The sequence below is a fragment of the Leifsonia sp. Soil_N53 genome, from assembly GCF_057655165.1.
Genome location: NZ_JBDGMM010000060.1, coordinates 56,170 through 111,315, shown reverse-complemented (window position 1 = coordinate 111,315; position 55,146 = coordinate 56,170). Strand labels below are relative to the sequence as shown.

Here is a 55,146-nt window from a genome sequence, read left to right as displayed (position 1 = left end):
AATGCGGGAACTGTGGAGAACCGGAGTCATGCACAACCGGGTGCGGATGGTCGTCGCGTCGTTCCTCACCAAGAACCTGCTGATCGACTGGCGGCACGGCGAGCAGTGGTTCTGGGACACCCTGGTGGACGCCGACCCCGCCAGCAACCCGTTCAACTGGCAGTGGGTCGCCGGCTCCGGAGCCGACGCCGCGCCGTACTTCCGGGTGTTCAACCCGGAACTGCAGCGCACGAAGTTCGACCGGCACGGCGACTACGTGCGGCGGTGGGCGCCCGAGTGGGACACCGACGCCTACCCGCAGCCGATCGTCGACCTGGCCGAGTCCCGGCGGGCGGCGCTCGCCGCCTACGACGCCGTCAAGCGGGCGTCGGCTCAGCGCGCGTGATCAGCGCGCGTGATCGGCGAGGATCTGATCCACGTCGATCTCCCGCAGCAGCGCTGGCCAGTCGAGCCCGCGCGCGACGTCGGCCAGCTCTTCGTCTGCCAGGACCTTGCCGCTGCGCTCCACGACGATCCCCGCCGGCAGCTTGCGGTTCAGCTCGGCGAGGATGGCGTCGTCCACGGCCTCGGTGTCGAAGTCGGCGCCGACCTGCGCGTAATAGTCGGAGGACAGCGTGTAGGAGACGATCCCGGTTTCGATCTGAGCCATGAGCGGCATCGTAGACCGGCGGGCAGGACCGCCGTCAAGCCCCGCGCTCGGCCGCCCAGGCGGCGATCTCCGATCGCCGGGACGCACCGAGCTTCGCCAGGATGTGCTCGACGTGCGTCGAGACGGTCTTCGGCGCGATGTGTAGAGCGGCGGCGATCTCGCGGTTGGTCGCCCCTCCCGCGATCTGCGCGGCGACCTCCTGCTCCCGCGCGCTGAGCGTCGAGGGCTCGGCCCCCTCGGCCAGCCGCGCAGCCAGCTCGCCGGTCCGGCGCTCCAGCACTGAGCCGTGCGCTCTCGTGCGCGCCTCGGCCACCAGGGCGGCGGCCTCCGCGGGACTCCGCGTGCGCCGGGCGCACTCGGCACGATCCAGGATCGCCTGCGTGCCCTCCCACCAGCGGCCGATCCCATCCCAGCCGGCGGAGGCCGACGCGAACAGCTCCCTGGCTTCGGAGGGCCGGCGCTCGCGCAGCGCGAGGACGCCGGCCGCATGCTGGAGCGCGAACTCCGTCCCGGGGATGCGCCGGCGTTCGACGAGGGCGGTGACCCGCTCCAGCCAGCCGCGGGCGCCGGCGGCATCGCCCGCGGCGAGGAGGGCCCGGACCCCGGTGACCGCGAACGGGAAGACGTAGGCCGAGTCCTCGACGCGGTGCGACTCCTCTGCTGCGCGATCGCAGTACCGCGTCGCCGCCTCGTTATCACCCTCCAGCAGCGCCGTCTCGGCCAGCCCCCAGAGCGCGGGCGAGAGCCGCTGCAGCTCCTGCATGCGCTCGCCGATCTCCTCCGCCCGGCGCAGCAGCTCCTTCGCCCGGGCGAGGTCTCCGGACGACAGCGCGCAGTAGCCGAGCACGTGCAGGGCGGTGACCTCGGTCGTGATCCCGCCGTGGCCGTCCGCGAGCGCGTGGCCGGCGAGCTCGGCAGCGGCGCGGAGGTCGCCCGTGGCCCAGCGGACGTGCGCCAGGTGCGCGGTGAGATAGTGTGCGTCGTTCCAGCGTTCGATGCGCTCCGCGTAGGCGATCCCGTCCGCCAGCCACGCAGCGCCGCGTTCGTACTGCAGCAGGACCGACGCGGAGGAGCCGAGCATCCGATACGCGCGGGCGGCCGACCCCTCGCGGCCGTGCGCCGCGCCCTCCTCCGCCGCACGGCGCAGCAGGTCCCAGGCGGTCTCCCCCTCGCCTGCGAACGCCAGCACCGAGCCGAGCGTGACGTCGACATCCAGCCGATCGCCCTCACCGGTCAGGAGCGCGCCCGCCTCGACCGCGAGCCGTCTGGACTCGTCCAGCCGCCGTTCGAGCATGGCTGCCGCAGCCTGCGCGGCGAGCAGCCGGCCGCGCACCTGGACGGCCTCCGCACCGTCGTCGCCGTCGATCCAGCCGAGCGCAGCCCGGAGGACGGCCACCCGCGCCGGGTAGTCCGCTCCCAGGAGGTGCCGCGCCGCGACCAGAGCCGGCGCCACCGCCGCGGCCTCCCGGTCGGCGCCCGCTGCCCGGTAGAGGTCGATCGCGCGGGAGAACTCGGCCTCGGCCTCCCGGTTGGCGTCCACGGCGGCGAGCTCGCTCCCCAGCCCCCGCAGGAGGTCGGCGCGGGTGCTGCCGTCTAGGCCGAGCGGCATGGTCCGCTGCGCGCGGCGGTAGAGGTCCGCGGCTTCGCGGTGCGCGGAGAGCGTCGATGCGCGCTCGGCCGCCCGCCGGGCGAGACCGTACGCCTCCCGCGCACGCCCTGCTCGCTCGGCGTGCACCGAGAGCAGCGCGTCCGACAGGCCGGCGCCGGCCTCGAGGACGCGACCGTGCATGGTGCGCCGGCGCGCGGACGGCACGGCGGAGTACACCGCGTCGCGGATGAGGGCGTGCCGGAAGTCGCACGAGCCGACCGCCGTGCGGACCAGGAAGTGCTGCCCGACGAGGTCGTCGAGGGCCGTGTCGCGCGCCGAGCGGTCCAGCTCGTCGCCGACGACCACTGCCAGCATCCGCGTGTCGAACTCGCGCCCGATCACGGCCGCCGCCTCGAGCACCGCTGCCGACGCAGGCGCCAGGCCCCGGGTGCGCGACAGCACCGCCGCCGCCACGGTCTCCGGCGCGCCGTCCGAGCCCTCGGCGAGCAGCTCCTCCACGTGCAGCGGGATCCCGTCGCTCACCGCGTGCAGTCGCCCGGCCTCCTCGGCCGACGGCTCGATCCCCCGGATGGCGACCAGCATGCGTGCGACGCCGTCGGGGTCGAGGCGCCCCGGCCGCACCTCCTCGGCCAGCCGGTGCCCCACCAGGTCGAGCCGCCACGCAGTGGCCTCCGCCGCCACCTCCAGGTCCTCCGTGCGGAAGGTGGCGACGACCATGCTCGGCCGCTCGCGGACCGCCGCCGCCACCCGGCGGAGGACGTCGAGCCCGAGCTGGTCCGCCCAGTGCACGTCCTCCAGGGCGAGGATGGTCGGGAGACGGAGCGCGGTGCCGAGCGTGGCGGCCAGCTCCGCGACCAGCAGCCGGCGCCGGGTCGATCGCGCTGCGGGATCCGCGTCGGCCCCCGCCGCGTCGCCGTGCAGCACCAGTCCCCTGATCCGCTCGGCGGCTGGACCGTCCCCCGCCTCGGCGAGGGACGCGGCGACGCCCAGCATCAGCATCCCCGGCGTCTCGCGGTCGTCCGCGTACGCGTCGGCGTGGACCCGGCGGAGGGTGCTGAGGGCGACGACCTCCTCCAGCAGTCGCGATTTGCCGATGCCGGCCTCGCCCGCGATGAGCAGCAGGCCGCCGCGGCCGTCCAGTGCCGCGGCCTGGCGGCGGCGCGCCAGCGCGAGCAGGTCGTCCCTGCCCACGAACACCGGGCACACGCGTTCGGCGCCCCGGTACGATGCCGGACCCGCATCCATGCGCGAAGCATAGCGCCGCACGCCCGCGCGCAGCACCGGGATCGGTCGGATGACCGATGCCGCGGTACCTGAGGCGCGGGAACACTGGCGTGCAGTGCGGGGCGACCGTCCCCGCCCACGAGGAGAGGAGCCGGTCATGGCTCGATTCATGGACGTGCACGACGGATTCGTCGGGGTCACGAAGGAGCAGCTCGCCGAGGCGCACGCCGCCGACCTGGCGGTCGAGGGCGAGGAGGGCGTGCACTTCGAGAGCGCCTGGCTCGACCCCGAGAGCGGCAAGGTGTTCTGCTTGTCCACCGGACCGTCGAAGGAGGCGGTGATGCGCGTGCACGAGAAGACCGGGCATCCCACCGAGCAGGTCTACGCCGTCGACATCGTGGTCTGAGGCAGCTGGGGCGTACAGTGCGCCGCATGACGGACCCACACGAGGAGGCGCCGCAGTCCCGCGAGACAGCGGAGACCCGGCAAACGGCGGAGACCCGGGCGCACGAGCTTCAGGACGCGGTCTCCGGACTCGGTGAGACGCCGGAGGACGCGCTGGAGGAGATCGCCGACCGGAACGACTCGCTCCGGGAACGCCTGCCCGACGACGACCTGAGCGCCGGCGGACAGGACCCCGAGCGCGCGGACGAGGCCGACGCGCCCCGCGGCGAGGGGGCACCCGGCCAGGGGTAGGCCGCGGCGGTCGTCCCTCACTGGGGACTGGGGCGCGCCCGTCGTCCTGCCTACGCTGGCAGGGATGAACGACGACGGACGGCGCACGACGCGCATGCGCGACCGTGCCCCGGGGGCCGCGGTCATGGAGCAGGTGGTGCGCCTGCACACGCAGTCGCCGCCGCGTTCGGCCCTCGCCCGGGCGCTCGGGGCGCGTCCGATCGACGCGGAGACCGAGCCCTGGTTCGCCGGCGCGCTCGGCGAGCGAGAGGTGGGCACGCTCCTCGACCGGCTCCCTGACGGCTGGAGCGCCTTCCACGCGATCCCGGTCGGCACCCGGCCGGACGCCTCCGGAGCCGTCGCGGACGTCGACCACATCGTGGTCGGGCCGCCCGGTGTGTTCGTCGTCAACACCAAGCACCATCGCGGTCAGCGGGTGTGGGTGGGCGAGCGCGCGGTCCTGGTCGCCGGCCAGAAGCAGCCCTACCTGCGCAACTCGGACCTGGAGGCGTCCCGCGTGCGCGGTGTGCTCGCGCAGGCGGGCATCGAGGCGCCGGTGACGGCCGTGGTGGCATTGGTGGGGACGAAGGAGGTCACCGTCCGGCAGCAGCCCCGCCGGGTGCTGGTGCTGCGGGCCGAGGGTCTGGTGCGGTGGCTGCTGCGGCGGCCGGCCGTCCTGGATGCTGCCACCGCCGCCGCCGCAGCGCGGCTGTTCGACGATCCGGCGACCTGGCGTCCGGTGGACTCGCCCGCCGACACGGTGGAGCGGTTCGCGCGCATCGAACGCGAGGTCAGGAACGCGCAGCTCGTGCGTGCCGGCTGGGGCGTCGCGATCGGGCTCGGCCTCGTCGCCGTCGCGCTCCCGCTCCTCCCGCTGCTCGGCCGGTAGCCCGCCGCTCGGCCGGTAGCCCGCTACGCGGCCGCTAGCCCGGTGCTCAGTCGCTGACGCGGACCGCGCTCGTGCGCATGGTGAGGGACGCCGCCTCGGGGTCGTAGGCGAGCTCCACGCGGATGGCGGTGACGTCCGCGAGCGAGCGCAGGTGCGTGCCGCCGCACGGGATCTCGACCACGCCGTCCGGCAGCTCCGCCCGCCAGCGCCGGCGCTCCCCCAGCCCGTCGCCGTCGCGCTCGATCGAGATGGCGAGCGCGGCCCCGGCCTGCGCCCAGCCCTCGAGCCGGGCGTTGGCGGCGTCCGTCACCGCGGCGAGCGCCTCCGGCAGCTCGGCGGCGGCGAAGCCCTTCTTCCGGAGGCTCTTGCCGATGCGGTACTCGTCCACCGAGCCGTCCGGGAGGATCCGCGAGGAGGCGATGGCGAGCTGGTCGAACGCGGGCTGTCCGCGGCCGTCGAGCAGGACCTCCTTCGTCCAGAGGCCGGCCAGCGCCTCGTCGAGGGCGAGGGACGCCAGATGGCAGGCCGTGTGACCGGTGGAGAGGGCGCGGCGGGTCTCCGCGTCGACCTCGACGGTGGCGGCGCCGCCGGGCTCGACGCCGGTCGCCTCTTCCACCAGGTGGCAGACGACGAAGGACCAGCCGTCGGTCCCGGTGCGCACCGGGGCGTCGCCGACGTGCAGGGTCGTCCCATCGGTCGCGCCGACGACCGCCCCGACGACGGGCACCGCACGGCCGTCGACCGTGAGTGTGCCGGTGTCCGCGGGCTGGTCGGGCCAGACCGGGTCGACCGGGTGGAAGGCGGTGCGGTCGAGGATCACCGCGCTGCGGCCGTCGGCCAGGGGCTCGACGTGCAGCACGGTTCCGGTCGAGGCGAGGTCGCCGTCGGGGTAGGTGACGACGGTGTCGGCGGCGGGGAGGGTCATCCGTCCAGCGTAGATGACCCTCCATCGGCGACGACGTGGGCTGCTACTTCGTGAGCGAGTCCACGTAGGCGGAGTGGGCATCCATCCACTGCTCCACGATGCGGTCGTACTGGCTGGAGTCCGCCTTGCCGTTGAACATCGCGTTCTCGAGCGAGTAGAGCAGGTCCGACTTCATCCGGAACTTCTTCACCCAGTTCGCGACCTCGGGGAGCCGCTTCGGGAAGTCCGTGCTCGCGATCGAGTGGATCGACTCCGCCGCGCCCAGCGTGTTCTTCGGGTCCTCGAGGTCCTTCAGGTCCCACTGGTCGTACGCCCAGTGCGGCCGCCACAGCGTCACGGCGATGTCGTCGTGCTTCTTCATCGCGCTGGAGAGCTCGGCGAGCATCGCCGGCGTGGAGGATGTCACGAAGTTCATCTTCCCCAGTCCGTACTCCGGGATGACCTTCTTCTGCGCCGCCTCGGTGAGGCCCGCGCCCGGCTCGATGCCGACCAGGCGGTCGCCGAAGTCGGAGGCGTGGGACGCGAGCTGGTCGAGCGAGTCGATCGGTGCGTCCTTGTTGACCGCGATGGTCAGCTTCGCCTCGTCGTTCCAGGCGCCCAGATCGGTGAGGTGCGCGCCGTAGGTCTTCAGGTACTGCGCGTGGGTCGTCGGCAGCCAGCCGTCGAACGCCACGTCGTAGTCGCCGGTGCTGAGCCCGGCGAACGCGGGGCCGGCGTCGGCGTACGCGAAGTCCACCTGGTAGCCCTCGCGCTCGAGCACGTGCTTCCACAGATACGACGCCGCCTCGCCCTCCGGCCACCCGTTGAACACGGCGACCGTCACGTGGCCCTTGTCGGCGCCCGCGGTGGAGGCCGCGGTCACGGCCGTGCCGCCGATCACGACGAGCAGGGCGGCGCCGAGCACCGCGAGCGCGCGCTTCGGCATCCGCAGCCGGGCCGTGCCGACCGCGGCGGTGAGCCGGTCGAGCACGATCGCCAGGATGACGACGGCGATGCCCGCCTCGAAGCCGAGCCCGACATCCACCCGGCTGAGCGCCTGCACGATGTCGCGGCCGAGGCCCCCGCCGCCGACCATGCCGGCGATGACGACCATGGAGAGCGACAGCATGATCACCTGGTTGACGCCGGCCAGGATCGACGGCATGGCCAGCGGGAGCTGGATCTGGCGCAGGATGCGCCGCGGCGGCGAGCCGAACGCCCGGCCGGCCTCCACCAGCTCCGTGTCGACGCCGCGGATGCCGAGTTCGGTGAGCCGCACGCCCGGCGCCATCGCGAAGACGATGGTCGCCACCATGCCGGGCACCACACCGACGCGGAACAGGATGAGCGCCGGGATCAGGTACACGAAGGCCGGCATGGTCTGCATGAAGTCGAGCACCGGCCGGATGATCGCCGACGCGGTCCGCGACCGGGCGGCGAGGATGCCCAGCGGCACGCTGAGCGCGATCGCGATGGCCGAGGAGACCAGCACGAGCGCCAGTGTGTCCATCGCGTTGGGCCACTGGCCGATCCCCGCGATCAGCAGGAGCCCCAGCACCGCGCCGGCGCCGAACACCCAACCGCGCAGCCAGACCGCGAGGATCGCGACGATCAGGATGACGCCCCAGAACGGCGGCGTCTGCAGCACCCAGTCGACGCCCTCGTACATCCCCGTGAAGACAACGCGGATGACGTTGAAAACGCCGCCGAAGGTGCTCGTGACGAAATCGACGACAGCGGTCGCCCACTCGCCGAGCGGGATCAGGTGTGCGGTGTTCACGCGACCACCTCCGCGTCGCGGGCGGCATCCGGCACGGCATCGCTCCCGGCGGTCTCCCGCAGGGCCAGCGTCATCGCGTCGACCGACACGGTCGCGGGCGGCTCCACCACCACGGGGATCTCGGTGGTGTCGCTGCTGACGTTGCCGAGCGCCGCGAGCAGCGTCACCCGCGGGATCACCCCCAGCAGCCGGTGCTCGTCGTCCACGACGGCGAGCGGGAGGGCGCTGCCGACCGCGGGCTCCACCAGCTCGCTGAGCACCTCGTCCCTGGACACCGTCGCGATGTCCGCGCTGATCGCCTCGGCGAGGTCGCCCTGCCCGTCGCGGACCTGTCGCATGACGTCGCGGTCGCGCACGGCGCCGAGCAGGCGGCGACCGTGGCCGACCACGAATGCGGCGGAGGTCTGGAGGTCGCGCATGGTGCGCATCGCGGCACGCGGGCCGCCCGCGACGGTGACCAGCGCGCGGGCCGGCTCCATCACGCTCGCGGCCGTGAGCACGCGGGCGCGGTCGACGTCCTGCACGAAGCTGGCGACGTAGTCGTTCGCGGGGTCGGTGAGGATCTCCTCCGGCGTCCCGGTCTGGACGATCCGGCCGTCCCGCATCACGGCGATCCGGTCGCCGAGGAACATCGCCTCGTTGAGGTCGTGGGTGATGAACACGATGGTCTTCCCGAGCGTGCTCTGCAGTTCGAGCAGCTGCTCCTGCATCTCGCGGCGGATCAGCGGGTCGAGCGCCGAGAAGGCCTCGTCCATCAGCAGCACATCGGTGTCCGCCGCCAGGGCGCGACCGAGTCCGACGCGCTGCTGCATCCCGCCGGAGAGCTCGCTCGGGAATGCGTCGCCCCAGCCGCCGAGGCCGACGAGCTCCAGCACCTCGGCCGCGCGCTCCCGGCGCTCGGCGGCCGGAATCCCGCGCACCTCCAGCCCGTAGGCGATGTTGTCGAGCACCGTCCGGTGCGGCAGCAGGGCGAAGTGCTGGAACACCATCGAGATGTGCTGCTGCCGGACCGCGCGGAGCTTCGCGGCGGGGAGGCCGGTGATCGTCGTGCCCATGACCTCCACCTCGCCCGCGGTGGGCTCCAGCAGGCCGTTCAGCAGCCGGATGAGGGTGGACTTGCCCGAGCCGGACAGGCCCATCACGACGAAGATCTCGCCGCGCCGGACGGTCAGGCCGGCGTCGATGACCGCGGCCGTCCCGAGCCCGGTGACCTCGCTCCGGGCCGCGCCATGCCGGAGCCGGCGGACGGCCTCCTGGGGCTTGCGTCCGAAGACTTTGAAGATGTTCCTCGCCTCGACGGCGATCGTGTTGCTCAACGTGCTCTCTCCGCGGTGCGCGCTCGCGTCTGGTGACTGCGCGCACTCTGGTCGCGCCCGGGCCGACGGCGTGCGGCGACGGCAGCACGACTCGAGCGCGGGCCTTCCGCGCGAATCGCCGTCGCTGGCGCGACCATCGGGGTGCGCCCACGCCAGCCGACCGTACGATCCGTGAGCGGGGCCACCGGTGCGGCCGCACGGCCCGGGATCGCGGGCTGGTTCACCTCCGGCTCGCCGTGCTTTCGGCACCCCGGGGCGCCTTCGACGCTATCAGTGCCTTCGCCGCGTCCGCCAATCGAGGACAGGTGAAACCGTGCCGCCACGCCCGGCGACTACCGCGGATCGCGCGATTCCGGCAGAGTGAGCGCATGGCGAATAGCACTGGCGATCACTCCTGGCAGCGTGTCCCCATCGAGCCGCAGAGCGTGGACGCCCCGCTCTCGCGCGCCGCCGTCTTCCTCGTCGTCACGGTCGCGGACTCCCCCGACGCCGTCGCGGCCGCGCGGGACGTCGTGTCGGGCATCTCCGACCTGGTGAAGACGGTCGGCTTCCGGGATCTGAGCGCGCACCTGTCGTGCAACATCGGCATCGGCGCCGAGTTCTGGGGCAGGCTGACCGACGCCGCACCGCCGAAGGAGCTGCGCCCGTTCCGCGAGATCCGCGGCGCCGTCCACACGGCCGTCGCCACGCCGGGCGACCTGCTCTTCCACATCCGGGCCGAGCGCAGCGACTTCTGCTTCGAGTTCGAGCGGCAGCTGCTGGACGCGCTCGGCGACGCCGCGACGGTGGTGGACGAGGTCGTGGGCTTCCGCTACTTCGACGCCCGCGACCTCCTGGGCTTCGTGGACGGCACGGCGAACCCGACCGGCGGCGACATGGCGGCCGCCGCGATCGTCGGCGACGAGGACCCGGCGTACGCCGGAGGCAGCTACATCGTCATCCAGAAGTACCTGCACGATCTAGGAGCGTGGGGCCGCCTCCCGGTGTCGTCGCAGGAGGACGTCATCGGCCGCACGAAGGTCGAGAACATCGAGCTCGAGGACGTCGAGCACGGCCAGAAGGCGCACAAGACGCTCACCACGATCACCGACGAGGACGGCGTCGAGCACGACATCCTGCGCGACAACATGCCGTTCGGCCGGCCGGGCCACGGCGAGTTCGGCACCTACTTCATCGGCTACTCGCGCGGGCTCTGGGTGATCGAGCGGATGCTGGAGCGGATGTTCATCGGCGACCCGCCCGGCAGCCACGACCGCATCCTCGACTTCTCGACGGCCGTCACCGGGACGACGTTCTTCGCCCCCACCCGCGGTTTCCTGGAGGGCCTCGGCGACTGACTGGCCGTCGGGTGACGGCACGGGTGACGGCGAGGGTGAGGGCCGTGTGACGCTGCGTGACGTGCGCGAGCGCAACAGGTCGTCATGTTCCTGGCGACCGGTGGCGGCGGCGAGGTACAAAAGGCCATCATGTCGCGCATCTTCACGAGCAAGTTCAACCCGGGCCGCGCGCGCTGGGAGCTGGTGGTCAGCCCGCGCGGCGACGTCTACGCGTTCCCGCTGACCCTCCCGATCGCGCAGCGGCAGGCGCTCGGCGGCCACAAGCGCTACCTGGTGGGCAAGGTGCGCAAGCAGCAGGAGACCTGGACGGCCGCGGGCCCCTCCGGACTCGTCTACGGCACGACCTTCCAGACGCTGCCCTCGGCTCTGGAGGCCATCGCCGACGAGGCCGACCTCGCACCGGTGCCCTAGCGCCCTCGGCGGCTCACGCCGACTTGAGGAGGGCGTCCTCCAGGGCGACCCAGGGCAGCATGGCGCACTTCACGCGCGTCACGTAGCGCGAGACCCCGGCGAGGGCGACCGCGTCGCCCAGCACCTCCTCGTCGCCCTCGAGCGCGCCCTTCGACTGCATGAGCTCGCGGAAGGCCGCGATGGACGCCGCGAGCTCGGCGCGGTCGACGTCGTGCACCAGGTCGCTCAGCAGGGAGGCCGACGCGGTCGAGATCGAGCAGCCGTGGCCCTCCCAGCTGATGGCGTGGATGCGGCCGTCCGCGGCCGGGTGCACACCGACCGTGACCTCGTCCCCGCAGGTCGGGTTGTACTGGTGCGAGCTCGCCGCGGCGTCCTGGCGCAGGCCGTAGCCGTGCTTCTCGCGCGCGTGGTCGAGGATCACCTGCTGGTACAGGTTCTGCAGATCGGTCATCGGTCGACACCTAAGAAGAAGTCCTGGGCGTCCGTGACGGCCGCGACAGCGGCGTCCACCTCGTCCGCCGTGTTGTAGAGGTAGGCGCTGATCCGCGTGGAGGCCGTGACCCCGAACCGCCGGTGCACCGGTTGCGCGCAGTGGTGCCCGACGCGCACCGCGATGCCGCGGTCGTCGAGGAACTGGCCGACGTCGTGCGCGTGGATGCCGTCCACGACGAAGCTCGCGAGGCCGACCCGCTCGACCTCGGCGCCGGGGCCGAGGACCCGCACGCCGGGGATGGCCGCGAGCCCGGCGAGCATGCGCGCACCCAGCTCGGCCTCGTGGGCCTCGATCGCCGGCATCCCGACCGCGTCGAGGTAGTCGACCGCTGCGGCCAGCGCGACCGCCTGCGACACGCGCTGGGTGCCGGCCTCGAAGCGCTGCGGCGCGGGCAGGTACTCGGCGTGGTCGAGCGTCACGGTGGTGATCATGGAGCCGCCGGTCAGGAACGGCGGCAGCGCGTCGAGCAGCTCGGTGCGGCCGTAGAGCCCGCCGACACCGGTCGGGCCGAGCATCTTGTGCCCGGAGAACACGGCGAAGTCGACGTCCAGCGCGGGGAGATCGACGGCGAGGTGCGGGACGGACTGGCACGCGTCCAGCACGGCGAGCGCGCCGTGGGCGTGCGCCAGGGCGACGAGCTCGGCGACGGGGTTGATCGCGCCGAGCACGTTGGACACGTGCGTGAAGGCGACCACCTTGGTGCGCGGCCCGATCAGCTCCGCGGCCTGGTCGAGGCGCAGCAGCCCGTCGTCGGTCAGCCCGATGACACGCAGCGTCGCCCCGGTGCGCGCGGCGAGCTCCTGCCACGGGATGAGGTTGGCGTGGTGCTCGGCCTCGGTGACCACGAGCTCGTCGCCCGGTCCGACGCGGAAGCGCTCGGCGGCGGCCCCGCCGCGGCCGGCGGACGCGTTCGACATCCCGTAGGCGAGGAGGTTGAGACCCTCGGTGGCGTTCGACGTCCAGACCAGCTGCTCGGGCCGGGCGCCGACGAAGCGCGCGACGCGGGCGCGGGCGTCCTCGAACAGCTCGGTGGCCTCCCCGGCGACGGTGTGGGCGCCCCGGTGCACGGCGGAGGTGTACCGCTCCGCGAAGTCGCGTTCGGCGTCCAGGACCTGCCGGGGCTTCTGCGACGTGGCGCCGGAGTCCAGATAGACGAAGGGGTGCCCGTTCACCTCTCGGGAGAGGATCGGGAAGTCCGAGCGGAGCCGGACCGGGTCGAGGGTGTCGGTGCGCATACTGTGCCTAACGCTACCGGGCTTCGCTGCAATCCCGCCGAGCGTGACGGACCGCGCGCGACCGCTCTCGTGGTGCCCGCGCGACGCCCCGCGTGACGACCGGGGGTCGCCGCTAGGCTCGGATCATGGTCGAACGGACGAACGGCTCCCCGTGGTTCTTCATCGGCGGCGTCCTGCTCGTCGTGGTCGGGCTCGCCGGGCCGCTCCTGGTCGACGCGGCGACCGGCGGGGTGCAGTGGCTGATCCGCGGCGTGGGGGTGCTCGTCGCGATCGGCGGCGGCGTGCTGATCGGGTTCGGACTGCGCAGACGCCGCGGGCGCTGACGGACCTGCTAGCCTGACCACGCGCACCCGGGATTCTCGCCCGGGGCCGGCATCGGGGGTCGATGCGGCAGCGCGCGGCTCATGGGGGGAACATGAATCGACGTCAGGCCGTGCTGGCCGCCGTCTTGCTGTCGGTGGTCGGCGCAGCCCTGCTCGGTTTCGGCTCGGCGGCGGTGCTCGACGCGCTGACGGGCACGGCCCAGCACCAGCCGTCCGGAGTCCACCAGACTTCCGGGCACCAGACCCCGGGCGGAGACCTGTCGCCGTAGCGGTTCCTACTCCGTCGCCGCGTCCGCGGCCACGCGCGCCAGGTCGCGCAGCTCGACCAGGCGTCTCGCCGCGCCGCCGCGCCCGCCGCGGACGGCGATGTGCTGCCGGGCCGGCGGTGTGAACGCGGCGTCCAGCGCATAGGTGACCATCAGGAGGTAGAACCGGAGCAGCCGGGACGCGTCCGCCCGCAACGGCTCCTGCGCCGGCTCGCACGGCATCCCGTCGACCCAGCGCGACAGCCGGGTGAAGGCGATCCGCAGCCGCAGCCCTTGCCGTGCCTCCACCGCGCCCAGGCGGCGGTCGGCCGGCCGGATCCCCACGGGGTGGCCCGGCTCCCCCGCCACGGCGCACCGTTCGAGGAGGCTCTCGGCCGCGGGCAGGTGCGTGACCGCCTCCTCCAGCACGGCCAGCAGGGTCAGCGCGCTCAGGCCGTCCTCGGGGAGCGCCGCCGGGTCGTAGCCGGGGCCGCGCGTGCGAGCGAACCACCCCATCGGGCGCCTCCCTCCTGCGCCTCCCGCCGGTGCTGACCTGCCGAAGTGCTCCGATTGTACGCTCGCGCATACCCCCGCGCGCTGCCTGGATCAAGTGTCTTCCGCCTCGGCCGGGACGCGGCTACTGTCCCCTCCGGCAGTTCTGACGACACGCCCGCCGTGCGGCGGGTGAGAGTGGAGGAGGCACCAGATGACGGACCGAAAGCCCCCAGCGGACGAACCGACGGAGAGTCGGGCCTATGCCCCCGAGACCCGGGCGTACGACACCCCTCCGGATGGAGCGGAGGCCTACGACACGACGGCGGCCGCGCCGGCCGTGGGCGCGCATCGTGCGGCGGGCGAGCCCGTCACCGCGGCCCCGGTGGCCGCGCGGCCCGCCGCAGCCGACGGCTCCCTCGACGAGGAGCCGGTCGACGAGTACCCGCGCGCGGCCCGCTACCCCGGCGACGGCCGTGAGGAGACGGATGAGGCCGTCCTGGTCGACGGCAACCGCACCCTGCGCGAGAACGTGGTGGCCCGCGAGCGCAGCGAGTTCGGCGGCATGAAGTTCGGCGCCGCGTTCTTCGGTTGGCTCACCGCGACCGGGATGGCGGTCCTCCTGACGGCCCTTGTGGCCGCCGCGGGCGCGGCCGTCGGGCTCGGGGCGACCGGCGGCAGCAGCGACGCCGCCGCGAACGCCGCGGACAAGAACGCCGCGACGATCGGCATCGCGGGCGCGATCGCGATCGTCGTGATCACGTTCGTCGCCTACTACTGCGGCGGCTACGTCGCCGGCCGGATGGCCCGTTTCGACGGCGCCCGCCAGGGCCTGGCGGTCTGGATCTGGGCGATCATCATCGCGATCGTCGTCGCGGTGCTGACGCTCATCCTCGGCGCCCAGTACAACATCCTGAGCAGCATCAACGGCTTCCCGCGCATCCCGCTCGATGAGGGCAGCGTCACCCTGACCGGCATCATCACCGCGGTGGCCGTGGCGATCGTCAGCCTTGCCGGCGCGGTGCTCGGCGGCGTGGCCGGGATGCGGTACCACCGGCGCGTGGACCGGGTCGGGCTGGGGAGCTAGCAGGGCGCCCCGAACAGAAAGAAGTGCGGCCGGTCTCACCCCGTCCTATGGATGAGATCGGCCGCACCGTCACCCGCATCATGGAGTGACCTTCGAGGTGCGGAACCCCCGTGCCGCTATCCCGGTCGAATGATTCTGCCTCGCCGCGGTTACCGGCAGGTGAACATCAGCCGGGGACTGACTCGGAAAAACCGGTCTGGTGAGACAACAAAACCCCGGCGATTCTCACCGGGGTCTCGACGTATTCTTACTGCTGGGGTACCTGGACTCGAACCAAGAACAACTGAACCAGAATCAGCCGTGTTGCCAATTACACCATACCCCAAGGGCTTCGGGCCGTGACCCGGGCACGAGATACAACGATAGCCTATGCTCCGGCGCTTCCACAAAACGCGGGGAGGGCCGGGCGAGCCGTCGGCGGCGCGGAGCTCAGAGCACCGCGCGCTCATCCACCGTTATCCCGATGAGGTCGCGGTTGACCGCCGCCGCGACGACCGCTCCCGACCCCGCGGCGACGATGAGCTGCTGCGGTCCGGGGGCAGTGGTCTCCCCCGCCGCGTACACGCCGGGAAGCGACGTGCGTCCGTGCGCGTCCGTGACGAGGTAGCCGTCGGAGTCCCGGTCGAGGTCGAGTGCGTCCGCGAACGACAGCGCCGGAGCCCACAGCGGACGCACGAACCCGCCCGCCCGCGGCACCACCGTGCCGTCCGTGAGCCGGACCCCGGTCATGGCGCCCTTCTCCCCCACGACGTCCTCGATCGGCCGGCGCTCGACGGCGACGCCGAGTCGCGCGAGCGCGCGTTCCTCGTCGTCCCCGATCGGGGCGACGCCGTTGGTGAAGACGATCAGGTCGTCCGTCCACTGGGTGAGCAGCAGCGCCCGCTCGGCCAGGTCGGCCGTCTCGCCGATCAGCGCGAGCGGTTCGCCGGCCTTCTCGAAGCCGTCGCACTCCAGGCAGCTGTGCAGCTGCGTTCCGTAGAAGGCGCGGAGGCTCGGGAGGGCGGGCATCGTCTCCGTCACGCCGGTCGCGATGACGACGGTCGCTGCCATGGCGTCCACATCGGCGCCGCCGCGCACGCCCGTCCCGAGCACCCGGAAGCCGTCCGCGGCCACGGTCACCGAGGCCACCTGCGCGAACACCACCTCGGCGTTCTCGTACCCGGAGACCTCCTCGCGGCCGAGCCGGCGCAGCTCCGCGGGGGGCACGCCGTCGCGGCTCAGGAAGCCGTGCGCCTGCAGCGTCGCCGCGTGCCGGGGCCGGTTGCCGTCGACCACGAGCACGCGGCGGCGCGCACGGGCGAGGTTCAGCGCGGCGCTGAGGCCGGCCGGGCCGCCCCCGACGACGATGACTTCGACGCTGGCCGCCACCGGTCCGCCTAGCCGGTCACCAGCGATGCCGACAGCCCGTCGAGGCGGGCGAGCGACTCGGCCTTGCCCAGGATCCCCATCGACTCGAACAGCGGCGGGGAGACCCGCCGGCCCGAGATCGCGACGCGCAGCGGTCCGAAGGCGACGCGCGGCTTGAGCCCGAGAGCCTCCACCAGGGCGTCGCGGAGGGCGGCCTCGATCGTCTCGTGCGTCCAGTCGGACTCCGGGACGACCTCCAGGGCTCCGAGCGACGCGGCGAGCACCTCACCGGCGTTCTCCGGCAGCGAGGCGCGGGCGTCGGCCTCGACCGTCAGCGACGCGGCGTCGGTGAACAGGAAGCCGAGCATCCCCGGCGTCTCGCCGAGCAGCTGCACGCGCTCCTGGACGAGCGGCGCGGCCTCCGCGAGCACCGCGCGCTGGGCGTCGGTCAGCGGCTCGGTCAGCACGCCGGCCGCGACCAGGTACGGGATGGTGCGCTCGGCGAAGTCGCCCACCTCCAGCAGGCGGATGTGGTCGCCGTTGATCGACTCGGCCTTCTTCTCGTCGAAGCGGGCCGGATTGGGGTTCACGTCGGCGACGTCGAATGCCGCGACCAGCTCGTCGATCGAGAACACGTCGCGGTCGTGGGTCAGCGACCAGCCGAGGAGCGCCAGGTAGTTGACCAGGCCCTCCGGGATGAACCCGTTGTCGCGGTGCAGAAAGAGGTTGGACTGCGGGTCGCGCTTGGAGAGCTTCTTGTTGCCCTCGCCCATCACGTACGGCAGGTGACCGAAGCGCGGGACGAACGTGGTCACCCCGGCGTCGATGAGCGCGTGGTAGAGCGCGATCTGGCGCGGGGTGGACGACAGCAGGTCCTCGCCGCGGAGCACGTGCGTCACACCCATGAGCGCGTCGTCGACCGGGTTCACGAACGTGTAGAGCGGGTGGCCGTTCGGCCTCACGACGACGAAGTCGCTGAACGAGCCGGCTGGGAAGGTGATCTCGCCGCGGACCACGTCGTCGAAGCTCAGGTCGTCGTCCGGCACGCGCAGGCGCAGCGCCGGCTCGCGGCCCTCGGCACGGTAGGCGGCCTTCTGCTCGTCGCTGAGGTCGCGCTCGAAGTTGTCGTAGCCGAGCTTGGGGTCGCGGCCGAGCGAGACGTTGCGCGCCTCGATCTCCTCGCCGGTGGCGAAACTCTCGTAGATGTGGCCGGAGGCCTTCAGCCGCTCGATCAGCTCGCGGTAGATGTCGTAGCGCTGCGACTGCCGGTACGGCTCGTTCGGGCCGCCGACGTCGATGCCCTCGTCCCAGTCGAGACGGAGCCAGCGCAGCGCGTCGACGATCATCGCGTACGACTCCTCGCTGTCGCGCGCCGCGTCGGTGTCCTCGATGCGGAAGATCAGCTTGCCGCCGGTGTGCCGCGCGTACGCCCAGTTGAACAGGGCGGTGCGGATCAGGCCGACGTGCGGGGTGCCGGTGGGCGACGGGCAGAACCGGACGCGGACGTCCGCGCCGGTCGCGGTCGAGAAGGGGTGCGGATCGTTGTCAGACATCGCTTGAAATCCTACTTGGGAGTGCGTACCGGATTCACCAGCGAGCCCACGCCTTCGACCTCCACCTCCACGGTGTCGCCTGCGACGATCGGGCCCACGCCGGCCGGCGTCCCGGTCAGGATGACATCGCCCGGCAGCAGCGTGAAGACGCTCGACGCGTACGCGATGATCGACGGGATGTCGTGGACCATCTCGGAGATGCGCGCCTCCTGCTTGAGCTCGCCGTTGACCCGGGTGCGCAGGAACGCCTCCGGGTCCAGCTCGGTCTCGATCACCGGGCCGAGCGGGCAGAAGGTGTCGAAGCCCTTCGCGCGCGTCCACTGGCCATCCGACTTCTGGAGGTCGCGGGCGGTCACGTCGTTCGCGACGGTGTAGCCGAAGATGTGCTCGGCCGCCTTCTCGGGCGCGACGTGCCGGGCGATCTTGCCGATCACCACGGCCAGCTCGCCCTCGTAGTCGACCTGCTTCGACTGCGGCGGCAGCAGGATGGCGTCGCCGAGACCGATGACGGCCGTGTTCGGCTTGAGGAACAGCAGCGGCTCGCCCGGCGCCTCGCCACCCATCTCGGCGGCGTGCTCGCGGTAGTTCTTGCCGACGGCGACGACCTTCGAGCGCGGGATGACCGGGGCGAGCAGCGAGCCCACCTGGCCGAGCGGCACGCGCTCCCCCGTCGTGTCGAAGCCGGAGAACAGCGGGTCGCCGGCGAGGACGACGAGGGCGTCGTCGTCGACGATGCCGTAGTCGATGACCGGGGACTGCTCGTTGGGACGCGTGTGGCTGAACCGTGCGATCTTCACGCGTTCGAGCCTAGCGCCGTGACGATCCGGGCGATGGCCGGGGTCGCCAGGCCGTGCCTGGCGCCGACACGCAACAGCGCCCCGCCGATCGCGTCCAGCTCGTTCGGGTGGCCGTCGGCGAGATCCTCCTGCAGGGAGGTGCGCATCCCGCCCGGCACGCTGTGCAGTGCCCGGACCAGGTCGAGCGGCGAGGTCGGCACGCCCTCCGCGGTCGAGCACGCGACGATCTCGGACACGACCGCCTCGGTCAGCTCCGGGTCCTCGCTCAGCGCGGGCCCCGCCGACTGTCGCCAGTAGGAGGTGAGCAGCGCGAGCGCCGACAGCAGCCGGAACTTCGCCCACAGCACCTGGGCCTCCGTGCCGCCCACCCGCACCCGCGGGCCGGCGTCTGCGAGCGCCCGGATGGATGCGAAGCCGGCGGCGTCCTCCGGAGCCTCGATGTTCACGAAGGGGCTGCGGTGGTCGATCACCGTGGTGGAGGCGCGCAGCGCGGACACCGCGACGGACGCGCCGGCGACCGGCACGCCGGGCAGCGCCTCCCGCAACGGCCCCATGTGCTCGACGCCGTTGAGGAAGGACACCAGCTCGCTCGGCTGCGCGGCGGCGATGCCGGGGAGGACGTCCTCCAGTCCGTACGCCTTGGTCGCCAGGATCACGCTCGCGCCGGTCGGCACCTCGGTCGCTGCGGAGACGCGCTCGACGCCGTCGCCGAAGCTGGCGCTGCGCACCTCGATGCCGTTCGCGCGGATGGCCGCGACGGTCGCCGGGCGGCCGACCGCGACCACGTCATGCCCGGCGCGGCTCAGCAGCCAGGCGAACAGGCCGCCGACTGCGCCGGGGCCGACGACGGCGAACACGGGTGCAGGTGCGGGGGCGTTGACGGGATCGGCAGCGGTCATGGCTCGATCGTAGCCAGCGCGGGGGCCGCGGACGGCCCCGGGTCCGGCCTACGACTCTCGAAGGGCCTCCCCCGGAAGGACTCCGTAGGCCGCTCGATACCGGGCGGCGAAGCGACCGAGGTTGGCGAACCCCCAGCGCGCCGCGATGGCCGAGACCGTCGCGGTCTCCGGATCGGCGCGCCGGAGCTCCTGGTGCGCGTTCTCCAGGCGCACCCGGGCGAGGTAGGCGAGCGGGGTCGAGCCGGAGTGCTCCCGGAACCCGCGCTGCAGGGTGCGCGCGCTGGCGCCGACGGCCGCGGCCACGTCGGGGACGGTGATGGGCATCCCGGCGTTGTCCTCGATGAACTCCATCGCCCGCCGGATCACGGCGGGCACGACCGGGGCGGTGTCCTGTTCGAGCGCGGCCCGATAGCGGTGCTCGGTCGCGAGGAGCAGGCCGGTCATGATCATGGCGGCGACGTGCGCCGACAGCAGCGGGTTGCCCGCCAGCCCGTCGGGGCCTCCGGCCGAGCCGTAGAGCGCGCGCACCATCCGCCACCATTCGGCGGCCCGGCCCGTTCTGAGGTCCAGCAGCGGCGAGAAGTCGATCGGACCGGCCACGTCGTCGTTGATGATCCGGCCGAGTTCCCGCTCCAGAGTCAGCCGGTCGATCCGGACCATCGTCAGCCGATCGTGCGGCATCTCGAAGCCGGTGATGGCCGACTGCGCGTCCGGGCCCGCGACCGCCGCGAACTCCGGGGTGGCGGTGACCTCGCGCCGGCCGGTCCGCACGTTCAGGAGGCCGACGCTCGGCGCGCTGATCCCGTACGCGTCGCTGTGCGAGCGCATCTCGACGTCGACCTTGCCGCCGTACGACAGCCGCGCCAGGCGGACGCTGCCGATCCGGAAGCCGGAGACCTCCCAGGCGAACGGGACATCGGCACGGGCCGGCGTCACCCGGTGGTCGTAGGACAACAGCCGGGACGAGATCTCGACGGCTTCGTCGACATCGGCCGACCGGAAGGTCTGAAATCCCGACGCGCTCACGGATGCGCTCACGGCTCGATCGTAGCCAGCGTTCAGAGCGTCGACAGCCCCCAGGGCGCCCCGTCGAGCGCGAGCAGCGCGTCCGCCGTCGCGGCGATCGCCGGGACCGCGTCGGAGCCGGTCGCGGCGACCAGGTTGATGGTGCGGTGGTCGCGGTTCGCCGTCGGCCGCAGCACGACGCCCTCCACCGCTCCCGCGGAGCCCACCGCGAGAGCAGGCAGCAGCGCGACGCCCACCCCCTCGGCGACCATCCGCAGGACGGCGATGAAGTTGTCGGTCTCGTAGGCGATCCGCGGCGCGTAGCCGCAGGCGTCGGTGAGCTCCAGCAGGTGGCCGCGGCAGCGCGGGCAGCCGCCGATCCAGGAGGCCGACGCCAGCTCGGCGAGGTCGACGCGCTTTCCGGCGGCGAGCGGATGGTCGGCGCGGAGGGCGACCAGCATCTCGTCCTTCCAGAGCGGTACGACGGCGAGCCCGCGTGCGCTCTCCCGATGCGGGTCGACGCGGTCGCCCGGGTAGCTGAACGTGATCGCCAGGTCGGCGGTCTGGCTCCGGACGGCCGCCACCGCCTCGGGCGGCTCGGCTTCGAGATAGGTGATCCGCACGCCCGGATGCTCGGCCTCCATCGTGTTGAGCAGCCGCGGGACGAGGGAGGACGACGCCGACGGGAAGCCGGCCAGCCGGACTCTTCCGGTGCGGAGCCCGCGGAGGTCGGCGAGCTCCCCCGCCGCCGCGTCGAGCGCTGTCGTCACCGCGCGCGCGTGCCGGGCGAGCACCCGGCCGGCCTCGGTGAGTCGCACGCCACGGCCGGCGCGGGCGACCAGCGGCATCCCGATCCGGCCCTCCAGGCGGCGCAGGTGCTGGCTGATCGCGGGCTGGCTGTAGCCGAGCGCTTCGGCGGCGCGGGTGATCGAGCCGTGGTCGGCGATCGCGCGCACCACGCGGAGGCTGTGGGAGTCGAGGTCGTCGAGCAGCATGGCTGAATCATAACGCCGCGTGATGGAATCGATTCGACACCTGTTCTGGTGTGATGTGTGAGGGTCGCTCAGGCTGAGAACATGCCCGAATCCCGCACTGCGTCCGCCGTCTCGTACTCCGACGCCTTCGCCGCCGGCGCCGGCTATCTGGCCGCCTGCACGCAGGGGCTGCCGACCCGCGCGACGGTCGACGCGAGCCGTGCCGACCTCGAGCGCTGGGCCCGCGGGGAGGCCGCTCCCGGCGACTACGACGAGGCGATCGCCCGGTCCCGGCACGCCTTCGCCCGGATCGCCGGCGTGCAGGTCGAGGACATCGCGATCGGTTCGCAGGTCTCGGTGTTCGCCGCGCTGATCGCGGCCTCCGCACCGGACGGCGCCGTCGTCGTGTGCGCGGACGGCGACTTCGCGTCGATGGTCGCGCCGTTCCACGCGCAGGCGCACCGCGGCGTGCGGGTGCGGGAGGTGGCGCTCGCCGACCTCCCCGCCGCCGTCGGGGAGGACACCTGGCTCGTCGCGTTCTCCCTGGTGCAGTCGGCGACGGGCGAGCACGCGGACGCCGACGCGATCCTCGCGGCGTGCGCGCGGACGGGAACGCTCAGCTTCGCCGACCTCACCCAGGCGCTGGGCTGGCTCCCGGTGGACGCGTCCCGGTTCGACGTCACGGTCACGCACGCGTACAAGTGGCTGTGCGCTCCGCGCGGGAGCGCCTTCCTCACCGTCCGACCCGAGCTGCGCGACCTGATCCGGCCGGTGCACGCGGGCTGGTTCGCGGGCGAGGACCCGTGGAGCTCGTGCTACGGACCGCTCGTCGCGCCCGCCGCGTCGGCCCGCCGCTTCGACGTCTCCCCCGCGTGGCCGGTCTGGCCGGGCACCGCCGCCGCCCTGGAGTTCTTCGCGTCACTGGATGCGCAGGCTGTGCACGCGCACGCCACGGGGCTCGGCGACCGGCTCGCGGACGCGCTGGGGCTCGTGGACGCCTCCGGCGCTCCCGTGCGCGGGCGCGCCATCCTGAGCTGGCCGGATCCCGGCGGCGCGGACCTCGCCGCGCTCACCGCCGCTGGCCTGCGCGCCTCCGGCCGGGCCGGACGCGCCCGCGTCGCCTTCCACCTCTGGAACACGGACGACGACGTCACCCGGGTCCTCAGCGCGCTCCAGACGTGACCAATCGCGGAAATCCAGGGTCGGACTCCCGCGATTAGTCACGTCTCAGGGTTGGGTCAGGCGTCGAGTCGCATCATCCAGTTGTGGCGGTCGCGCTCGCGGCCGTGCTGGATGTCCGTGAGCTCCTTGCGCAGGGCCATGGTCAGCTCGCCGGGGGGCGCGGTGATGTCGCCGACCGTGAACGTGTCGGACTTCAGCTCGCCGATCGGCGTGATGACCGCGGCGGTGCCGCAGGCGAAGACCTCCACGATGTCGCCGGACTCCACCCCGTCCCGCCACTCGTCGATGGTCACCCGGCGGCGCTCCACGGTGTGGCCGCGGTCGCGCGCGAGCTGCAGCACCGAGTCGAGGGTGATGCCCTCCAGGATGCTGTCCGACTCGGGGGTGACGAGCGTGCCGTCCTTGTAGACCAGCACCACGTTCATCCCGCCGAGCTCCTCGAGGTACTTCCCCTCGACCGAGTCGAGGAAGAGCACCTGTGCGCAGCCGTGCTCGTAGGCCTCCGCCTGCGGGAGCAGGCTCGACGCGTAGTTGCCGCCGGTCTTCGCCGCGCCCGTGCCGCCCTTGCCCGCACGCGACCAGTGGTCGGACAGCCAGATGGAGACCGGGGCGACACCGCTCGGGAAGTACGCTCCGGCGGGGCTCGCGATCAGGTAGAAGGCGACCTTGTTCGCCGGCCGCACGCCGAGGAAGGCCTCCTTGGCGAACATGAACGGGCGCAGGTAGAGGCTGGTCTCCTCGCGCCCCGGCACCCAGTCGCCGTCGACGGCGATCAGCTGCTTGAGCGAGTCGAGGAAGTGCTCCACAGGCAGCTCCGGCAGCGCGAGGCGGTAGGCGGAGCGCTGCATGCGGGCCGCGTTCGCCTCAGGCCGGAAGCTCCAGATCGAGCCGTCCGCGTGCCGGTAGGCCTTGAGTCCCTCGAAGATCTCCTGCGCGTAGTGCAGCACGGCGGCCGACGGATCGAGCTGGATCGGGCCGTACGGGGAGACCCGCGGCCGGTGCCAGCCGCCCTTGGCCGACCAGCACAGGTCGACCATGTGGTCGGTGAAGTGGTTGCCGAAGCCGGGGTTCGCGAGGATCTCCTCACGCTCGGCGGCGCTGCGCGCCGACTCGTTGCGCGTGACGTTCCAGAGGAGCCCGGCGGTCTCGGTGGGGCCGGAGGTGAGGTTGATGCTGGTGGAGGTCATTGAGTGTCCTTTGTGCGATGCGTCAATTCTGCGCCACGCGGGCCGCGATCGCGTCGCCGATCTCGGAAGTCGTGCGCGCGGCGCCGCTGCGGGCGGCGAGGTCGGACGTCACCGCCTGCTCGACCCGCTCGGCGAGCTCTCGGGCGCCGAGGTGGCGGAGGAGGAGCGCGACGGACAGGATCGCGGCGGTGGGGTCTGCCTTCTGCTGGCCGGCGATGTCGGGGGCCGATCCGTGAACCGGTTCGAACATGCTCGGGAATTCGCCCGCGGGGTTGATGTTGCCCGAGGCGGCCAGTCCGATGCCGCCGCTGATCGCGGCCGCGAGGTCGGTGAGGATGTCGCCGAAGAGGTTGTCCGTGACGATCACATCGAATCTAGCAGGATCCGTGACCAGGAAGATGGTCGCCGCGTCGACGTGCAGGTAGTCGACCGCGACCTCCGGGTGCTCGGCGGCCACGGCGTCCATGATCCGCTTCCACAGCCCGCCCGCGAAGGTGAGCACGTTGGTCTTGTGCACCAGGGTGAGCTTGTTGCGCCGCTGCCCGGCCTGCTCGAAGGCGTAGCGCACGACACGCTCCACGCCGTACGCGGTGTTCACCGACACCTCGTTCGCGATCTCGTGCGGCGTACCCTGGCGGATCGCGCCGCCGTTGCCGACGTAGGGACCCTCCGTACCCTCGCGGACGACGACGAAGTCGACGTCGCCCGGGTTCGCCAGCGGGCTCGCGATGCCGGGGAACAGGGTCGTCGGGCGCAGGTTGGCGTAGTGGTCGAGCGAGAACCGCAGCTTCAGCAGCAGCCCGCGCTCGATGTTCGCGCCGGCGAGCCGCGGGTCGCCCGGTCTGCCGCCGACCGCTCCGAGCAGGATGGCGTCGTGGCCCGCGATGGCGGCGAGGTCGTCGTCGGTGAGCACGTCGCCCGTCGCCAGGTAGCGGTCGGCGCCGAGCGAGAAGTGCGTCTTCTCGAACGCGAGGTCGCCGCCCGCCGTGACGGCGTCGAGAACTTTGACCGCCTCCGCGATCACCTCCGGACCGATTCCGTCCCCGGGGATGACGGCGAGTTGGACGGTTCTGCTCATGACGCTCCTGCACTGATCGGTGGGCGGACGGTTCCCCTACACACTATCGCCGCGCCGACCCCTTCCACGCCCGCTCAGCCGCGTACGCGTCGCAGCGTGACGACCGCCAGCACGGCGGCCGTGAGCATCAGGGCAGCGCCGATGGAGGCCGTCAGCGCGATGCCGCTGTCGAACGCGTGGCGCGCCGACGCCAGGAGCTCCGCCGCAGCCGCGCTCGGCAGGCCGCCGGCGACCGTGACCGCGCCGCCGAGGGTGTCGGCGGCCGCCGTCGCGTCGGCCGGGCTCAGCCCGGACGGCAGCACGATCGCGGCACGGTACGACGCGATGATGATGCTGCCGAGCGTCGCGGTGCCGAGCACCGCGCCGAGCTCGTACGCCGTCTCCGACACCGCCGACGCGGCGCCGGCCTTGTCGGCCGGGGCGGTGGAGACGATGAGCTCGTTCGAGACGGTCTCCGCCGCGCCGATCCCGGCGCCGAGGAGCACGAACGCCGCGAGCAGGACGCCCCACGACGCGTCACCGCCGCTCACGGCGACCAGCAGGTAGCCCGTGGCCGACACGCACAGGCCGCCAGCGATCACCAGTCCCGGCCGCAGCCGCCGCGCCACCGGCACGACCAGGAGGCCGGAGACGATCATGGTCGCCAGCCCGGGCAGCAGCACCATCCCGGCGCGCATCGGCGGCATCCCGAGCACGAGCTGGAGGTGCTGCGACACGAAGAACAGGAAGCCGACCAGCGCGACGACGCTGAGCAGGTTGATCAGCACCGCCCCGCTGAACGCGGCCCGCCGGAACAGCCGCATGTCGAGCATCGGGACCGGACGACGCAGCTGCCGCCGGACGAACAGCACTCCGGCGGACACCCCGATCAGTACGGCGAGCACCGGGACGAGCCCGATCCCGTGCACCGCCAACTCCTTGATGCCGTACACGATCGGCGCCATGGTCACCAGAGACAGCAGGATGGACACCACGTCCACCGGCCCCGGGGCCGGATCGCGCGACTCCCGCACCAGCAGCGGGGTGAGCACCAGCAGCGGGATGAGCACTGGCACGGCGAGCAGGAACACCGCGCCCCACCAGAACCGCTCGATCAGCAGCCCGCCGACGATCGGCCCCAGCGCGGAGCCCGCGGCGAAACCGGACGCCCAGACCGCGATCGCGACGCGGCGCTGCTCGCGGTCCTGGAAGATGCTGCGCAGCAGCGAGAGCGTGGAGGGCATGAGCATCGCGCCGAAGACGCCGAGCAGCGCCCGCGCACCGATCAGCAGCTCGGCGGTCGGAACGAACGCGGCAGCGGCCGAGACGGCGGCGAAGCCGGTGGCTCCGATGAGCAGGACCTTCCGGCGGCCGATGCGGTCGCCGAGGCTGCCCATCGCGACCAGGAGGCCGGCGAGCACGAGCGGGTAGACATCCACGATCCAGAGCAGCTGGGTGGAGGACGGCCGCAGCGCCTCGGTGATCGCGGGGAGGGCGAAGCCGAGGACGGTGTTGTCGACCGACACGAGCAGCACGGGGAGCATGAGGACCACCAGAGCCGCCCAGGCGCGCGCGCCGGCGCGGCCCGGCAGGGGCGGCACGGCCCTGCGCTCGGCGGCGGCCGGGGTGCGGTCGGGACGGATGGTCGAGGTCATGCGGATACTGTACCGTCCGGACGGTACAGTAGTCAATGCGCGGGAAGGGTGCGCGGGCGCGGATAGCATGGCCCCATGTCCTCCCCCGCCGCCCCTTCGCGCTCTGCCCGCGACCGCATCCTCGACGCGTTCGAGGACCTGCTCGCCGAGCAGAGCGAGCGCGCGGCGACGCTGGAGGCCGTGGCCGCGCGGGCCGGCGTGTCCAAGGGCGGCCTGCTCTACCACTTCGCGTCGAAGGACGCCCTGGTCGACGGCGTCCTGGAGCGGTTCGCGGCCGACCTCGCGGAGGACATCGAGCACATGCGCGCCGCGCCGGACGGGCCGGTCGCCTACTTCCTGCGCACGTCCATCCCGTCGGACACCCGCCTGGAGCGCGTGATCGTGGCGATCGCCCGGCTCGCGCAGGCGTCGGACGCCCGCGCCAGCGACGCGCTCGCCGACGCGCAACGGCAGTGGCTGAGCGAGCTGGAGGCCGTGGTCGGCGACCCGATGGTGGCCAGGACCATCATGCTGATCGGCGACGGGATGTACTACAACACCGCGCTGCTGCCCGCGGCGAACTCCGTGCTGCGCGACGAGACGGACGTCGAGGAGCTCATCGGGCTGGTCGGGCGACTCAGCGCGCGGGACTGAGCCGGCCTGCTACTCGCCGCCCGCCGCGAGCAGCCGCAGCAGCGACCGGCGCGTGCGGTCGTCGTCCGCCGCACCGATGGCGCGGCGCAGCTCCGCCTCCGACGCGGCGCGATCGCCCGCCAGCCGCAGCAGCTCGGCGCGCGCGGCGTGCGCCCTGGTCGCCAGCGGTCCAGCGAACAGGTCGGGCTCCGCGTCGAGGGCGGTGAGGGCGACCTCCGGCCCGGCGTCCGGACTGTGCCCGAGTGCGACCAGCCGGCCGAGCCGCGCCGTCGCGCTCGGCCAGACCCGCACCAGCCCGTCGTAGAGCCGCACGATCGCGGGCCAGTCGGTGGCCTCCCAGCTGGGTGCGACCGCGTGCAGCCCGGCGATACCGGCCTGGAGACCGTAGCGGCCGTCGGCTCCCCGACCGTCACCTCCCCGTGTCGTCCCCAGGTGCGCGGCGCCGCCGAGCGCGATCGTCGCCAGCCGCTCCCCCTCGGCCATCATCGCCGCATCCCACCGCGTCCGGTCGGCCTCCCGCAGCGTCGCGAACTCGTCGTCCGCCGTCAGCCGGGTCGGCTGGCGCGCCTCGGTGAGCAGCAGCAGGGCGAGCAGCCCCGCGCTCTCGGCGTCGTCCGCGACGCGGTGCGCGTCCCGGGCGAGGACGATCGCGTCCGCGCGCAGCCGATCGTCCGAGGTCGCGTGGCCGACCGTGAAGAGCAGGTAGATCGTGGTCAGCGCGTCGGGCATCCGGGCCGCGACCGCCGCTGCGTCGTCGAGCGCGAACCGGATCCCCGTGTCGTGGATGCGCTTCTTGGCGCGCGTGAGCCGCGCGGCCATCGTCGGCTCCGGGATGAGGAACGCGTCGGCGATGCGCGCGGTCGGGACGCCGCAGACGTGCCGCAGCGCCAGCGCGACTCGCGTCTCCGGCGCGAGGTCGGGATGCGCCACGAGCAGGATGAGGTCCAGTCGCTCGTCGCCGGTGAACACAGCTGGACCTCCTCTCTCATCTGCGGCCTCGTCCGCGGCCCTCTCCTCGGCCGCGGCCGCCGCTGTCTCGGCGCGTTCGCGTTCGGCGGCCAGCATCGGCGCCACGCGCCGGGCGGACTGCTCGCGCCGCAGGGCGTCGAGCGCCGCCCGGCGCGCGACCGTCGTGATCCATGCCGCGGGATTGCGCGGCTCGTGGCCGCGCGCCGCATCCGCGAGGGCGCGCGCGAACGCCTCCTGCACCGCGTCCTCGGCGAGCAGGAGGTCGCCCGTTGTGCGCGCGACCGCACCGAGGATGCGGGCGGCGTCCTCGCGGTAGGCGCGCTCGATCCGGGAGGCCGCTGTCACGGCCCCGCCATCACGAGCGGCATGCCATCGGCCGGCTCCCCGGTCCCGGCCGGTCCTTCACGGTCAGCGCACCGCGTCGAGCACCAGCACCGGGTAGAGCTCCACCCAGCCTCCGGTCGGCACCTTGGCGCCCAACTCCCTGGCCTGCTCGGGGCTCGACGCAGTGAAGCTGTAGAAGCCGGTGATCACCTCCGCCGTCTCACTGAACGGCCCGTCGGTGACCAGCGGGTCGCCGTCGGCGCGCGGCGTGATCTTCGTCGCCTTCGTGATCGGCTGCAGTGCGCTCATGGCGACGATCCGCTCGCCGGCCGCGACCACGGCGTCCTGGAATGCCTTGTGGCCGGCCATGCCCGCCTGCCATTCCTCCGCCGTCATCGCCTCAGGGTTCCAGTTCGGCTCGTGGATGAGCAGAACGTACTCCTCGGACATGTGGTCTCCTCACTTCGTCGGAACGCCGCCCCGTTCGGGGCGACATCCCTACGACGCAAGTCAACCGTCGAAATCGACAGCGCGCGACAGAATCTTTTCCGAGGGGTTAGGACTCGGTGATGTCAATCTCCTGCATCAGGTCGGCGTCGATCGCGACGCGGACCTTCTCGAGCAGGCCCTCCGGAACGCGCGAGTCGACCGTCAGGACGCTGAGCGCCTTGCCGCCGGCGGAGGTCCGGGCGATCTGCATGCCCGCGATGTTGATCTTCGCCTCGCCGAACTCGTGGCCGTAGACGGCGACGATGCCGGGACGGTCGTCGTAGACCATGACGATCAGGTGCTCGGCGATGGGCACCTCCACGTCGTAGCCATTGATCTCCACGACCTTCTCGATCTGCTTCGTCCCGGTGAGCGTGCCGGAGACCGACACCTGCGAGCCGTCGCTGAGCGCGCCGCGCAGCGTGATCACGTTGCGGTACTCCTCGCTCACCGAGTCGGTGATCAGGCGCACCTCGATGCCGCGCTGGTCGGCGAGCAGCGGCGCGTTCACGTACGACACCGTCTCGGAGACGATGTTCGTGAAGATGCCCTTGAGCGCCGCGAGCTTGAGGACGCTGACGTCGTAGTCGACCAGCTCGCCGCGCACCTCGACGTCGATGCTGGTCAGCGGGCTGTGCGCGAGGCCGGAGAACACCTGGCCGAGCTTCTCGACCAGCGGGATGCCCGGTCGCACGTACGGGTCGATGACGCCGCCCGCGACGTTGACAGCGTCGGGCACGAGCTCGCCGGAGAGCGCGAGCCGCACCGACTTGGCGACCGAGACGCCGGCCTTCTCCTGGGCCTCGTCGGTCGAGGCGCCGAGGTGCGGCGTCACGACGACGTTCTCCAGGGCGAGCAGCGGCGAGTCCTGCGGCGGCTCGCTCACGAACACGTCCAGACCGGCGCCCGCGATGCTGTGCGTGCTGAGCGCACGGTAGAGCGCGTCCTCGTCGATCAGGCCGCCGCGCGCGACGTTCACGACGTAGGCCGTCGGCTTCATCTGCGCGAGCTGGTCGTCGGAGATCATGCCGGTGGTCTCCGGCGTCTTCGGCATGTGGATGGTGATGAAGTCGGCCTCGGTGAGCAGCTCGTCGAGGCTCACCAGCTGGACCCCGAGCTGCTGGGCGCGGGCGCTCGTGACGTAGGGGTCGTACGCGATGACCTTGGTGCCGAACGCCTGGAGTCGGGCGGTGATGAGCGCGCCGATGCGGCCGAGGCCGATGATGCCGACGGTCTTCTCGTACAGCTCGACGCCGGTGTACTTGGACCGCTTCCACTGCCCCTGCGCGAGCGCGCTGTGCGCGGCCGGGATGTGCCGGGCGAGGCTCAGGATGTGACCGACGGTGAGCTCGGCGGCCGAGATGATGTTGGAGGTCGGCGCGTTCACGACCATCACGCCGGCGCTGGTGGCCGTCTTGATGTCCACGTTGTCGAGCCCCACCCCGGCGCGGGCGATGACGCGCAGCTTGGGCGCGGCGGCGATCACCTCGGCGTCGACCTTGGTGGCGGAGCGCACCAGGATGGCATCCGCGTCGGCGACGGCGGAGAGCAGAGCGGGCCGATCGGTCCCGTCGACGTCGCGGATCTCGAAGTCCGGCCCGAGGGCGTCGACGGTTGCGGGCGAAAGTTCTTCGGCGATCAGCACGACCGGCTTTGTCACGTGGCAGTTCCTTACAGGGAGGCTGGCTTGGGAGAAGGCGCGCAGCAGTCGTCGGCGCGCGGGTTGCTTAACTCTAGCGGGAGCGCAACATCGCCTTTCGCCGCGTTACGAAGCGTGCGCGACGGCTTCAGCGCGCCGCGGCGACCGCCTCGCGCACCGTGATCGGGTCGGTGATGTCGTACGCCGCGTCGCCGCCGCCCGGGCCGCTGGGAGCCCCGGACACCGATGTGCGTGCCGACAGGTGCACGGCGTCGACGCCGGCGGCGATGAGTTCGTGCACGTCCCGGACCCGCACTCCCCCGCCCGCCATGACCTGCATGCGCCCGCCGACCCGCTGGGCCAGCGCGCGCAGCCCGTCGATGCCCTCGACGCTGCGCGCCGCTCCGCCGGAGCTGAGGATGCGCGCGACGCCGAGCTCCGCGAGCGCATCGGCCGCACCGAGCGGGTCGGGAAGCGTGTCGAAGGCCCGGTGGAACGTCACGTCGAGCCCACCGGCCTCCGCGACGAACCGGGCGACGGCCTCCCGGTCGACGCGGCCCGCCTCGTCCAGGGCGCCGATGACCACACCGGCCGCACCGGTCTCGCGGGCGAATCGGATGTCCGCGGCGATCGTGTCAAGCTCGTCGGAGTCGTAGACGAAACCGCCGCCGCGCGGCCGGACCAGGACGTGGACGAAGCCCGCGCGGGACTCCTCCGCGGCCTCCTCGACCGCGGCGCGCACGAGACCGGCCGAGGGGGTCAGCCCGCCAAGCCCCAGCGCGACGCACAGCTCGACCCGGTCGGCTCCCCCCGCGAGCGCGACGCGCACGCCCGCCACGTCCTGGACGGCGATCTCGACGGCGGTGCGACGGGGTTCAGGCATGCCGCCACGATAGCGGCATTCCCGGCGCGGCGGCCCCGGCGTAACGTCGGGAGCGAAGGTTCAGGGAGGAGGCTGCCATGCAGGCGACGATCGGGGACCGGATCTGCATCCGGGGCATTCACGTCGAGTCCGCCGACCGCCACGGGGAGGTGCTGGAGGTGCGCGGCACGGACGGCGCGCCGCCGTATCTGGTCCGGTTCGACGACGGGCACGAGACGCTCGTCTATCCCGGCACCGACGCGGTCATCGAGCACAGCGCGGCCTGAGCGGCGCCGGACGCGCGGACGAACGGCGAACGGGGCCGCACCGGTCGTCCGGTACGGCCCCGTTCGGGATGCCTTGGTTCAGCGCGGCTGGATCAGCGCGCGACCTCGCCGTCCACGTAGTCGTCGTCGTTCGACGCGTTCCACGCGAAGAGCTTGCGCAGCTCGCGGCCGGTGGCCTCGATGGGGTGCTGCTCGCCCTTCTTGCGGAGCTCGAGGAACTCGGGCGCGCCCGCGTCCTGGTCGGCGATGAAGCGCTTGGCGAAGGTGCCGTCCTGGATGTCGGAGAGCACGGCCTTCATGTTCTCCTTCACGTGCGGGTCGATCACGCGCGGGCCGGAGACGTAGTCGCCGTACTCGGCCGTGTCGGAGACGCTCCAGCGCTGCTTGGCGATGCCGCCCTCCCACATCAGGTCGACGATGAGCTTGAGCTCGTGCAGGACCTCGAAGTAGGCGACCTGCGGCTGGTAGCCGGCCTCGGTCAGGGTCTCGAAGCCGTACTGGACGAGCTGCGAGACGCCGCCGCAGAGCACGGCCTGCTCGCCGAACAGGTCGGTCTCGGTCTCCTCGGTGAAGGTGGTCTTGATGCCGCCGGCACGGAGGCCGCCGATGCCCTTCGCGTAGGAGAGGACGAGCGGCCACGCGTTGCCGGTGGCGTCCTTCTCGACGGCCACGATGACGGGGACGCCGCGGCCGGCCTCGTACTCGCGGCGGACCGTGTGGCCGGGGCCCTTGGGGGCGACCATGATCACGTCGACGCCCTCGGGGGCCTCGATGTAGCCGAAGCGGATGTTGAAGCCGTGCCCGAAGACGAGGGCGTTGCCCTCCTCCAGGTTGGCCTGGATGTCGTCCTTGTAGAGGTTCCGCTGCACCTGGTCGGGCGCGAGGATGACGACGACGTCGGCCCACTTGGCGGCGTCGGCGGCGGAGAGGACGCGGAAGCCCGCCTCCTCGGCCTTCGGCTTGGACTTCGAGCCGTCCTTGAGGCCGATGACGACCTCGACGCCCGAGTCGCGGAGGTTCTGCGCGTGCGCGTGGCCCTGCGAGCCGTAGCCGATGACCGCGACCTTCTTGCCCTGGATGATCGAGAGGTCCGCGTCGTTGTCGTAGTAGATCTCAGCCACTGTGTGGGTTCTCCTTCGTGATGTGGTTCGAATTAGTTTTTGAAAACGCGTTCGGTGATGGACTTGCCGCCGCGGCCGATCGCGAGGAGGCCCGACTGGGCCATCTCCTTGATCCCGTACGGCTCCAGCACCTTGAGCAGCGCCTGGGTCTTGCCGCTGTCGCCGGTGACCTCGATCACGAGGGCGTCGGTGGCCACGTCGACGACGCGGGCGCGGAAGAGGTTGACCGCCTCCAGCACCTGGGAGCGGGTCGAGTTGTCGACCCGGACCTTGATGAGCAGGTGCTCGCGCTGCACCGACTGCGCCGGGTCCAGCTCGACGATCTTGATGACGTTGATCAGCTTGTTGAGCTGCTTGGTCACCTGCTCGAGCGGCAGCTCCTCCACGTCCACCACGACCGTGATGCGCGAGAGGCCGTCGACCTCGCTCGTGCCCACCGCCAGCGAGTGGATGTTGAAGCCGCGCCGCGCGAACAGGCCGGCGACCCGGGTCAGCAGACCGGGCTTGTCCTCGACGAGGAGGCTCAGAACGTGTGTGCTCATGGGGGTCACTCCTCTCCGAAGGCGGGGCTGTGGTCGCGGGCGTACTGCACGTAGCTGTTGCTGACACCCTGCGGGACCATCGGCCACACCATGGCGTCGGCGCTGACGACGAAGTCGATGACGACCGGGCGGTCGTTCGTCTCCAGCGCCAGCTTGATGGCGGCGTCCACCTCCTCCTCCTTCGTGACGCGGATGCCGAGGGCGCCGTACGCCTCGGCCAGCTTCACGAAGTCGGGCACGCGCACGGTGTCGTGGCCCGTGTTGAGGTCGGTGTTCGAGTAGCGGCCGTCGTAGAACAGCGTCTGCCACTGCCGCACCATCCCGAGCGACGAGTTGTTGATGATCGCCACCTTGATCGGGATGTCGTTGATCGTGCAGGTGGCCAGCTCCTGGTTGGTCATCTGGAAGCAGCCGTCGCCGTCGATCGCCCACACGACGCGGTCGGGCTGGGCGACCTTGGCGCCCATCGCGGCCGGCACCGAGTAGCCCATCGTGCCGGCTCCACCGGAGTTGAGCCAGGAGTTGGGGCGCTCGTACTTGATGAACTGGGCCGCCCACATCTGGTGCTGGCCGACGCCGGCGGTGTAGACGCCCTCCGGTCCGGTCAGTTCGCCGATCCGCTGGATGACGTACTGGGGCGCGAGCAGGCCGTCGCTGGTGGGCGTGTAGCCGAGCGGGAACTCCTCGCGGAGGCCGTTCAGGTAGGTCCACCACTCGACCAGGTCGGGCGCGCCCGCTCGGGCGGCGTCCTGGTAGGCCGCGGTCAGATCGACGATGACATCCTTGGCATCGCCGACGATGGGGACGTCGGCGACCCGGATCTTGGAGATCTCGGCCGGGTCGACGTCGACGTGCACGATCTTCGCGTCGGGCGCGAACAGGGAGGTGTTGCCGGTCACCCGGTCGTCGAAGCGCGCTCCGAGCGACACGAGCAGGTCGGCCTCCTGCAGGGCGAGGACCGCCGGCACCGTCCCGTGCATGCCGGGCATGCCGAGGTGCTGCTTGTGCGTGTCGGGGAACGCCCCGCGCGCCATCAGCGTGGTCACCACGGGGATGCCGGTCGCCTCGGCGAGCTCCAGGAGTTCCTGGGAGGCGCGCGAGCGGATGACGCCGCCGCCGACGTACAGCACCGGCTTCTTCGCCTCGACGAGCAGCTGCGCCGCCGCGAGGATCTGCTTGCCGTGCGCCTTGGTGATCGGGCGGTAGCCGGGCAGGTCGATCTTGGGCGGCCAGATGAACGGCACGGTGTTCTGCTGGGCGTCCTTGGTGATGTCGACGAGCACCGGGCCCGGTCGTCCCGTGCCGGCGATGTGGTACGCCGCGGCGATGGTGGCCGGGATGTCCTCGGCCTTCTTCACCAGGAACGAGTGCTTGGTGATCGGCATCGTGATGCCGACGATGTCGGCCTCCTGGAACGCGTCCGTGCCCATCAGCGTGGAGAACACCTGGCCGGTGATGAACACGACGGGCACGCTGTCCATGTGCGCGTCCATGATCGCGGTGACGAGGTTGGTCGCGCCGGGGCCGGAGGTCGCCATGGCGACGCCGACCTTGTTGGCGGCCACGGCGTAGCCTTCGGCCGCGTGGCCGCCGCCCTGCTCGTGGCGGACCAGGATGTGGCGGATCACGGACGAGTCCATGATCGCGTCGTAGATGGGGAGGATCGCACCGCCCGGAAGCCCGAAGACGTCGGTGACGCCGAGGAGCTCGAGGGTGCGGACGACCGACTGGGAGCCGGTCAGGTTTTCGGGCGACGCCTTTCCGGGCGCCGCGGAGGGCAACACTGAACTGGGGGTTGCATCCGGCGTCATGCCTTATCGATCCCTTACGTGCGAAGCGGTTGATGTGTCTGTGTCGAGGCGAGAGGCTACCCCGTGACCGCGCCCTCCGCAGCGGAGTGCACGAGCTTGGAGTATTTCGCGAGAACGCCACGGGTATAGCGCGGAGGAAGAGGCGCCCAGCCTTCACGGCGGGCGGTCAGCTCTGACTCGTCGACAAGTAGGTCGAGGGAGCGAGCCGCGATATCGACCCGTATCAGATCACCATCGCGCACGAAGGCGATGGGACCTGCGTCCACCGCTTCGGGTGCTATGTGGCCGATGCACAGGCCGGTTGTGCCGCCTGAGAATCGTCCGTCCGTCAATAGTAGTACATCCTTGCCGAGGCCTGCGCCCTTGATGGCGGCGGTGATCGCCAGCATCTCGCGCATGCCGGGGCCGCCCTTCGGGCCCTCGTACCGGATGATCACGACGTCGCCCGCGTTGATCCGACCCTCGGTCAGCGCGTCCATCGCCGCGCGCTCGCGCTCGAACACCCGCGCGGGGCCCTCGAACACGTCGGCGTCGAAGCCGGCCGTCTTGACGACGGCGCCCTCCGGGGCGAGCGTGCCCTTGAGGATGGTGAGGCCGCCGGTCGGGTGGATGGGGTTGTCGAGCGAGCGCATGACGTTGCCGTCGGGCGCGGGCGGGTTGATCTCCGCCAGGTTCTCGGCGACCGTCTTGCCCGTCACGGTGAGGCAGTCGCCGTGCAGCAGGCCCGCGTCGAGGAGCGCCTTCATGACGACGGGGACGCCGCCGTGCCGGTCGACGTCGTTCATCACGTACTTGCCGAACGGCTTGAGGTCGCCGATGTGCGGCACCTTGTCGCCGATCCGGTTGAAGTCGTCGATCGTGAGCTCGACCTCGGCCTCGTTCGCGATCGCCAGCAGGTGGAGCACGACGTTGGTCGAGCCGCCGAAGGCCATCGCGACGGCGATCGCGTTCTCGAACGCCTTCTTGGTGAGGATGTCGCGCGCGGTGATGCCCAGCTTGAGCAGGTTGACCACGGCCTCGCCCGAGCGGTGCGCGAAGTAGTCGCGACGGCGGTCGGCCGAGGGCGGCGCGGCCGAGCCGGGGAGGCTCATCCCGAGCGCTTCGGCGACGCTGGCCATCGTGTTCGCGGTGTACATGCCGCCGCAGGCGCCCTCGCCCGGTGCGATGGCGCACTCGATGCGCTTGAGGTCCTCCTCGCTCATCTTGCCGGCCTTGCACGCGCCGACCGCCTCGAACGAGTCGATGATCGTCACGTCCTTCTCGGTGCCGTCGCTGAGCTTGACCCAGCCGGGGGCGATCGAGCCGGCGTAGAGGAAGACCGCGGAGAGGTCGAGCCGCGCGGCCGCCATGAGCATGCCGGGAAGCGACTTGTCGCAGCCGGCCAGCAGCACGGTGCCGTCGAGGCGCTCGGCCATCATGACGGTCTCGACCGAGTCGGCGATGACCTCGCGCGAGACCAGCGAGAAGTGCATGCCCTCGTGGCCCATCGAGATGCCGTCGGAGACCGAGATGGTGCCGAACTGGAGCGGGTACCCGCCACCGGAGTGCACGCCCTCCTTCGCGCCCTGCGCGAGGCGGTCGAGCGAGAGGTTGCACGGCGTGATCTCGTTCCACGAGCTGGCGATGCCGATCTGCGGCTTCTCCCAGTCCGCGTCGCCCATGCCGACCGCGCGCAGCATGCCGCGGCTGGTCGTGGCTTCGATTCCGTCAGTGACGACGCGCGAACGCGGCTTCCAATCGATCTCAGGCATGTGACAACTCTAGAACCGTTTGGATACCCGCTCGGCCATGCGTCGGAAGCCGTGGAGAAGAGCCGGAACTGCTCAGGCTGTGGAGGACGATCCCGCGCGGGCGCGCGCATCCGCCAGCAGTGTGAGCAGCGTCGCCACCGCCCGCTCGTCCGCGACGCGGAACTGCGCCGCGGTCTCGCCGGTCCCGACCTTGATGCCGAGGTCGCCGGCCTCCGGGCGCAGCCCGGCGAAGCCGTCCTCGTCCGTGACGTCGTCGCCGGCGAAGAGCACCGCTGTCGCGTGCGTGTACTCGCGCAGCCGCTCGATGCCGTCGCCCTTGTCCGCCCCGCGGACCGAGAACTCGATGATGTCCTTGCCGTCGCGGATGGTCAGTGCGTCGCTGACCGAGGCGGCGGCCTCCCTGGCCCGGGCGACGACGGCCACGCCCTCGCCACCCCCCAGCAGGCGGTAGTGCACACCGAAGCCGACCGGCTTCACCTCCAGGCGGGTCCCGGGGACGCTGTCGACCAGGGCGCCGAGCACCTCGCCCAGCTTCTCCAGCGCAGCGCGCTCGTCGGAGGTCAGGTCGAGCGAGACGCCGTCGCGGCCGAACCGGATCTCCACCCCGTGCGAGCCGATGAGCAGCGCGTCCTCGTCCGCCTCGGTGACGATCTCCAGGCTGGCGAGCGGACGGCCGGAGACGTAGGCGACCCAGGTGTCCGGGAGGGCCTCCAAGCGGTCGAGGGCGGCCTTGGCCTCCGGGAGGGCGCGGGCGGCCTTGGGCTTGTCGACGAAGGGGGCGAGCGTGCCGTCGAAGTCCAGTGCGAGGAGCAGGCGCTCGGCGCCGGCCAGGCGCGCGACAGCGGTCGCGAGGGCGATGGCGGCGGGCTGGGCGGAGGTGGGGGCGGGGGCGGGAGTGTCTGGCATGCGGCTCTCTGTCGTGACGGCGGGGGTCAGCGCCGGTTGACCGGCGGGTTCTGCAGGGGATGGTCGCCGTGGGCGCTGCGGGTGAGCGCCTCCAGGAAGCTCGCCGACCAGCGGGCGACGTCGTTGGTGAGCACCTTCTTGCGGAGCACGCGCATCCGGCGCACGCGGTCGCGCTTGGGCATCGCGACCGCCTGGACGATGGAGTCCTTCAGGCCCTCGATGTCGTGCGGGTTGATCAGGAGGGCCTGGCGCAGCTCGTCGGAGGCGCCGGCGAACTCGCTCAGCACCAGCACGCCGTCCTCGTCCACGCGGGTGGCCACGTACTCCTTGGCCACCAGGTTCATGCCGTCGCGCAGCGCCGTCACGAGCATCACGTCGGCCGCCAGGTACAGGGCGACCATCTCCTCCTTGGGGTAGCCGTGGTGGAAGTAGGCGACGGCCGTGTGGCCGAGCGTCGCGTAGTCGCCGTTGATCCGGCCGACCGTGAGCTCGATCTCGTCGCGCAGCTGGCGGTAGGTCTCGACACGCTCGCGGCTGGGGCTCGCCACCTGCACCAGCGTGACCTTCTCGACGTCGATCCGGCCTTCGCCCAGCAGCTCGCCGAAGGCCTTGAGCCGGTGGCCGATGCCCTTGGTGTAGTCGAGCCGGTCCACGCCGAGCATGATCGTCTCGGGGTTGCCGAGCTCGTCGCGGATCTCCCTGGCGCGCTCCTGGATCGACGGGCGCCGCGCGAGGTCCTGGTACGCCTGGGCGTCGATGGAGATCGGGAAGGCCCGCGCCAGCACGGTGCGCACCAGCCCGCCGTGCCGGTTGGTCGTGACGTGACGGTGCGATCCGGACTCGGGGTCGTCGCTGTCGATCGGGACCTCGATGATCGGGCCGCGCGACTCGTAGCCCTTCAGCCGGCGCACCGCGCGCGAGAAGTTGCCGGCGTCGGCCACCCGCTGGAAGCCGATGACGTCGGCTCCGAGCAGGCCGTCGATGATCTGGCGGCGCCACGGCAGCTGGGAGTAGATGCCGTAGGGCGGGAACGGGATGTGGTTGAAGAACCCGATGACCAGGTCGGGCCGCACCTCCCGCAGCATCGCGGGCACGAGCTGGAGCTGGTAGTCGTGCACCCAGACGACCGCGCCCCGAGCGGCGACGGCGGCGGCCGCGTCGGCGAACCGGCGGTTCACCCGCACATAGCTGTCCCACCACTCGCGGTGGTAGCTCGGCTGCGCGATGACGTCGTGATAGAGCGGCCAGAGCGTGTCGTTGGAGAAGCCCTCGTAGTACTCCTGCAGCTCCTGCTCGCTCAGGGCGACCGGGAGGATGCTGATGCCGTCCGCCTCGAACGGCTCCATCTCCTCGCCCGCGACGCCGGCCCAGCCGACCCAGACCCCGTCCTCCGCACGCATGACCGGCTGCAGGGCCGTGACCAGCCCGCCGGGAGACGGCCGCCAGGTCGACTGCCCGGTCTCGTCGACCACGCGGTCGACGGGCAGTCGGTTGGAGACGATCACCAGGTCGTACATCTCGGTTGCTGCGGCTTCGGACGTCTGGCTGATGGTTGGTCAACTCCCCCAGTTGATACGGCAGGTCTCCTGCCACAGTACCAGCGCCCGTCTCGGCCGGAACGGTCGCGCGTTCCCCGCCAGGACACTGCTCGTTCAGGAGGCGCGGTTAGAGTGGCGGTCGTGATGCGCATCGGCCTGGGCACGACCAGCGTCTACCCGCTCGGGGTGGAGGGAGCCTTCCGCACGGCCGTCGAACTGGGCTACGACGGCGTGGAGATCATGGTCGCCCGCGAGGAGGCCACTCAGTCGGCCACCGCTCTGCGCAGACTCGCCGAGCGCTACGGCACGCGCGTCCTGAGCATCCACGCCCCCGTCCTGCTGCTGACCCACTTCGTCTGGGGGCGCGATCCCGGGGTGAAGCTGGAGCGGTCGGCCGAGCTCGCCGCGGAGCTCGGCGCCGATACGGTCGTCGTGCACCCGCCGTTCCGCTGGCAGTCCGGCTATGCGGAGGACTTCCTCGGCCTCGTGCGCTCGACCACCGAGCGCACGGGCGTGACCGTCGCCGTCGAGAACATGTTCCCGTGGAAGGTCGCCGGCCGGTCGATGGCCGGCTATGTCCCGCACTGGAACCCGCTCGGGATGGATTGCGACGCGGTCACCCTCGACTTCTCGCACGCAGCGCTGAGCGGGGTGGACGGGCTGGAGTTCGCGAACCAGCTGGGCGGGAGGCTGCGGCACATCCACCTGTGCGACGGCTCCGGTCCACTGGACGATTCGCGCGTCTTCGACGAGCACCTCATCCCGGGACGGGGCAGCCAGCCGGTCGCCGAGGTGCTGCGCTCGCTCGCGGCCACGGGCTGGGACGGCTCCATCGTCGCCGAGGTGAACACGCGCAAGGCCCGCGACGCCGCAGAGCGTGCGGCGATGCTCCGCGAAACGCTGGAGTTCGCGCGCGCCAGCATCGACGGCAGCGACATCGACCGGGGCGCCCACGTCGCGCCTGAGGCTGCGGAGGACGATCCCGCTACTTCGCCCGGCCCAGCAGCCGCACCAGAGCGTTCGCGTACTGCGCGTAGCCCGTTGCGGTCGGGTGGAAGGCGTCGGTCCCGCTGACGTTCAGCCACGGCTTCTTCGAGCCGATGCCGTGCCCGGCGAAGTCCACGCCCACGTAGGTCATCGGCACGCCCTTCGCCCGCTGGCTGGCGACAACGTCCGAGATGGTCTGGTTGAGGCCCAGAGTGGCCGCGTTGATCGCGGTGTCGGTGCCGAAGCTGGGCGACTTCGGGTCGTAGTTGTCGAACGTGACGGCATAGCCGGTGACGACGATGCGGGCGTTCGGCGCCGCCGTGTGGACGGCTGCGTACACCGCGGCCAGCCGCTCCGGGAGCACGTTGAGCAGCGACAGCGCCGAGGAGACCCCGTTACGGCAGGCGACGGCTTTGCCTGCCGAGCACTCCGTGGCGATCGCGGCGACGCCCAGGTCGTTGCCGCCGATGCTGATGGTCACCAGGTCGGTGCGGTCGTCCAGCGCGATGAGCTGGTGCTTGAGGAGGTCTGAGGTCGTGGCGCCGGCGCACGCCGCGTTCACCACGAGGTCCACCCCCGAGGAGCGGGTGAACACGTTCGGGTAGCTGTACGGGCTGGAGCGGCACTTGCCGGTCTCGTCTCCCCCGCCCATCCCGGCGCCGAACGAGTCGCCGAGCGCCACGTAGCGGGTCGCCGCGGTGAGCGGCTCCTTCGGGAACGGGTCCGGCGTCGACGTCGGGGACGGCGTGGCGCTCGCCGCCGGGCCCGGCGTCGCCTGGGGATCCGCGGGCGCAGAGCATGCGGACACCACCAGCAGCACGGCCGCGCACAGCGCGGTCGTGAAGGCCGGACGGAGCACTCGACGTCGCATCGAGCACACGTTACCCGCTGCGGCTCGGCGTCCGATCAGAACCCGGCGGCTCAGAACCGCTCGGTGAGGGCGAGCAGGATGGCAGGGACCGACTCCGAGAGGCGCTCGGAGAACTTGCGCTCGTCGCCGGAGAGCAGTGCCCTGGCCTCCCCGTTCGCGCACAGCTCGGCGATGACGCGCACCGCCTCCTCCGGCGCGATGGTGAAGCGCCGGCGCGCGCTGGCGAGCGCGGCGACGACGCTCTCGGTGAGCTCCTGGAAGAAGCCGTCCTGGTAGCGCAGGAAGTCGGCGGAGATGGCCGGGTCGCGCAGCGCGAGCAGCAGGAACTCGGACTGCACCAGCCACCAGCGGCGGTCGTCGGACTGCAGTTCCAGGATCCGGGTGATCGTGCGGATGACGTCCTCGTCGTCGAGTTCCGCCTCGCCGTCGCCGACCAGCGGTCGCAGGAACTGCTCCACGCCGGCGTCGAGCTGCTGGATGCGCATGCTCTTCTCGCGCTCCATCAGGGCGAAGAAGAGCTCCTCCTTGCTGGAGAAGTTGGAGTAGAACGCGCCCCGGGTGAAGCCCGCCGCCTCGGCGATCGTCTCCACGCTCGCGGCCTTGACGCCCTGCTCCGCGAAGACGTCGAACGCGGCGTCGAGGAGTCGAGTGCGGGTGCGCTGCCGCCGCGCCGACTCGACAGGCGCGTCGTCTCTGAGAGCCGTGCTGTTCAACCTGAAACCTTCCTGTGCCGAGTTCCCGATACATGAGTGTATCCGATACAGTCGAGCATCGGATACGACGGTGTATCGAAATCATTCGACGGCGCCGTTGCACCGGCGTCGTCGGTCCCCTTTCACTGCTGGAGAACGCGTGTCCTCGCTCCTGTATTCGATCGGCCGTTGGGCCTTCCGAGCCCGCAAGCTGGTCCTTTCGCTGTGGCTGCTGCTGCTCGTCCTCCTGGCCGGCGGCGCTGTCGCCTTCAATCAGGGCACGGACAACACGTTCAGCATCCCGGGCACCGAGTCCCAGGAGGCGCTCGACACGCTGAGCCGGACCTTCCCGCAGGTCAGCGGCACCAGCGCGCAGATCGTCGTCGTCGCGCCGAAGGGCGAGACCGTCGACCAGGCGGCCATCCAGGACCCGGTGGAGAGCACGGTCGCCGACCTCGCCAAGACCGACGGCGTGGCGGGCACGACCTCCCCGTACAGCACGACGGTCAAGAACCTGATCTCAGACGACCGCACCGCCGCGATCATCACCGTGCAACTGCACGGCCAGCAGACGACCGTCCCGGCCGAGACCAAGACCGCGATCAAGGACGCGGGCGCCGCGCTCCAGAACGAGCTGCCGTCCGGCTCGCAGACCGCGGTCGGCGGCCAGCTGTTCTCGCAGAACCTGCCCACCATCTCGCTCACGGAGGGCGTGGGCCTGCTGATCGCGATCGTGGTCCTGATCGTCACGTTCGGGTCGATCCTCGCGGCCGGGATGCCGCTCGCCACCGCGCTCCTGGGCGTCGGCCTGTCGATGGCGCTGATCTTCATCGCGACGCTGTTCGGGCCGATCTCCTCCACCACTCCCCTGCTCGCCCTGATGCTCGGGCTCGCGGTCGGCATCGACTACTCGCTGTTCATCATCTCGAGGCATCAGAGCCAGTTGAAGGCGGGGGTCGATCCGGAGGAGTCCGCCGCCCGCGCGGTCGCGACGGCGGGCTCGGCCGTGCTGTTCGCTGGGATCACGGTGATCATCGCGCTGGCCGGGCTGGCCGTCGCGGGGATCCCGTTCCTGACGACGATGGGACTGGCCGCGTCGGTGGCGGTCGGCATCGCCGTGCTCGTGGCGCTCAGCCTCACGCCCGCGTTCCTCGGCTTCGCCGGGGCGCGCATCACGCCGGGACGCCGGGCGGCCAAACGGGCCGATCGCGCGGCGAAGCGTGCGACGGCGGCCGAGCCGGGCGACGCGGAGGCCGCCGCGCCCGTCCCCGAGCCGGTCACGCGCGCCAACCCCTCCCTCGCCCACGCGGCGAAGGCCGACATCCCGAAGGGCCCGTTCCGCAGCTGGGTGCGCGCCGTCACGCGGTTCCCGATCGTGACCGTCGTCGCCGTGGTGGTCGCCCTCGGCATCGCAGCGCTGCCCGCCCTCCAGCTCCGCCTCGCCCTCCCCGACGCCGGCTCGCACCCCAAGAACGACCCGGCGCGCATCGCCTACGACCTGGTGTCCGAGCACTTCGGCCCCGGCTACAACGGACCGCTGATCGTCACCGGATCGATCATCTCCAGCCACGATCCGCTGGGGCTGATGAAGAAGCTCGGCGCGGAGATCGCCGACCTCCCAGGCGTCGCCGCCGTGCCGCTCTCCACGCCGAACCAGAACGCCGACACCGGCATCGTCCAGGTCATCCCGACCACGGCGCCAGACGACCCGCGGACCGCCCAGCTCGTCGCCGAGCTGCGCTCCAAGCACCAGCACTTCCTCGACGAGTACGGCGTCGACCTCAAGGTGACCGGTACTACGGCGGCCCAGATCGACGTCTCGACCCGGCTCGGCGGGGCGCTGCTGCCGTTCGGCATCCTGGTGGTCGGGCTCTCCCTGGTGCTGCTGACCATGGTGTTCCGCTCGATCGCGGTACCGATCAAGGCCGCGCTCGGCTACCTCCTGTCGGTCGGCGTCGCCTTCGGGGCGGTGACGGCGGTGTTCGAGTGGGGCTGGTTCGCGGACGCGGTGCACCTGGACAAGACCGGGCCGGTGATCAGCTTCATGCCGATCATCCTGATGGGCGTGCTGTTCGGGCTCGCGATGGACTACGAGGTCTTCCTGGTCAGCCGTATCCGCGAGGACTACGTGCACGGCGGCGACGCCCGTCGTGCCGTGCAGAGCGGCTTCGTCGGCTCCGCCAAGGTCGTCACGGCCGCCGCGATCATCATGATCTCGGTGTTCGCGGCGTTCGTCCCGGAGGGCGACGCGTCCATCAAGCCGATCGCGCTCGGCCTCGCGGTCGGCGTGTTCGTGGACGCGTTCATCGTCCGGATGACGCTCGTGCCCGCCGTCCTGCAGCTCCTCGGCGACAAGGCCTGGTGGATGCCGCGCTGGCTCGACCGCATCCTCCCGTCGTTCGACGTGGAGGGCGACGGCCTGCAGAAGGAGCTGGAGCTGGCCGACTGGCCGGAGCCGGGCTCCCGCTACCTGGCGGCCGCGGACGGCCTGTCGGTCAGCGCCCGGCGGATTCCCCTCCTCCGTGACGTGTCGTTCCGGCTCCGCGACGGGGAGGCGCTCGTCGTGCACGGCCCGGACCGCACAGCGGCTCTCGCGCTGCTGATGGCCGTCACCGGCCGCACGCGCGTCGACGGCGGCACGGTGAAGGTCGCCGGGTTCGTCCTCCCGACCCGTGGCTCCGCCGTGCGGTCGCGCACGTCCGTGGTCCGGTTCGACCACAGCGAGACCCCGGTGGCGGACGTGCGCCGCGCGCTTGCCGGCTCGCCGGTCATCCTCGCCCTCGACGCCGCCGACAGCCTGACCGACCCGGTCGAGCGGAGGCGGGTGCGGGTCGAGCTCGGCCGCGCCTTCGCCGGCGCCGCCGCGGCGGGCCGGCCGTTCGCGCTGGTAGTGAGCTGCGTCGACCCGTCCGGGCTCGACGACCTCCTCCCCGACGTCGCGGAGCCCACAGCCGTCCGGCTCGCCGTCGACCCCGACGGCGCGGCGCGCGGCACGGACTCCTCTCCGCCTGCCGCCGAGCCCGCCGACGACCACCCTGCCGCACACCTCGAGAAGGCGAACGCCCGATGACCGCCCCCACGTCCTCCCCTGTGTCGAAGCAGGCGCTGCGCCGCCCCCGCTCGCTGTTCTCGCTGGAGCGGATGCGCTCCGACAAGCGCGTGACCTGGCTCACCATCGTGGGCATCGTCCTCGTGCCGCTGGTCATCGGCGGCCTGCTGGTCTGGGCGCTCTGGAACCCGACCGACCGGCTCGGCGAGGTGAAGGCCGCGGTGGTCAACCTCGACCAGCCGGTCACCGTCAGCGGTCAGGTCGTCCCGCTGGGGCGGCAGATGGCGGCGGGATTGCTCGGCACGAAGAACGACAACTTCACCTGGGTGCTGACCGATCGGAAGGATGCGGACGCGGGGATCGCGGACGGCAGCTACGTGGCCGTGGTGACCATCCCGAAGAACTTCTCGAAGGCGGCGACCTCCACCGCGGGGACGTCGGGCGCCGCCACGCAGGCGACCATCGACGTGCGCACCAGCCAGAAGTCCAAGCTGGTCGACCCGGCGATCAGCCAGGCCGTGACCACGACCGCCACCGGCGTGCTCAACAAGCAGCTCACGACGACGTACCTGGAGAACGTCTACGTCGGCTTCAACACCCTGCACGACCAGCTCGCGAAGGCGGCGTCCGGCGCGGGATCGCTCTCGACGGGGCTGACCCAGCTCGCCGGCGGCACCCACCAGCTCGCGGACGGGGCGAACCGGCTCGCGACCGGCGCCGACTCGCTGGCGAGCGGGCTCGGGCAGCTCTCCGGCGGCGCCTCGGGTCTGGCGGGCGGGCTCGGGACGCTGTCCGGGCACATGTCGGACTACGCCAACGGCGTCTCGCAGGGAGCGGCGGCAGCGCAGCAGCTCCCGGCCGGCGCCGCTCAGCTCGCGACAGGGACGGCGGGCGTGCGGGACGCCGTCGGCGTCACGGTGACCGGCCTGACCGCTCTCCAGAAGGCGTGCGTGACGGCGCACGGAGCGAACGATCCGATCTGCGCCGGCATCCAGGCGACCCTCGACGGGATGACGAACCCGGATCCGACGAAGGGCCTGCAGGCCGCCGCGACCCAGGTCGCCGCCGGTGCGCAGAAGTTCTCGACCAGCGTGGCGCCGTTGCCCGGCCAGCTCGCCCAGTCCGCGGCGGCCGCGCAGCAGCTCGCCGCCGGGACGGCGCAGTCGGCCTCCGGTGCGCAGCAGCTCGCCTCCGGCGTGCAGCAGTCGGCGGACGGCTCCGCGCAGTACGCCGCCGGTGTCGGGCAGTTCGCGGCGGGTGTGCCCGCACTTGCGGCCGGCGCCGACCAGTCCGCCGCAGGCGCGGCCTCCCTCGCCTCGGGGCTGGACCAGGCGGTGGCGCAGCTGCCGAGCTACGACGCGGGCCAGCGGACCAACCTGGCGTCGGTCGCGTCGCAGCCTGTGGGTCAGAAGCAGTCCGGCGCCACGGAGTTCGGAGCCTCCAGCGTGCCGCTGTTCGCCGCGGTCGCGCTGTGGCTCGGCGCGTTCGCGTCGTTCCTGGTGCTGCAGGCGATCTCGCGGCGCGCGCTGCTGACCTCGCGCGCGGCCGGACGGATCGCGGCAGACGGCCTCCTGCCCGCCGCCGTCATCGGCACCGTGCAGGGCGTGCTCGTGGCGGCGATCATGCAGCCGGCCATGCAGCTCGGCGTCGGGGCCTGGTTCGGCTTCGCCGCCGTCGCGGCGGCAGCGGCGATCTGCTTCGCCGCCGTCAACCACGGGCTCGTCGCGCTGCTCGGCGGTCTCGGACGCTTCCTCGCCATGCTCGTCGTCGTGGTGACGCTCGCCTCCGGGATCGTCTCGACGGCGCCCGGCTTCTTCGACGGCGTGACGGCCTGGCTGCCGACGGCGCCCGCCATCACGGCGCTGGACGGCGTCGTGGACGGCTCGACCGGCGTCTGGCGCGGCCTCGGCGGCCTCCTGATCTGGACCGGCGTCGGCTTCGCGCTCGCGCTCGGCGCGGTCGCGCGCCGCCGGATCGTCACGGCCGCGCAGCTCCTGCCCGCGGAATGACCCGCGGCCGCCTCAGGCGGTCGCGGCGAGAGCGAGCGTCGCGAGGACGACGGTGACGGGCGCCACGAGCAGCCCGAGCAGCATGTAGCGGCCCCAGCGGATCCGGACGTCGAACGACGACAGCCGCTGATGCCAGAGCAGCGTCGCCAGCGACGCCCACGGGGTGATCAGCGGCCCGGCGTTGACACCGATCAGCAAGGCAGCCAGCCGCACCGGGCTGCCCGCGGCCGGCTCGAGCGCCAGGTAGGCCGGGAGGTTGTCGATGGCGTTGGCGCCGACCATCCCGGTCACCGAGAGCCGGAGGAGCGCCAGCGGCGACTCCCCCGAGCCCGACACGCGCGCCAGCAGCGTCCCGAGCCCGTTCGCGTGCAGAGCCTCGATGAACAGGAACAGCCCGGAGGCCAGCAGCACGAGCTGCCAGGGCAGCAGCCCGAACCGCAGCACGGAGCGCCGCCGTACCGCGAAGACCGCCAGCAGCACGACCGCCGCAGCGGAGGCCGGCATCCAGACGGGGATGCCCGACACCAGCAGCGGCATCAGCGCGACCACCACGGCAGCGGCGATCCAGAACAGGACGGGGTCCTCGATCCCGTCCTCCTCGCCGGTCACGTAGCGGACCAGCAGGCGCTTCCGGGAGATGACGAAGACGACGATGAGCGGGACGACGATCGCCACGAGCGCCGGAGCCCACATCAGCGCGGCGAACGCGAACGGAGTCGGCTCCCCCATCGCGTGCTGGGCCAGCAGGTTGGTGAGGTTGGAGACGGGGAGCAGCAGCGAGCCCGTGTTGGCGATCCAGACGGTGGTCAGCGCGAACGGCAGCGGATCGAGCCCCGCGTGCCGGGCCAGCACGATCACCACCGGCGTGAGCAGCACGGCGGTCGTGTCCAGCGACAGGAAGATCGTGCTCAGCACCGCGACGGCAGCCACGAGCAGCCAGAGCAGCCAGGCCCGGCCGCGCCCCCAGCGCGCCGTCTGCTGGGCGACCACGGTGAACACACCCGCCTCCGCGGCCAGCTCCGTCACCACGGTCACGGCGACGACGAAGAGCAGGATCGGCCAGACGCGGTCCCAGAGGGCCAGCGTCTCCGCCGGGGGGAGCAGGCCGGTGAGCACGGCCACGGCCCCGAGTGCGAGGAGCACCGCGCCGACGATCGCCGTCCGCATCCCGCTCCTCTCCGTGGCACCTACGATCCAGGGCCCAAGGAAGCGTACGCTACCGAACGAGCGAAAGGACGCGGATGCGCAAGTTCATCTTCAACGGAGCGATCATCAGCGCGGTCATCGGACTCTGGACGACCATCCAGTCGACCAGGCAGGGCCCGCGGGACTGGCGGGTGCCGCTGATGTGGATCAGCGCAGCGCTGAGCATCGTCATCGCCGTCGGCACGGTCCTGGAGGAGTCCAAGGAGGCCGAGGAGCGCGAATCCGGCCGCTGACCGGATGATTTCCGCCTCTCGCACGGCGTGTCCGCGCGTCTTGCGGTGCATACGCCCCGAGACTGGTACTCGACGGAGAACCTGGAAGGGGTTGGGCGATGTTTGGTCGTAGGCGGCATGCCGCCGCCGAAGTACAGGCGGCTCCGATCCCCCAGCTCACGGACGCTCAGATCCTCGAGGTGGTGCACACCAAGATCGCCGAGCTGATCGGCGAACGCGGAGAGTGGACCGTCTCGCGCCGCTCGCGCGACGACACCGACGCCATCTTCCACTCCATCCTCGCCCAGTCCGTCTCCGTCGGGATCACGGCCGCCCTCGTGGAGGCGCGTCGCCGTCTCGAGGCCGGCGAGACCGCCGTCGAGGTCGCGGCCGAGCCGCAGCACCGCGCTCCCGCCGAGCCGGTCGCCATCGAGGCGGCCGCCCCGGTCGCCGAGGCGCAGGAGCACGTGGAGCAGGAGCACGAGGAGCCCGCCGCATTCGGCTGGGAGCCCGCGCCGATCACCGTCTGGACCGACCTCCGCAAGCCCGTCACCGGCGAACTACCCGCGATCCCCGAACGCTCCGCGGCCTAACTCGCCCGCGAGGCGGCGCACAGTCGCCCTCGATCGCGCGAGACGGCGGAGAATCGGCCGTGTCGGCGGTCAGCCGATGTGCTTCCAGGAGGCGGGGCCGTCGGAGCCCGCTCGGTACGTTTGGAGGGGGACTTCGTCCTTCTTCCAGGCGGCCAGGACGGGGGCCACGATCCGCCACATCTCCACGGCGGTGTCGCCGCGCACCGACAGCGACGGGTCGCCGTCGAGGATGCCCTCCAGCACTTCCCCGTAGGCCAGCAGCAGCCCGGGACCGAAGTCGGCGGTGAGCGCCACCCGCTCGATCTCGTGCGGGTCGTCCGGACCGTTGATGTTGAGCTCCAGCGACATCGCGTCCGGCCCCAGCATGATGCGCAGCATCGTGGGCTCGCGGTGCCCGCGCAGGCCGCGCGGGATGTGCCTCGCCGGCTTGAACGTGACGAGGATCTCGCGGCGGCGGGTGCCGAGTGCCTTCCCCGAGCGCAGCGTGAACGGGACGCCGGCCCAGCGCCAGCTGTCGACCTGCAGCCTGACCTCGGTGAGGGTCTCGGTGTCGTTCGCCGGGTCCACCCCCGGCTCGCTCGTGTACGCCGGCAGCTTCCGCCCGTCGATGCTGCCCGCGGTGTACCTGGCCCGTCGGCTCGATCCGACCGGGTCGTCGTCCCACACCCGCGTGGCCCGCAGCACGGTCGCCTTCGCGTCCCGCAGGTCGGTGGCGTCCAGCGCGCTCGGCGGCTCCATCGCGAACACCGCCATCACCTGGAGCAGGTGGCTCTGGATCATGTCCATCAGCGCGCCGGCGTGGTCGTAGTAGCGGGCGCGGTCCTCCAGGCCGAGCGTCTCGTCGTACACGATGTCGACGCTCTGGATGTGGTCGCCGTTCCAGACCGGCTCCATGATGCTGTTGGCGAAGCGCAGGCCGATGAGATTGAGCACGGTCGAGTTGCCGAGGAAGTGGTCGACGCGGTGGATCCGGTCCTCCGGCACGAGGCCCGCCAGCCGCTTGTTGAGCGTGATCGCGGTGCGCTTGTCGGTGCCGAACGGCTTCTCCAGCGCCAGCGTCAGCCCGGCCGGCAGGGTCAGCTTGCCGAGCGCCTCGCACGCCTTCGCCGTGACCGCGGGCGGCAGCGCGAAGTACAGCGCAGGCGCGCCCTCGCACGCGTCGAAGATCGTCCGCAGGTCGTCGGGCTTCGTCACGTCGGCCGGGAGGTACACCGTGCGCTTCAGGAGGTCGTCGACCGCTGGGCCGCTGGCCTTCACCGTCTTGAACGACGCCCTCACGACCGACCGCCAGTGCGCGTCCGACCAGTCCTCCGCCCCAGATCCGACCAGGTGGAAGCGCCGTTCCGGGTGATGCGTGAGCAACTGACCGATGGCAGGGAGGAGGAGTCTGGACGACAGATCGCCACTCGCTCCGAGAATCACCAGAGTGCCCACGGACTGCGTCATGCGCTTCACAGTACGGCCATACTGGGGATATGTCGCTCCCCATCGAGGATTACGCCCTGATCAGTGATTGCTTCACCGGGGCCCTCGTCGGACGGGACGGCAGCATCGACTGGCTGTGCCTCCCGAGGTACGACTCGCAGTCCACCTTCGGCGCCCTCCTCGGCACCGAAGACCACGGCCGCTGGCTGCTCGCGCCGTCGGAGCCCGACGCGACGAGCACGCGCGAGTACGAGCGGGACACCATGATCCTGGTGACCCGCTGGCGCACCGCGACCGGCGAGGTCGAGGTGACGGACGCGATGCCGATGGGCGACCACCGCGCCGACGTGGTTCGGCGGGTCCGCGGGGTCAGCGGCCACGTCGAGCTGCGCGAGGAGCTGCGCATCCGGTTCGGCTACGCCACCGCCATCCCGTGGGTGCGCAAGATGACCGACGAGAAGCCGGCCGCGCTCGTCGCGGTCGCCGGCCCGGACGGGCTCGTGTTCCGCGGGTCGGCGCTGCATGCGACGGACCACGCGCACGAGGGCAGGTTCACCGTCCACGCCGGCCAGACCGTCGACCTCTCGATGACCTGGTTCCCGTCGCACCGCGCGGCGCCGGCAGCCCTCGACGTCGAGACCTCCTTGAAGAACACCCGGGAGTGGTGGACGAAGTGGGCGGAGAGCTGCGACCACGACGGGCCGTACCGCGACGAGGTCGTGCGCTCGCTGCTCATCCTGCGTGCCCTGACCCACCTGGAGACGGGTGGCATCGTCGCAGCGGCGACGACCTCCCTCCCCGAGCAGTTCGGGGGCGAGCGCAATTGGGACTACCGCTACGTGTGGCTGCGCGACGCGTCGTTGACGATCGCCGTGCTGCTCGCCCACGGCTACGACGACTCGGTCGACCACTGGCGCGACTGGCTGCTGCGCGCGATCGCCGGAGATCCGGGCGACGTCCAGATCATGTACGGCCTCGCCGGCGAGCGTGACCTCGCCGAGCGCGAGCTCGACAGCCTCCCGGGATACCAGGGCGCGCATCCGGTGCGCATCGGCAACGACGCCTCAACCCAGTTCCAGGCCGACGTCATCGGCGAGGTCATGCTGGCGCTCGACCACGGACGCGCAGCGGGCGTGCAGGAGACCCGGTTCTCCTGGGCGCTGCAGCGCGCCCTGATGGGGTACCTGGAGCAGAACTGGCGCAAGCCCGACCACGGCATCTGGGAGATCCGCGGGGAGCCGCAGACGTTCACGCACTCCCGCGGCCTGGTCTGGGCGGCCTTCGACTGCGCCATCCGCGGCGTCGAGCAGTTCGGGCTCGACGGCCCGGTCGAACGCTGGCGGCACCTAAGGGACGAAATCCGTGCCGACATCGAGGCGAACGGCTACGACGAACGACGCGGCGCCTACGTGCAGTACTTCGGGAGCACGGAGGTGGACGCCTCTCTGCTGCTGCTCGCGCAGGTCGGCTACTGCGCCTTCGACGACCCCCGGATGCTCGGCACGGTGAAGGCGATCGAGGAGGACCTGCTGCGCGACGGCCTCGCCCTGCGCTACCGCACCGAGAAGGGCGTCGACGGCCTGCCGCCCGGCGAGCACCCGTTCCTGGCGTGCTCGTTCTGGCTCGTCGAGCAGTACGCCCGCTCGCACCGCGTCGACGACGCGACCCGGCTGATGGACCGGCTCGTCTCGCTGGCGAACGACGTCGGGATGCTGTCCGAGGAGTACGACGTCGAGGGCCGGTCGCAGGTGGGCAACACGCCGCAGGCGCTCACCCACCTGGCCCTGGTGCGGGCCGCCGACGCGATCGCGGAGGTGCAGAGGGCGTGACGCCGGCAGTGACGGAGCCCGCCACGACGGAGGAGGTCGACCTCGGCGAGCGGCTGGAGCTCGGCTCCCCCTGGGTCACCATCGTGTGGAACGACCCGGTGAACCTGATGTCGTACGTGAGCTACGTGTTCCAGAGCTACTTCGGGTTCTCGAAGGCGGAGGCCCACCGGCTCATGCTGCTCGTGCACAACGAGGGCCGCGCGGTGGTCGCGACAGGCACCCGCGAGGAGATGGAGCGGCACGTGGAGGCCATGCATGGCTACGGACTGTGGGCCACCCTGACGAAGGCGGACGCGTGAGGCCGTTCCGCGCCGACCGCCACGGCGGCGTCCGTGCGCGGTTCGAGGCGGCCGAGGCTGAGGTGCTGCGACGGTTCGCCGCGGACGCAGCCGGGCGCGCGGAGCAGGCCGGCGCCGGGGCGCCGGACGGACGCGCCGCCGACCCCGCGCTCGCGCGGCTGCTCCCCGACGCCTATCCCGACGACCCGGAGGCTTCGGCCGAGTTCCGCCGCTTCACGGCCGAACGGCTGGCGGAGCAGAAGGCGGACAACGCCCGCGTCGTGATCGCGTCCCTGAGCGGCCCAGCGGGTGAAGTCCCGGATGACGCACGCGCCGTCGACGTGCGCCTCGACGCCGAGCAGGCGCAGGCCTGGCTGCGCGCGCTCACCGACATCCGGCTCGCGCTGGCCGCCGGCCTCGGCATCGAGCAGGACGGCGACGAGGGCGACGTGCACGACCTGGAGTCCGCGACCCGCCGCGCCGTCTACGACTGGCTCGCGGTCGTCCAGGAGTTCCTCGTGCACGCCCTCACCCGCGCCACCACCCGCTGACCGACCCACCGAGGAGGTCACACCGGGAAGCGCACCGCCGCCGCGACCGCGCCGCCGCCGGGGACGTCCTCGGCGCGCAGGGCGTAGACCTTCGCCTTGGAGGCCAGCGAGCGGCGGATGATCTCGTCCACAACGCCGTAGTTGCCCGCGGTGTCGTCGTCCGCGTACGCGATCTTGCCGGTCTCGTCGTCCAGCGAGCCCGGCACCCGCCGGTCGATGTCGAACACGAGCGTCTCCACCGCGCCGTAGGTCGCCGCACGCGCGATGTCGCTCAGGTCGACCAGCGCGGTGCCTCCCGCGATGCGGGTGGAGAAGTCCTCCTTGAGCGCGTCGATCTTGCCGACGTAGAGCCGGTCGAGCACGCTGCGCGCCGCGGTCGCGAGCTCCTCCTCGGTCTTCTCCTCCGGGTTGCCGGCGATCACGTCGTCCACCAGTCGCGGATAGTCCGTCGCGCCGCGGAAGATCCCGGTGAGCGGTTCGGCCGCCGCGAGGATCAGCGGCTCGGTCGAGCTCGCGAGCAGCGGGTGCAGCGCACGCTCGATCGCCTGCACGTACTCCAGCATCCGCACCTTCTGGCCTTCGGAGCCCTGGATGCGGCCGTCCGGCGCGCGACCGCTCACGGAGGTCAGCCCGACCGCCGCCGCGACGTCCTTCGGCATCCCTTCCACCTCGACCAGCGCGGGCGGGAGCTCGGGGTCGATGCGGATCAGCCGGACGGAGTTCTGCGCGAGCGCGAGGATGAGCGCCGACTGCGGGAAGGTCACGGCGCGCAGCAGCGGCTTGATGTAGAAGCGGTCGGCGACCTCGCACGCGGAGGTCAGCCGGTTCGGGAGGCGGAAGGTCTCGGCGATCTCCCCGTCGAGGAAGACCGCCAGGGAGCGGGACTGGTAGCGCCAGAAGTCGCGGTCTTCGAGGATGCCCTCGCCTTCGGCCCGCACGGCGGCGATCCGGGTGCGGGCGACGCCCATGGCCTCCAGTGATTTCACGGCGAGGGCCAGGTGGTTCTTGAGGTCGATCCGCGCTTTGTCCGCTTCCGGCGGAGTCGTCCCGGTCGGCAGGTAGATGCTGACGCAGCCGGGTTCGCGCAGCGCCGCGATCCTCTCGATGTCGGCCTTGGTCGGAATGTCCTTGTACTCCACGTTTCCTCCTCGGTCGTTGACCCGGCCGGACGTCGGCGGCCGGTCGCCCCAGTCTCGTCGCGGGTGCAACCGGGCACAAGCCCCCGACGACAGACCCGTCCCCCGACCTGGTTGACAGATCGGGAAAGCGCGGCTACCGTCCTTTAAACCGGTTTAGACGACACGCCGACACACGTGCCCAAGCCGACCTCGAGCACAGACAGGAATCGCAATGAAGCGCAATCGACTCCTCGCAGCCGCCACGGGCGCCGCCCTCGCCGCAGCCGCGCTCACCCCCGCGTTCGCCACCGCCGGCGCCGCCACAGCCTCCCCCACCTCCACTGCTCCCGCGGCCCCGGCCGCCCCCACTCTGACGAACCTCGCCCACCTGGACTTCCTCCTGGACGACGTGCCGTTGCTTCCCGGGGTCGCGGGACACTCGACCTACCGGCAGAGCGCGGAGCCCACCGCTCGCGCGCCGTGGGTCTACGCGAACCGCAACGCCGACGGCAGCTTCCAGCGCGTCGGCGGCGGCCCGATCACGGACGCCGCCAAGGGCTGGTACGCGCAGGGCTCGTTCGACGCCGACGACATCTCGCGCGCGGCCGTGGTCTACCTCCGGGACTGGAAGCAGAACGGCACGGCCTCCAGCCGGGCCTCGGCCTACGAGCTGCTCCGCGAGCTCACCTACCTGCAGGTCGACTCCGGCCCGAACGCCGGCAACGTGGTGCTCTGGCAGCAGCACGACGGCACGCTGAACCCGTCGGCCATCCCGACCGACCAGCCCGACCCGAGCGACTCCGCCGAGTCGTTCTGGCTGGCGCGCACGGTCTGGGCGCTCGGCGAGGGCTACGCGGGCTTCCAGCGGTCCGACCCGGCCTTCGCCTCGTTCCTCCAGCAGCGCATGTCGCTCGCGCTCCGCTCGCTGGAGCGGCAGTCGCTCGCGAAGTACGGCAGCACCGAGACCGCCAACGGCGTCACCGTGCCCGGCTGGCTCATCGTCGACAGCGCCAGCCCGACCGCGGAGGCCGTGCTCGGCCTGAGCGCTTACACCGCCGCGGCGCCCGGCGACAGCCAGGCCCGCACCGACCTCCAGCGCTACGCGAAGGGGATCGCCGGGCTCTCCTCC

The 55,146-nt window shown here is 71.9% G+C and carries 53 protein-coding genes and 1 tRNA gene (2 of these 54 cut by a window edge); 21 read left to right on the top strand and 33 right to left on the bottom strand.

The genetic code is table 11. The features are described from left to right. Nucleotides 1-385, top strand: partial view of a cryptochrome/photolyase family protein gene (locus tag AC3A3H_RS10870; RefSeq protein WP_487614573.1) — the final stretch only. The gene continues 1,025 nt to the left of window position 1, outside the view; only the last 385 of its 1,410 coding nucleotides appear in the window; its start codon lies beyond the left edge, outside the window; the stop codon is at nt 383-385. Here AC3A3H_RS10870 and AC3A3H_RS10865 read toward each other — a convergent pair whose 3' ends face one another. Both AC3A3H_RS10865 and AC3A3H_RS10860 read right to left on the bottom strand, forming a co-directional pair. Then, complete coding sequence (locus AC3A3H_RS10865) at nt 386-649, bottom strand: hypothetical protein (protein ID WP_487614572.1); 264 nt, start codon at nt 647-649, stop codon at nt 386-388. It abuts the gene before it with no gap. 34 nt (nt 650-683) lie between these two features. Further along, nucleotides 684-3,503 (bottom strand): helix-turn-helix transcriptional regulator, encoded by a 2,820-nt coding sequence (locus tag AC3A3H_RS10860; protein ID WP_487614571.1) that lies wholly within the window; start codon nt 3,501-3,503, stop codon nt 684-686. Between the two features lie 136 nt (nt 3,504-3,639). Here AC3A3H_RS10860 and AC3A3H_RS10855 point away from each other — a divergent pair, with 136 nt between their 5' ends. From AC3A3H_RS10855 to AC3A3H_RS10845, 3 genes are all read left to right on the top strand, one after another. Next, entirely contained in the window at nt 3,640-3,888 is a 249-nt protein-coding gene (locus AC3A3H_RS10855) for an SCO4226 family nickel-binding protein (RefSeq protein WP_487614570.1), read from the top strand. 26 nt (nt 3,889-3,914) lie between these two features. Continuing rightward, nucleotides 3,915-4,178, top strand: a complete 264-nt coding sequence (locus tag AC3A3H_RS10850) for a hypothetical protein (protein ID WP_487614569.1) — start codon at nt 3,915-3,917, stop codon at nt 4,176-4,178. Nucleotides 4,179-4,242: 64 nt separating this feature from the next. Beyond that, on the top strand, nt 4,243-5,046 hold the full coding sequence (locus AC3A3H_RS10845; protein WP_487614568.1) for a nuclease-related domain-containing protein: 804 nt from the start codon (nt 4,243-4,245) through the stop codon (nt 5,044-5,046). A 46-nt stretch (nt 5,047-5,092) separates the two neighbouring features. Here the strand turns inward: AC3A3H_RS10845 and AC3A3H_RS10840 are convergent, their stop codons facing one another. From AC3A3H_RS10840 to AC3A3H_RS10830, 3 genes are read right to left on the bottom strand one after another with little or no spacing between them, the layout of a single operon-like run. Further along, nucleotides 5,093-5,971: an alanyl-tRNA editing protein gene (locus tag AC3A3H_RS10840; protein WP_487614567.1), complete on the bottom strand. Its 879-nt coding sequence runs from the start codon at nt 5,969-5,971 to the stop codon at nt 5,093-5,095. 43 nt (nt 5,972-6,014) lie between these two features. Next, the gene (locus AC3A3H_RS10835; protein WP_487614566.1) at nt 6,015-7,730 is read right to left on the bottom strand and encodes an ABC transporter permease/substrate binding protein; all 1,716 of its coding nucleotides are present in this window, start codon (nt 7,728-7,730) and stop codon (nt 6,015-6,017) included. Continuing rightward, nucleotides 7,727-9,046 (bottom strand): quaternary amine ABC transporter ATP-binding protein, encoded by a 1,320-nt coding sequence (locus AC3A3H_RS10830; RefSeq protein WP_487614565.1) that lies wholly within the window; start codon nt 9,044-9,046, stop codon nt 7,727-7,729. Before AC3A3H_RS10830 ends, AC3A3H_RS10835 begins: the two co-directional genes overlap by 4 nt. A gap of 368 nt (nt 9,047-9,414) precedes the next feature. On the opposite strand from AC3A3H_RS10830, the gene AC3A3H_RS10825 reads away from it, so the two are divergent. Both AC3A3H_RS10825 and AC3A3H_RS10820 read left to right on the top strand, forming a co-directional pair. Then, complete coding sequence (locus tag AC3A3H_RS10825) at nt 9,415-10,383, top strand: Dyp-type peroxidase (RefSeq protein WP_487614564.1); 969 nt, start codon at nt 9,415-9,417, stop codon at nt 10,381-10,383. 129 nt (nt 10,384-10,512) lie between these two features. After that, on the top strand, nt 10,513-10,794 hold the full coding sequence (locus AC3A3H_RS10820; protein ID WP_487614563.1) for a hypothetical protein: 282 nt from the start codon (nt 10,513-10,515) through the stop codon (nt 10,792-10,794). A 13-nt stretch (nt 10,795-10,807) separates the two neighbouring features. Here AC3A3H_RS10820 and sufU read toward each other — a convergent pair whose 3' ends face one another. Continuing rightward, a complete protein-coding gene (sufU, locus tag AC3A3H_RS10815; protein ID WP_487614562.1) occupies nt 10,808-11,245 on the bottom strand; it encodes a Fe-S cluster assembly sulfur transfer protein SufU in 438 nt (145 codons plus the stop codon). Further along, nucleotides 11,242-12,522, bottom strand: a complete 1,281-nt coding sequence (locus AC3A3H_RS10810; protein WP_487614561.1) for a SufS family cysteine desulfurase — start codon at nt 12,520-12,522, stop codon at nt 11,242-11,244. The genes sufU and AC3A3H_RS10810 overlap by 4 nt, the downstream gene beginning before the upstream one ends. Before the next feature lie 125 nt (nt 12,523-12,647). On the opposite strand from AC3A3H_RS10810, the gene AC3A3H_RS10805 reads away from it, so the two are divergent. Continuing rightward, the gene (locus tag AC3A3H_RS10805; protein WP_487614560.1) at nt 12,648-12,845 is read left to right on the top strand and encodes a hypothetical protein; all 198 of its coding nucleotides are present in this window, start codon (nt 12,648-12,650) and stop codon (nt 12,843-12,845) included. Between the two features lie 92 nt (nt 12,846-12,937). After that, nucleotides 12,938-13,114, top strand: a complete 177-nt coding sequence (locus tag AC3A3H_RS10800) for a hypothetical protein (protein WP_487614559.1) — start codon at nt 12,938-12,940, stop codon at nt 13,112-13,114. Between the two features lie 6 nt (nt 13,115-13,120). Here the strand turns inward: AC3A3H_RS10800 and AC3A3H_RS10795 are convergent, their stop codons facing one another. Then, entirely contained in the window at nt 13,121-13,606 is a 486-nt protein-coding gene (locus AC3A3H_RS10795; RefSeq protein WP_487614558.1) for a hypothetical protein, read from the bottom strand. Nucleotides 13,607-13,796: 190 nt separating this feature from the next. On the opposite strand from AC3A3H_RS10795, the gene AC3A3H_RS10790 reads away from it, so the two are divergent. Further along, the gene (locus tag AC3A3H_RS10790) at nt 13,797-14,669 is read left to right on the top strand and encodes a hypothetical protein (protein WP_487614557.1); all 873 of its coding nucleotides are present in this window, start codon (nt 13,797-13,799) and stop codon (nt 14,667-14,669) included. Between the two features lie 253 nt (nt 14,670-14,922). Here AC3A3H_RS10790 and AC3A3H_RS10785 read toward each other — a convergent pair. The 7 genes from AC3A3H_RS10785 to AC3A3H_RS10755 all read right to left on the bottom strand — a co-directional run bounded on the left by AC3A3H_RS10785 (nt 14,923) and on the right by AC3A3H_RS10755 (nt 21,265). After that, a tRNA-Gln gene (locus AC3A3H_RS10785) sits at nt 14,923-14,994 on the bottom strand. 104 nt (nt 14,995-15,098) lie between these two features. After that, a complete protein-coding gene (locus tag AC3A3H_RS10780; RefSeq protein ID WP_487614556.1) occupies nt 15,099-16,037 on the bottom strand; it encodes an NAD(P)/FAD-dependent oxidoreductase in 939 nt (312 codons plus the stop codon). Between the two features lie 8 nt (nt 16,038-16,045). Next, nucleotides 16,046-17,569: a glutamate--tRNA ligase gene (gene gltX / locus AC3A3H_RS10775; RefSeq protein WP_487614555.1), complete on the bottom strand. Its 1,524-nt coding sequence runs from the start codon at nt 17,567-17,569 to the stop codon at nt 16,046-16,048. A gap of 11 nt (nt 17,570-17,580) precedes the next feature. Beyond that, entirely contained in the window at nt 17,581-18,366 is a 786-nt protein-coding gene (locus AC3A3H_RS10770; RefSeq protein WP_487614554.1) for a fumarylacetoacetate hydrolase family protein, read from the bottom strand. Then, nucleotides 18,363-19,265, bottom strand: coding sequence for a ketopantoate reductase family protein (locus AC3A3H_RS10765; RefSeq protein ID WP_487614553.1), 903 nt, complete (start codon nt 19,263-19,265; stop codon nt 18,363-18,365). Before AC3A3H_RS10765 ends, AC3A3H_RS10770 begins: the two co-directional genes overlap by 4 nt. A gap of 48 nt (nt 19,266-19,313) precedes the next feature. Beyond that, nucleotides 19,314-20,303: a helix-turn-helix transcriptional regulator gene (locus tag AC3A3H_RS10760; protein ID WP_487614552.1), complete on the bottom strand. Its 990-nt coding sequence runs from the start codon at nt 20,301-20,303 to the stop codon at nt 19,314-19,316. A gap of 20 nt (nt 20,304-20,323) precedes the next feature. After that, nucleotides 20,324-21,265 carry a LysR family transcriptional regulator gene (locus AC3A3H_RS10755; protein ID WP_487614551.1) on the bottom strand — a complete coding sequence of 314 codons (942 nt, stop codon included), beginning with the start codon at nt 21,263-21,265 and terminating at the stop codon, nt 20,324-20,326. Nucleotides 21,266-21,346: 81 nt separating this feature from the next. On the opposite strand from AC3A3H_RS10755, the gene AC3A3H_RS10750 reads away from it, so the two are divergent. Beyond that, nucleotides 21,347-22,426, top strand: coding sequence for an aminotransferase class V-fold PLP-dependent enzyme (locus AC3A3H_RS10750; RefSeq protein WP_487614550.1), 1,080 nt, complete (start codon nt 21,347-21,349; stop codon nt 22,424-22,426). 56 nt (nt 22,427-22,482) lie between these two features. On the opposite strand, the gene AC3A3H_RS10745 is transcribed toward AC3A3H_RS10750, so the two are convergent. The 3 genes from AC3A3H_RS10745 to AC3A3H_RS10735 all read right to left on the bottom strand — a co-directional run bounded on the left by AC3A3H_RS10745 (nt 22,483) and on the right by AC3A3H_RS10735 (nt 26,325). Next, nucleotides 22,483-23,613 (bottom strand): branched-chain amino acid aminotransferase, encoded by a 1,131-nt coding sequence (locus AC3A3H_RS10745; protein ID WP_487614549.1) that lies wholly within the window; start codon nt 23,611-23,613, stop codon nt 22,483-22,485. A 22-nt stretch (nt 23,614-23,635) separates the two neighbouring features. Continuing rightward, nucleotides 23,636-24,691 carry a 3-isopropylmalate dehydrogenase gene (locus AC3A3H_RS10740; RefSeq protein ID WP_487614548.1) on the bottom strand — a complete coding sequence of 352 codons (1,056 nt, stop codon included), beginning with the start codon at nt 24,689-24,691 and terminating at the stop codon, nt 23,636-23,638. 74 nt (nt 24,692-24,765) lie between these two features. After that, nucleotides 24,766-26,325 carry an MFS transporter gene (locus AC3A3H_RS10735; protein WP_487614547.1) on the bottom strand — a complete coding sequence of 520 codons (1,560 nt, stop codon included), beginning with the start codon at nt 26,323-26,325 and terminating at the stop codon, nt 24,766-24,768. A 75-nt stretch (nt 26,326-26,400) separates the two neighbouring features. Between AC3A3H_RS10735 and AC3A3H_RS10730 the strand changes: the two genes are divergently transcribed. Then, a complete protein-coding gene (locus AC3A3H_RS10730) occupies nt 26,401-26,958 on the top strand; it encodes a TetR/AcrR family transcriptional regulator (RefSeq protein ID WP_487614546.1) in 558 nt (185 codons plus the stop codon). Nucleotides 26,959-26,967: 9 nt separating this feature from the next. On the opposite strand, the gene AC3A3H_RS10725 is transcribed toward AC3A3H_RS10730, so the two are convergent. The 4 genes from AC3A3H_RS10725 to AC3A3H_RS10710 form a co-directional block, all read right to left on the bottom strand. Then, a complete protein-coding gene (locus AC3A3H_RS10725; protein WP_487614545.1) occupies nt 26,968-28,272 on the bottom strand; it encodes an RNA polymerase sigma factor in 1,305 nt (434 codons plus the stop codon). A gap of 63 nt (nt 28,273-28,335) precedes the next feature. Continuing rightward, nucleotides 28,336-28,701, bottom strand: a complete 366-nt coding sequence (locus AC3A3H_RS10720; protein WP_487614544.1) for a YciI family protein — start codon at nt 28,699-28,701, stop codon at nt 28,336-28,338. Nucleotides 28,702-28,807: 106 nt separating this feature from the next. After that, nucleotides 28,808-30,400 (bottom strand): phosphoglycerate dehydrogenase, encoded by a 1,593-nt coding sequence (serA, locus tag AC3A3H_RS10715; RefSeq protein WP_487614543.1) that lies wholly within the window; start codon nt 30,398-30,400, stop codon nt 28,808-28,810. 127 nt (nt 30,401-30,527) lie between these two features. After that, the gene (locus AC3A3H_RS10710) at nt 30,528-31,262 is read right to left on the bottom strand and encodes a copper homeostasis protein CutC (protein WP_487614542.1); all 735 of its coding nucleotides are present in this window, start codon (nt 31,260-31,262) and stop codon (nt 30,528-30,530) included. A 77-nt stretch (nt 31,263-31,339) separates the two neighbouring features. Here AC3A3H_RS10710 and AC3A3H_RS10705 point away from each other — a divergent pair, with 77 nt between their 5' ends. Next, nucleotides 31,340-31,528 carry a DUF1918 domain-containing protein gene (locus tag AC3A3H_RS10705; RefSeq protein WP_487614541.1) on the top strand — a complete coding sequence of 63 codons (189 nt, stop codon included), beginning with the start codon at nt 31,340-31,342 and terminating at the stop codon, nt 31,526-31,528. 92 nt (nt 31,529-31,620) lie between these two features. Here AC3A3H_RS10705 and ilvC read toward each other — a convergent pair whose 3' ends face one another. From ilvC to otsA, 6 genes are all read right to left on the bottom strand, one after another. Continuing rightward, nucleotides 31,621-32,682 (bottom strand): ketol-acid reductoisomerase, encoded by a 1,062-nt coding sequence (ilvC, locus tag AC3A3H_RS10700; protein WP_487614613.1) that lies wholly within the window; start codon nt 32,680-32,682, stop codon nt 31,621-31,623. Then, nucleotides 32,682-33,191, bottom strand: coding sequence for an acetolactate synthase small subunit (gene ilvN / locus AC3A3H_RS10695; protein WP_185277752.1), 510 nt, complete (start codon nt 33,189-33,191; stop codon nt 32,682-32,684). The genes ilvC and ilvN overlap by 1 nt, the downstream gene beginning before the upstream one ends. 5 nt (nt 33,192-33,196) lie before the next feature. Next, on the bottom strand, nt 33,197-35,002 hold the full coding sequence (locus AC3A3H_RS10690) for an acetolactate synthase large subunit (RefSeq protein ID WP_487614540.1): 1,806 nt from the start codon (nt 35,000-35,002) through the stop codon (nt 33,197-33,199). A gap of 56 nt (nt 35,003-35,058) precedes the next feature. Continuing rightward, nucleotides 35,059-36,753 (bottom strand): dihydroxy-acid dehydratase, encoded by a 1,695-nt coding sequence (gene ilvD, locus AC3A3H_RS10685; RefSeq protein ID WP_487614539.1) that lies wholly within the window; start codon nt 36,751-36,753, stop codon nt 35,059-35,061. Between the two features lie 72 nt (nt 36,754-36,825). Continuing rightward, nucleotides 36,826-37,659: a trehalose-phosphatase gene (gene otsB, locus AC3A3H_RS10680; RefSeq protein ID WP_487614538.1), complete on the bottom strand. Its 834-nt coding sequence runs from the start codon at nt 37,657-37,659 to the stop codon at nt 36,826-36,828. Nucleotides 37,660-37,685: 26 nt separating this feature from the next. Next, nucleotides 37,686-39,176: an alpha,alpha-trehalose-phosphate synthase (UDP-forming) gene (otsA, locus tag AC3A3H_RS10675; RefSeq protein WP_487614537.1), complete on the bottom strand. Its 1,491-nt coding sequence runs from the start codon at nt 39,174-39,176 to the stop codon at nt 37,686-37,688. A gap of 165 nt (nt 39,177-39,341) precedes the next feature. On the opposite strand from otsA, the gene AC3A3H_RS10670 reads away from it, so the two are divergent. Continuing rightward, complete coding sequence (locus AC3A3H_RS10670; protein WP_487614612.1) at nt 39,342-40,271, top strand: sugar phosphate isomerase/epimerase family protein; 930 nt, start codon at nt 39,342-39,344, stop codon at nt 40,269-40,271. Here AC3A3H_RS10670 and AC3A3H_RS10665 read toward each other — a convergent pair. Further along, nucleotides 40,183-41,055, bottom strand: coding sequence for an SGNH/GDSL hydrolase family protein (locus AC3A3H_RS10665; RefSeq protein WP_487614536.1), 873 nt, complete (start codon nt 41,053-41,055; stop codon nt 40,183-40,185). The genes AC3A3H_RS10670 and AC3A3H_RS10665 overlap by 89 nt on opposite strands. 50 nt (nt 41,056-41,105) lie before the next feature. After that, nucleotides 41,106-41,768, bottom strand: coding sequence for a TetR/AcrR family transcriptional regulator (locus AC3A3H_RS10660; RefSeq protein WP_487614535.1), 663 nt, complete (start codon nt 41,766-41,768; stop codon nt 41,106-41,108). Nucleotides 41,769-41,907: 139 nt separating this feature from the next. Between AC3A3H_RS10660 and AC3A3H_RS10655 the strand changes: the two genes are divergently transcribed. Both AC3A3H_RS10655 and AC3A3H_RS10650 read left to right on the top strand, forming a co-directional pair. After that, nucleotides 41,908-44,817, top strand: coding sequence for an MMPL family transporter (locus tag AC3A3H_RS10655; protein WP_487614534.1), 2,910 nt, complete (start codon nt 41,908-41,910; stop codon nt 44,815-44,817). Beyond that, entirely contained in the window at nt 44,814-46,805 is a 1,992-nt protein-coding gene (locus tag AC3A3H_RS10650; protein ID WP_487614533.1) for a YhgE/Pip family protein, read from the top strand. Before AC3A3H_RS10655 ends, AC3A3H_RS10650 begins: the two co-directional genes overlap by 4 nt. A gap of 12 nt (nt 46,806-46,817) precedes the next feature. On the opposite strand, the gene AC3A3H_RS10645 is transcribed toward AC3A3H_RS10650, so the two are convergent. Beyond that, on the bottom strand, nt 46,818-47,972 hold the full coding sequence (locus AC3A3H_RS10645) for an SLC13 family permease (RefSeq protein ID WP_487614532.1): 1,155 nt from the start codon (nt 47,970-47,972) through the stop codon (nt 46,818-46,820). Between the two features lie 74 nt (nt 47,973-48,046). On the opposite strand from AC3A3H_RS10645, the gene AC3A3H_RS10640 reads away from it, so the two are divergent. Together AC3A3H_RS10640 and AC3A3H_RS10635 are read left to right on the top strand one after the other, a co-directional pair. Next, a complete protein-coding gene (locus AC3A3H_RS10640) occupies nt 48,047-48,244 on the top strand; it encodes a hypothetical protein (protein WP_487614531.1) in 198 nt (65 codons plus the stop codon). 98 nt (nt 48,245-48,342) lie between these two features. Further along, the gene (locus tag AC3A3H_RS10635) at nt 48,343-48,816 is read left to right on the top strand and encodes a hypothetical protein (protein WP_487614530.1); all 474 of its coding nucleotides are present in this window, start codon (nt 48,343-48,345) and stop codon (nt 48,814-48,816) included. 69 nt (nt 48,817-48,885) lie between these two features. Here AC3A3H_RS10635 and AC3A3H_RS10630 read toward each other — a convergent pair whose 3' ends face one another. Further along, nucleotides 48,886-50,262: a glucose-6-phosphate dehydrogenase gene (locus AC3A3H_RS10630; protein WP_487614529.1), complete on the bottom strand. Its 1,377-nt coding sequence runs from the start codon at nt 50,260-50,262 to the stop codon at nt 48,886-48,888. A gap of 29 nt (nt 50,263-50,291) precedes the next feature. Here AC3A3H_RS10630 and AC3A3H_RS10625 point away from each other — a divergent pair, with 29 nt between their 5' ends. From AC3A3H_RS10625 to AC3A3H_RS10615, 3 genes are read left to right on the top strand one after another with little or no spacing between them, the layout of a single operon-like run. Beyond that, nucleotides 50,292-52,070 carry a glycoside hydrolase family 15 protein gene (locus AC3A3H_RS10625; protein ID WP_487614528.1) on the top strand — a complete coding sequence of 593 codons (1,779 nt, stop codon included), beginning with the start codon at nt 50,292-50,294 and terminating at the stop codon, nt 52,068-52,070. Beyond that, the gene (gene clpS / locus AC3A3H_RS10620) at nt 52,067-52,369 is read left to right on the top strand and encodes an ATP-dependent Clp protease adapter ClpS (RefSeq protein WP_487614527.1); all 303 of its coding nucleotides are present in this window, start codon (nt 52,067-52,069) and stop codon (nt 52,367-52,369) included. Before AC3A3H_RS10625 ends, clpS begins: the two co-directional genes overlap by 4 nt. After that, nucleotides 52,366-52,899, top strand: coding sequence for a DUF2017 family protein (locus tag AC3A3H_RS10615; protein ID WP_487614526.1), 534 nt, complete (start codon nt 52,366-52,368; stop codon nt 52,897-52,899). The genes clpS and AC3A3H_RS10615 overlap by 4 nt, the downstream gene beginning before the upstream one ends. 17 nt (nt 52,900-52,916) lie before the next feature. Here AC3A3H_RS10615 and AC3A3H_RS10610 read toward each other — a convergent pair whose 3' ends face one another. Then, nucleotides 52,917-54,038, bottom strand: a complete 1,122-nt coding sequence (locus AC3A3H_RS10610) for a baeRF8 domain-containing protein (RefSeq protein WP_487614525.1) — start codon at nt 54,036-54,038, stop codon at nt 52,917-52,919. Nucleotides 54,039-54,249: 211 nt separating this feature from the next. Between AC3A3H_RS10610 and AC3A3H_RS10605 the strand changes: the two genes are divergently transcribed. Continuing rightward, a protein-coding gene (locus AC3A3H_RS10605; RefSeq protein WP_487614524.1) for a hypothetical protein crosses the window boundary here: on the top strand, nt 54,250-55,146 show its 5' portion. It continues 1,185 nt past the right edge of the window; the window shows 897 of its 2,082 coding nt (coding positions 1-897); it begins with the start codon at nt 54,250-54,252; its stop codon lies off the right edge, out of view.

Bases quoted from the DNA above. Each gene is read 5' to 3' on its own strand.
- AC3A3H_RS10865 (WP_487614572.1), bottom strand. From the start codon at position 649: ATGGCTCAGATCGAAACCGGGATCGTCTCCTACACGCTGTCCTCCGAC.
- AC3A3H_RS10860 (WP_487614571.1), bottom strand. From the start codon at position 3,503: ATGGATGCGGGTCCGGCATCGTACCGGGGCGCCGAACGCGTGTGCCCG.
- AC3A3H_RS10855 (WP_487614570.1), top strand. From the start codon at position 3,640: ATGGCTCGATTCATGGACGTGCACGACGGATTCGTCGGGGTCACGAAG.
- AC3A3H_RS10850 (WP_487614569.1), top strand. From the start codon at position 3,915: ATGACGGACCCACACGAGGAGGCGCCGCAGTCCCGCGAGACAGCGGAG.
- AC3A3H_RS10845 (WP_487614568.1), top strand. From the start codon at position 4,243: ATGAACGACGACGGACGGCGCACGACGCGCATGCGCGACCGTGCCCCG.
- AC3A3H_RS10840 (WP_487614567.1), bottom strand. From the start codon at position 5,971: ATGACCCTCCCCGCCGCCGACACCGTCGTCACCTACCCCGACGGCGAC.
- AC3A3H_RS10825 (WP_487614564.1), top strand. From the start codon at position 9,415: ATGGCGAATAGCACTGGCGATCACTCCTGGCAGCGTGTCCCCATCGAG.
- AC3A3H_RS10820 (WP_487614563.1), top strand. From the start codon at position 10,513: ATGTCGCGCATCTTCACGAGCAAGTTCAACCCGGGCCGCGCGCGCTGG.
- sufU (WP_487614562.1), bottom strand. From the start codon at position 11,245: ATGACCGATCTGCAGAACCTGTACCAGCAGGTGATCCTCGACCACGCG.
- AC3A3H_RS10810 (WP_487614561.1), bottom strand. From the start codon at position 12,522: ATGCGCACCGACACCCTCGACCCGGTCCGGCTCCGCTCGGACTTCCCG.
- AC3A3H_RS10805 (WP_487614560.1), top strand. From the start codon at position 12,648: ATGGTCGAACGGACGAACGGCTCCCCGTGGTTCTTCATCGGCGGCGTC.
- AC3A3H_RS10800 (WP_487614559.1), top strand. From the start codon at position 12,938: ATGAATCGACGTCAGGCCGTGCTGGCCGCCGTCTTGCTGTCGGTGGTC.
- AC3A3H_RS10795 (WP_487614558.1), bottom strand. From the start codon at position 13,606: ATGGGGTGGTTCGCTCGCACGCGCGGCCCCGGCTACGACCCGGCGGCG.
- AC3A3H_RS10790 (WP_487614557.1), top strand. From the start codon at position 13,797: ATGACGGACCGAAAGCCCCCAGCGGACGAACCGACGGAGAGTCGGGCC.
- gltX (WP_487614555.1), bottom strand. From the start codon at position 17,569: ATGTCTGACAACGATCCGCACCCCTTCTCGACCGCGACCGGCGCGGAC.
- AC3A3H_RS10765 (WP_487614553.1), bottom strand. From the start codon at position 19,265: ATGACCGCTGCCGATCCCGTCAACGCCCCCGCACCTGCACCCGTGTTC.
- AC3A3H_RS10755 (WP_487614551.1), bottom strand. From the start codon at position 21,265: ATGCTGCTCGACGACCTCGACTCCCACAGCCTCCGCGTGGTGCGCGCG.
- AC3A3H_RS10750 (WP_487614550.1), top strand. From the start codon at position 21,347: ATGCCCGAATCCCGCACTGCGTCCGCCGTCTCGTACTCCGACGCCTTC.
- AC3A3H_RS10745 (WP_487614549.1), bottom strand. From the start codon at position 23,613: ATGACCTCCACCAGCATCAACCTCACCTCCGGCCCCACCGAGACCGCC.
- AC3A3H_RS10740 (WP_487614548.1), bottom strand. From the start codon at position 24,691: ATGAGCAGAACCGTCCAACTCGCCGTCATCCCCGGGGACGGAATCGGT.
- AC3A3H_RS10735 (WP_487614547.1), bottom strand. From the start codon at position 26,325: ATGACCTCGACCATCCGTCCCGACCGCACCCCGGCCGCCGCCGAGCGC.
- AC3A3H_RS10730 (WP_487614546.1), top strand. From the start codon at position 26,401: ATGTCCTCCCCCGCCGCCCCTTCGCGCTCTGCCCGCGACCGCATCCTC.
- AC3A3H_RS10720 (WP_487614544.1), bottom strand. From the start codon at position 28,701: ATGTCCGAGGAGTACGTTCTGCTCATCCACGAGCCGAACTGGAACCCT.
- AC3A3H_RS10710 (WP_487614542.1), bottom strand. From the start codon at position 31,262: ATGCCTGAACCCCGTCGCACCGCCGTCGAGATCGCCGTCCAGGACGTG.
- AC3A3H_RS10705 (WP_487614541.1), top strand. From the start codon at position 31,340: ATGCAGGCGACGATCGGGGACCGGATCTGCATCCGGGGCATTCACGTC.
- ilvN (WP_185277752.1), bottom strand. From the start codon at position 33,191: ATGAGCACACACGTTCTGAGCCTCCTCGTCGAGGACAAGCCCGGTCTG.
- AC3A3H_RS10690 (WP_487614540.1), bottom strand. From the start codon at position 35,002: ATGACGCCGGATGCAACCCCCAGTTCAGTGTTGCCCTCCGCGGCGCCC.
- ilvD (WP_487614539.1), bottom strand. From the start codon at position 36,753: ATGCCTGAGATCGATTGGAAGCCGCGTTCGCGCGTCGTCACTGACGGA.
- otsB (WP_487614538.1), bottom strand. From the start codon at position 37,659: ATGCCAGACACTCCCGCCCCCGCCCCCACCTCCGCCCAGCCCGCCGCC.
- otsA (WP_487614537.1), bottom strand. From the start codon at position 39,176: ATGTACGACCTGGTGATCGTCTCCAACCGACTGCCCGTCGACCGCGTG.
- AC3A3H_RS10670 (WP_487614612.1), top strand. From the start codon at position 39,342: ATGCGCATCGGCCTGGGCACGACCAGCGTCTACCCGCTCGGGGTGGAG.
- AC3A3H_RS10665 (WP_487614536.1), bottom strand. From the start codon at position 41,055: ATGCGACGTCGAGTGCTCCGTCCGGCCTTCACGACCGCGCTGTGCGCG.
- AC3A3H_RS10650 (WP_487614533.1), top strand. From the start codon at position 44,814: ATGACCGCCCCCACGTCCTCCCCTGTGTCGAAGCAGGCGCTGCGCCGC.
- AC3A3H_RS10645 (WP_487614532.1), bottom strand. From the start codon at position 47,972: ATGCGGACGGCGATCGTCGGCGCGGTGCTCCTCGCACTCGGGGCCGTG.
- AC3A3H_RS10640 (WP_487614531.1), top strand. From the start codon at position 48,047: ATGCGCAAGTTCATCTTCAACGGAGCGATCATCAGCGCGGTCATCGGA.
- AC3A3H_RS10635 (WP_487614530.1), top strand. From the start codon at position 48,343: ATGTTTGGTCGTAGGCGGCATGCCGCCGCCGAAGTACAGGCGGCTCCG.
- AC3A3H_RS10630 (WP_487614529.1), bottom strand. From the start codon at position 50,262: ATGACGCAGTCCGTGGGCACTCTGGTGATTCTCGGAGCGAGTGGCGAT.
- AC3A3H_RS10625 (WP_487614528.1), top strand. From the start codon at position 50,292: ATGTCGCTCCCCATCGAGGATTACGCCCTGATCAGTGATTGCTTCACC.